Annotated in this window: 43 protein-coding genes (1 of these 43 running past the window's edge); 14 read left to right on the plus strand and 29 right to left on the minus strand. The window is 33.4% G+C overall.

The features are described from left to right. The first annotated feature begins 60 nt into the window (after positions 1-60). Positions 61-2199, plus strand: coding sequence for a histidine kinase (locus Q0912_RS04890; RefSeq protein ID WP_299112641.1), 2139 nt, complete (start codon positions 61-63; stop codon positions 2197-2199). Positions 2200-2468: 269 nt separating this feature from the next. Here Q0912_RS04890 and Q0912_RS04895 read toward each other — a convergent pair whose 3' ends face one another. Further along, positions 2469-3281 carry a hypothetical protein gene (locus Q0912_RS04895; protein ID WP_299112642.1) on the minus strand — a complete coding sequence of 271 codons (813 nt, stop codon included), beginning with the start codon at positions 3279-3281 and terminating at the stop codon, positions 2469-2471. A 620-nt stretch (positions 3282-3901) separates the two neighbouring features. On the opposite strand from Q0912_RS04895, the gene Q0912_RS04900 reads away from it, so the two are divergent. From Q0912_RS04900 to Q0912_RS04915, 4 genes are all read left to right on the plus strand, one after another. Further along, a complete protein-coding gene (locus Q0912_RS04900; RefSeq protein WP_299112643.1) occupies positions 3902-4342 on the plus strand; it encodes a VOC family protein in 441 nt (146 codons plus the stop codon). Between the two features lie 249 nt (positions 4343-4591). After that, positions 4592-7984, plus strand: coding sequence for an amidohydrolase family protein (locus tag Q0912_RS04905; RefSeq protein ID WP_299112644.1), 3393 nt, complete (start codon positions 4592-4594; stop codon positions 7982-7984). 165 nt (positions 7985-8149) lie between these two features. Then, the gene (locus Q0912_RS04910) at positions 8150-10723 is read left to right on the plus strand and encodes a M14 family zinc carboxypeptidase (RefSeq protein WP_299112646.1); all 2574 of its coding nucleotides are present in this window, start codon (positions 8150-8152) and stop codon (positions 10721-10723) included. Positions 10724-10901: 178 nt separating this feature from the next. After that, a complete protein-coding gene (locus tag Q0912_RS04915) occupies positions 10902-18116 on the plus strand; it encodes a choice-of-anchor D domain-containing protein (RefSeq protein WP_299112647.1) in 7215 nt (2404 codons plus the stop codon). 82 nt (positions 18117-18198) lie between these two features. Here the strand turns inward: Q0912_RS04915 and hisS are convergent, their stop codons facing one another. Next, the gene (gene hisS, locus Q0912_RS04920; protein ID WP_299112648.1) at positions 18199-19623 is read right to left on the minus strand and encodes a histidine--tRNA ligase; all 1425 of its coding nucleotides are present in this window, start codon (positions 19621-19623) and stop codon (positions 18199-18201) included. 220 nt (positions 19624-19843) lie between these two features. Between hisS and Q0912_RS04925 the strand changes: the two genes are divergently transcribed. Continuing rightward, positions 19844-21085, plus strand: coding sequence for an ABC transporter permease (locus Q0912_RS04925; protein ID WP_299112649.1), 1242 nt, complete (start codon positions 19844-19846; stop codon positions 21083-21085). A 178-nt stretch (positions 21086-21263) separates the two neighbouring features. Here the strand turns inward: Q0912_RS04925 and Q0912_RS04930 are convergent, their stop codons facing one another. From Q0912_RS04930 to rpsF, 5 genes are all read right to left on the minus strand, one after another. Then, positions 21264-21743, minus strand: a complete 480-nt coding sequence (locus Q0912_RS04930; protein WP_299112650.1) for a DUF6495 family protein — start codon at positions 21741-21743, stop codon at positions 21264-21266. A gap of 37 nt (positions 21744-21780) precedes the next feature. Beyond that, on the minus strand, positions 21781-22650 hold the full coding sequence (locus Q0912_RS04935; RefSeq protein ID WP_299112651.1) for a glycerophosphodiester phosphodiesterase family protein: 870 nt from the start codon (positions 22648-22650) through the stop codon (positions 21781-21783). A gap of 64 nt (positions 22651-22714) precedes the next feature. Continuing rightward, on the minus strand, positions 22715-23164 hold the full coding sequence (gene rplI, locus Q0912_RS04940) for a 50S ribosomal protein L9 (protein ID WP_299112652.1): 450 nt from the start codon (positions 23162-23164) through the stop codon (positions 22715-22717). Positions 23165-23176: 12 nt separating this feature from the next. Then, complete coding sequence (gene rpsR, locus Q0912_RS04945; protein ID WP_299112653.1) at positions 23177-23473, minus strand: 30S ribosomal protein S18; 297 nt, start codon at positions 23471-23473, stop codon at positions 23177-23179. Positions 23474-23476: 3 nt separating this feature from the next. Next, the gene (gene rpsF / locus Q0912_RS04950) at positions 23477-23815 is read right to left on the minus strand and encodes a 30S ribosomal protein S6 (protein WP_299112655.1); all 339 of its coding nucleotides are present in this window, start codon (positions 23813-23815) and stop codon (positions 23477-23479) included. A gap of 202 nt (positions 23816-24017) precedes the next feature. Here rpsF and Q0912_RS04955 point away from each other — a divergent pair, with 202 nt between their 5' ends. Both Q0912_RS04955 and Q0912_RS04960 read left to right on the plus strand, forming a co-directional pair. Then, a complete protein-coding gene (locus tag Q0912_RS04955) occupies positions 24018-24713 on the plus strand; it encodes a LytTR family DNA-binding domain-containing protein (protein WP_076620930.1) in 696 nt (231 codons plus the stop codon). Positions 24714-24846: 133 nt separating this feature from the next. Next, positions 24847-25665, plus strand: coding sequence for a hypothetical protein (locus tag Q0912_RS04960; protein WP_299112656.1), 819 nt, complete (start codon positions 24847-24849; stop codon positions 25663-25665). Positions 25666-25702: 37 nt separating this feature from the next. Here Q0912_RS04960 and priA read toward each other — a convergent pair whose 3' ends face one another. Genes priA through nadC form a run of 4 tightly spaced genes read right to left on the minus strand, consistent with a single transcriptional unit; the run spans position 25703 to position 30374 of the window. Beyond that, positions 25703-28156, minus strand: coding sequence for a primosomal protein N' (gene priA, locus Q0912_RS04965; RefSeq protein ID WP_299113173.1), 2454 nt, complete (start codon positions 28154-28156; stop codon positions 25703-25705). Next, the gene (locus tag Q0912_RS04970) at positions 28156-28578 is read right to left on the minus strand and encodes a DUF2147 domain-containing protein (protein WP_299112657.1); all 423 of its coding nucleotides are present in this window, start codon (positions 28576-28578) and stop codon (positions 28156-28158) included. The genes priA and Q0912_RS04970 overlap by 1 nt, the downstream gene beginning before the upstream one ends. Then, complete coding sequence (locus tag Q0912_RS04975; RefSeq protein WP_299112658.1) at positions 28571-29515, minus strand: YihY/virulence factor BrkB family protein; 945 nt, start codon at positions 29513-29515, stop codon at positions 28571-28573. The genes Q0912_RS04970 and Q0912_RS04975 overlap by 8 nt, the downstream gene beginning before the upstream one ends. A gap of 1 nt (position 29516) precedes the next feature. Beyond that, entirely contained in the window at positions 29517-30374 is an 858-nt protein-coding gene (gene nadC / locus Q0912_RS04980; RefSeq protein ID WP_299112659.1) for a carboxylating nicotinate-nucleotide diphosphorylase, read from the minus strand. Between the two features lie 117 nt (positions 30375-30491). On the opposite strand from nadC, the gene rlmH reads away from it, so the two are divergent. Further along, the gene (gene rlmH / locus Q0912_RS04985; RefSeq protein WP_299112660.1) at positions 30492-30965 is read left to right on the plus strand and encodes a 23S rRNA (pseudouridine(1915)-N(3))-methyltransferase RlmH; all 474 of its coding nucleotides are present in this window, start codon (positions 30492-30494) and stop codon (positions 30963-30965) included. A 49-nt stretch (positions 30966-31014) separates the two neighbouring features. On the opposite strand, the gene Q0912_RS04990 is transcribed toward rlmH, so the two are convergent. Continuing rightward, complete coding sequence (locus tag Q0912_RS04990; protein ID WP_299112661.1) at positions 31015-31314, minus strand: HPF/RaiA family ribosome-associated protein; 300 nt, start codon at positions 31312-31314, stop codon at positions 31015-31017. Between the two features lie 153 nt (positions 31315-31467). Between Q0912_RS04990 and Q0912_RS04995 the strand changes: the two genes are divergently transcribed. Then, positions 31468-31854, plus strand: a complete 387-nt coding sequence (locus tag Q0912_RS04995) for a DUF393 domain-containing protein (protein ID WP_299112662.1) — start codon at positions 31468-31470, stop codon at positions 31852-31854. An 8-nt stretch (positions 31855-31862) separates the two neighbouring features. On the opposite strand, the gene Q0912_RS05000 is transcribed toward Q0912_RS04995, so the two are convergent. After that, positions 31863-33659, minus strand: coding sequence for a glycoside hydrolase family 2 TIM barrel-domain containing protein (locus tag Q0912_RS05000; RefSeq protein WP_299112664.1), 1797 nt, complete (start codon positions 33657-33659; stop codon positions 31863-31865). 79 nt (positions 33660-33738) lie between these two features. Here Q0912_RS05000 and Q0912_RS05005 point away from each other — a divergent pair, with 79 nt between their 5' ends. Then, positions 33739-34314 carry a non-canonical purine NTP diphosphatase gene (locus Q0912_RS05005; protein ID WP_299112666.1) on the plus strand — a complete coding sequence of 192 codons (576 nt, stop codon included), beginning with the start codon at positions 33739-33741 and terminating at the stop codon, positions 34312-34314. Between the two features lie 24 nt (positions 34315-34338). On the opposite strand, the gene guaB is transcribed toward Q0912_RS05005, so the two are convergent. From guaB to Q0912_RS05045, 8 genes are all read right to left on the minus strand, one after another. Further along, complete coding sequence (guaB, locus tag Q0912_RS05010) at positions 34339-35808, minus strand: IMP dehydrogenase (RefSeq protein ID WP_299113175.1); 1470 nt, start codon at positions 35806-35808, stop codon at positions 34339-34341. Between the two features lie 124 nt (positions 35809-35932). Further along, positions 35933-38356, minus strand: coding sequence for a TonB-dependent receptor (locus Q0912_RS05015; RefSeq protein WP_299112668.1), 2424 nt, complete (start codon positions 38354-38356; stop codon positions 35933-35935). Continuing rightward, positions 38337-39701 carry an HTTM domain-containing protein gene (locus Q0912_RS05020; RefSeq protein WP_299112670.1) on the minus strand — a complete coding sequence of 455 codons (1365 nt, stop codon included), beginning with the start codon at positions 39699-39701 and terminating at the stop codon, positions 38337-38339. Before Q0912_RS05020 ends, Q0912_RS05015 begins: the two co-directional genes overlap by 20 nt. Positions 39702-39755: 54 nt before the next feature. Further along, positions 39756-40898 carry an imelysin family protein gene (locus Q0912_RS05025; RefSeq protein ID WP_299112672.1) on the minus strand — a complete coding sequence of 381 codons (1143 nt, stop codon included), beginning with the start codon at positions 40896-40898 and terminating at the stop codon, positions 39756-39758. A gap of 66 nt (positions 40899-40964) precedes the next feature. Then, on the minus strand, positions 40965-42158 hold the full coding sequence (locus tag Q0912_RS05030; protein WP_299112674.1) for a DUF4856 domain-containing protein: 1194 nt from the start codon (positions 42156-42158) through the stop codon (positions 40965-40967). 182 nt (positions 42159-42340) lie between these two features. Next, a complete protein-coding gene (locus tag Q0912_RS05035) occupies positions 42341-43204 on the minus strand; it encodes a hydroxymethylglutaryl-CoA lyase (RefSeq protein WP_299113177.1) in 864 nt (287 codons plus the stop codon). Between the two features lie 28 nt (positions 43205-43232). After that, the gene (locus tag Q0912_RS05040; RefSeq protein WP_299112676.1) at positions 43233-43850 is read right to left on the minus strand and encodes a LysE family translocator; all 618 of its coding nucleotides are present in this window, start codon (positions 43848-43850) and stop codon (positions 43233-43235) included. A 26-nt stretch (positions 43851-43876) separates the two neighbouring features. Further along, the gene (locus Q0912_RS05045; RefSeq protein ID WP_299112678.1) at positions 43877-44911 is read right to left on the minus strand and encodes a quinone-dependent dihydroorotate dehydrogenase; all 1035 of its coding nucleotides are present in this window, start codon (positions 44909-44911) and stop codon (positions 43877-43879) included. Between the two features lie 128 nt (positions 44912-45039). On the opposite strand from Q0912_RS05045, the gene Q0912_RS05050 reads away from it, so the two are divergent. After that, entirely contained in the window at positions 45040-45870 is an 831-nt protein-coding gene (locus Q0912_RS05050; RefSeq protein WP_299112680.1) for a universal stress protein, read from the plus strand. Between the two features lie 52 nt (positions 45871-45922). Here the strand turns inward: Q0912_RS05050 and Q0912_RS05055 are convergent, their stop codons facing one another. The 4 genes from Q0912_RS05055 to Q0912_RS05070 are packed head-to-tail and all read right to left on the minus strand — an operon-like array spanning position 45923 to position 53160. After that, the gene (locus tag Q0912_RS05055) at positions 45923-46585 is read right to left on the minus strand and encodes an ion channel (RefSeq protein WP_299112682.1); all 663 of its coding nucleotides are present in this window, start codon (positions 46583-46585) and stop codon (positions 45923-45925) included. A gap of 6 nt (positions 46586-46591) precedes the next feature. Continuing rightward, positions 46592-49705, minus strand: coding sequence for an efflux RND transporter permease subunit (locus tag Q0912_RS05060; protein ID WP_299112684.1), 3114 nt, complete (start codon positions 49703-49705; stop codon positions 46592-46594). 6 nt (positions 49706-49711) lie between these two features. After that, a complete protein-coding gene (locus tag Q0912_RS05065) occupies positions 49712-50800 on the minus strand; it encodes an efflux RND transporter periplasmic adaptor subunit (protein WP_299112686.1) in 1089 nt (362 codons plus the stop codon). A 20-nt stretch (positions 50801-50820) separates the two neighbouring features. After that, positions 50821-53160 (minus strand): TolC family protein, encoded by a 2340-nt coding sequence (locus Q0912_RS05070; protein WP_299112688.1) that lies wholly within the window; start codon positions 53158-53160, stop codon positions 50821-50823. A gap of 135 nt (positions 53161-53295) precedes the next feature. Between Q0912_RS05070 and pepT the strand changes: the two genes are divergently transcribed. Both pepT and Q0912_RS05080 read left to right on the plus strand, forming a co-directional pair. Continuing rightward, complete coding sequence (gene pepT, locus Q0912_RS05075; protein WP_299112690.1) at positions 53296-54522, plus strand: peptidase T; 1227 nt, start codon at positions 53296-53298, stop codon at positions 54520-54522. Between the two features lie 123 nt (positions 54523-54645). Then, the gene (locus Q0912_RS05080) at positions 54646-55245 is read left to right on the plus strand and encodes a DUF1801 domain-containing protein (protein WP_299112691.1); all 600 of its coding nucleotides are present in this window, start codon (positions 54646-54648) and stop codon (positions 55243-55245) included. Positions 55246-55295: 50 nt separating this feature from the next. Here the strand turns inward: Q0912_RS05080 and yajC are convergent, their stop codons facing one another. The 4 genes from yajC to Q0912_RS05100 form a co-directional block, all read right to left on the minus strand. Continuing rightward, entirely contained in the window at positions 55296-55586 is a 291-nt protein-coding gene (gene yajC, locus Q0912_RS05085; RefSeq protein WP_299112693.1) for a preprotein translocase subunit YajC, read from the minus strand. 10 nt (positions 55587-55596) lie between these two features. Next, positions 55597-56145: a DUF1573 domain-containing protein gene (locus tag Q0912_RS05090; RefSeq protein ID WP_299112694.1), complete on the minus strand. Its 549-nt coding sequence runs from the start codon at positions 56143-56145 to the stop codon at positions 55597-55599. A 173-nt stretch (positions 56146-56318) separates the two neighbouring features. Next, positions 56319-57263 carry a transcription antitermination factor NusB gene (gene nusB, locus Q0912_RS05095; protein WP_299112696.1) on the minus strand — a complete coding sequence of 315 codons (945 nt, stop codon included), beginning with the start codon at positions 57261-57263 and terminating at the stop codon, positions 56319-56321. Between the two features lie 92 nt (positions 57264-57355). Further along, positions 57356-57671, minus strand: the final stretch of a protein-coding gene (locus tag Q0912_RS05100) for a Glu/Leu/Phe/Val dehydrogenase (protein WP_299112697.1). 788 nt of this gene lie beyond the right edge of the window; only the last 316 of its 1104 coding nucleotides appear in the window; its start codon lies off the right edge, out of view; it ends in the stop codon at positions 57356-57358.

Here is a 57671-nt window from a genome sequence, read left to right on the forward strand (position 1 = left end):
TAAGATTATAAATTTACTTCTATAATCTCGCTCAAATAACAACTATATCAAGTTCACTTTTTGCTGACGTTATACAATAATATCATAACAATAAGTAGTGATGGCATAAACATTTACAATTACAAGAATAATAACTTTAAAACTTACTTTCAAAAAAATGACAATACAAGCACGAGGGATTTCTTTAAGGATAGTAAGGGTGATTTATATGTATTTACCTACTCAGGCTTTTTTAAAAAAAATGCTGATGAGAATAATTTTAAACCCTTTATATTTTCTTCATTAAATGATAAAAGACAACCTAAAGATTTTTTATATGGCTATTACCCCATAAATGATACATTAGCTTTAGGTTATGGCTTTGCTAAAAAATTGTTTACCATCAATTTTAAGTCAAAAACCTTTGAACCTATTTCATATCCCGAAACACTTAATTGGAGACCATATACAGAGCATTCTGATATAGAATCTATAGACCAAGACAGATATTACCTCGCCGGAACTAATGGACTATTTGAATATAATATTAAAACCAACACTTTTATTGATAGAAACCAGCTCTCAGAAACTGTTAATTTGAAAAACCACAAAATAAATGATGTATATTTTAATAAAAACGAAAATACTCTCTGGTTAGGTACGCAGTCTTTAGGCTTATTTTTTAAAAATCTGAATACAGGTGAAGTCTGTAATTTTGCAGAAGACAATGCTAATTTCCCTATTTGCAGTAATAATGTTATATATATAATGCAAGACAAAAATGATATGGTTTGGGTAGGAACGGCAAAAGGGTTGCAAAAAATTAACCCTATTACTTTAGCTAGTGAAAACATGTCTAAAAATAAGGGGTTTAAAAACCAACATATCGTAGGCATACTTGAGGATGAGTACAACAACAACCTGTGGCTTAGTACTTATAATGGACTGATATGTTATAATACCGTTACAGAAGAAGTTTCTGATTTTTTTGAGTCTGACGGTATATCTAATAATGAATTTAATGCTAAGTCTTTTTACAAGGCTAATGACACCACATTCTATTTTGGCGGTATCAGTGGTGTTACAATGTTTAACCCTAATCAATTATTAATCAGTAACAATAAGCCTAAAATTAGCTTAACCAAAGTATCGCGATTTGATAAAGAGCATAATAAGAAAAAGGCATTTATTTATGGTTTGAGCGACTTGTCACAGTTCAGATTACCATACAATCAAAACTATATCACATTATTTTTTGCAATTAATGATGTCCCGAATCTTGAAAAATGTACTTACGAGTATAAAATAGAAGAAATAAAAAATGAGTGGATTAGTATTGGTAATTTTAATCAAATTCAGTTACAAGGCCTTAGGGCTGATGATTATAATATATCCGTTAGAGGTTATAACAGTAAAGGAAAACTAACCAATACTTTAACATACAAAGTAAAGGTAGATGAGGTGTTTTATAAGACCAATTGGTTTATTATACTGGTTATTGCATTGCTAATTTCTTTAAGCTTACTTTGGGCTTATTTCCTTAGAAAACGAATAATAGCAAACTACGAAACTCAAAATAAACTTAAACAATTAGAAGCACGTTCGCTTAGAGCATTAATGAATCCACACTTTATTTTTAATGCTTTAAATGGTATACAGAGCATAATGATAACAAAAGGAGAAAAAGCGGTTAACAAATATATCAGTACATTTTCTAAACTGATGCGTTTTACGTTAGACACCAATGACTTTGAATATGTGCACCTCGAAAAAGAGATCACCTATTTAAATACATATTTAGAGATAGAAAAATATCGCCTTAACGATAATCTCAACTATGAAATAATTACAGAAGGTTATCTGGATATTAAACACATAAAAATCCCCAATATGATACTGCAACCTATAGTTGAAAACGCTATAGTCCATGGTCTAACACCAAAGAAAACTAATAGAACTATTACTATTAAGTTTAAAAAATTATCTGAGGATTTTATTATTGAAGTTGAAGATAATGGTGTAGGCAGAAAAGCAGCTGAAGAAAACAAATCTAAAATAAAGAACCAATATCAATCTTGGTCTTCTAGCATAACTAAAGATAGAATAGCGATTTCTAATAAAGTGAATACCTATAAAATCTCTATGGATATAGATGATTTATATCATGAGAATCAACCTAGCGGTACAAAAGTAGTTTTACGATTTCAAAATTTACTGTAAGCAATACCATAACCTCTATAGATTAGGCTTTAAAAAATCACCACTTAAAAAACAATATCCAAAAAAAACATTGCCTCTACCTCTACCCAAGATAATAATAAGGCAATGTTTTAAAAAAGTAAAGAATGAATCTTTACATCAACTAAATCAAAGTTATCATAGATAAGGGTTAATAAAAAACGTTAATGAATACTCGGGATAAAACGTACATAAACGTACTTATTTACGTAATAAATGCTCATTTAATCCTTTCTTGGTCAATTTAATGTTCAGTTTAATGATGTAGTAGGTGTCTTAAAAAGTATGGTATAATGAACAAGGGTGTAAAATTCTAACAACTTAAAATACAACGCTTGCGTATAGGCTTTTTGATTTTTTTGAGGCATCTTTATATAGGATATATTAAGATCATTAATTGATCTTGCAATTTTAACCGAACTATCTATTAAGGCTTTAGATTCTATGGTTTGCTTTTTTATAAGACCATTATCTATAGCCTTTCTGTAAGCATTAAATAGACTATTGGTACCGAGTTTAGTTAATACCTCACGTTTTATTTTAAAAATAGTTCTAGCACTTATATTTAGTGTTTGTATAATAGACACTTCGTTAAATCCACTATACTTTAAAACCAAATACTTTTTTTCCATATCAGTTAAAGTTCTTATGGTATTATGCTTATCTCGTTTATTATTGGCAATTTTTCTGCACGTTTTGTAAAATTCCATAAGGGTATTTTGCAAATTATCAATCGTACAATCATTGGTGCTGAAATTTGAAATCTTAACTAAATTACTGACACAAAGCTGTGCCTGGAGTTGAACAAATTCTGGCACATAATCTAAAGGATCTAAAATATCCAGACTTTGTGCTGTTTGCATAATATTTAACCAGTTAGTGGTTTTAAATTTTTCCTTAACACCAAATTTAGCAATACTAAGTGCTTCATTAGATAAGCTTAAAAATGCAGCTATGGCATTATCATTATAATTATGGGCAAAAAGTCTTAGGTAAAAAAGTTCGCGACTGTTTAGGGCTATGGCATTAACCTCATAATTGAGGACTTCTCTGTAAGTTTTCATAATTGCAGTAAATTATTGTGGTTTCACATTACAAAGATGTATGGTCTTCATCTAATACTAAGATGTAATGTAAAATTTGGTAAGAAATTTGTAAAAAACGGGATGTTAAGCACTTACAGACCATTAATCTTTATAAATCATACGGTTATGTAAACATTTATACCATTCATGTCGCTATATGATACGATTGCTCATTCACTTTTTAGAAATAGGTTATTGTTTTAGACATTTGATTAGTCCTACCCTTTAGAACCTTATTTAAAATTATTGAAAAAGAAAACATTATAATTAAAATGTCCATCATCTATTACTTTAACAAAAAGATGATTACAAAACAAAGACGTTCTTTTATGTTTATAAATTTTACTTTACAATTTTCTGATATAAACGGTAGGCCTTTAAAGTACAAAGAAGTGTATGTTATTAATTATTCCAATATACTTAGTACAACCAAAATGCGTTTTACTGATGAAAAAGGTAGCGTTACTTTTTGTTTTTTTTTCATGCTTAAAAAGCATAAAGATAAAAACGTATTATGGGTATCATAAACTTCCTTTACAGAAAGTGAGCAACAATGACAAGCTTGCATTTACTATACCACAATACTATTTTGCTTAGTTATGAAATCAATTGCTCCTTTTTTGATGATAGATAAAAAATGTGAAACTGCCTTTAGTTTTTATAAGGAGCTCTTTAATGGATCTATAGTTAAGTTAGATAACATCGAAGATGATATTCTTGGGTTAAATAAAGAAAATTTAAAAGGCAAATTAGCCCATATCTGGTTGCAAATTGATGATACTATACATATAAGAGGTTGTAATCGTTCGGTATTCTTTAATCAACATCAAATCCATTTACCGTTTAGTGTATTTATTATCGATTCCGATTCTAAAGAAGAATTAATAGAATTACATAACCGGCTCTCATATAAAGGTAGGTCGATCTTAAGTATTAGACCAACCAATATATATGGTCTTCTTTGTATGGTAATAGACCAATTTGGAGTCTATTGGATAATTACATATAACGCAGATCTTTCAAATGCTGAAAACACATAAACTATCTACTCATTTTTCAATAATTATTATATGCTAGACCTACAATTGTTTTAAACTTTTACATAGTTTTAGTAATAAAAAACAAGGTCATGAAAAATTCACAGGTTTTTAAAATACAAATACCAAATTAAGAATAGCTGTTTACTAATATTCATTAATAAAAACCCATTAGGCTTTGTAATGAAATTAACATTTGGCTAGCATTAATTTACTTATTTTTAAGGACTTGAAAATTTTAATCAACCAAAAATGAAAACACACATCAGCATTTACACTACCCTTTTTTTAATTTTTACTATAAACTTATCAATTGCTCAAGACTCTGAAAAAATTATTGATTCTACAAAAAAAGCAACCAAAGAGTTACCATTAGAACCTACCAGAAACATACAATTTACAACTAAAAAAGGCACATGGATGTCTGTCGATGTGAGCCCCGATGGTAAAACCATTATATTCGATATGATGGGAGATTTATATACTATTCCTATCTCAGGTGGAAATGCAACACGTCTTACTGAAGGTATGCCTTACGATGTGCATCCACGTTACAGTCCTGATGGTAAAAGTATTTTGTTTATTTCAGATAAAAGTGGCTCTGATAACCTCTGGACTATGGATTTAGTAACTAAGGAACAAAAACAACTTACTAAAGATAAAGACAAATACCATGTGTCTGCAGACTGGAGTCCTGATGGCGATTATATTGTAGGCACACGTGGCAGAAGAAATATTAAACCATTTATTGTTCATAAAGATGGAGGTTCGGGGTCTAATTTGTTATCAAAACAAAAAGCCAGTAAGTATATAGATCCTGCATTTAGTGCAGATGGCAGATATATTTACTTCTCGGCACGACGTGGTGCATGGAACTATAATGCTCAATTACCACAATATCAGATTATGAGTTTTGACCGTGAAGATGCAGATACAGAATTAGTGACCTCACGCTATGGTTCTGCGTTTACTCCTACTTTATCGGATGATGGTAACTGGATGGTATACGGAAGTCGTTTTGAAGAGCATACTGGTTTGGTTCTACGAAACTTAAAAACTGGAGAAGAGCGCTGGTTGGCTTACCCTGTACAACGTGATGATCAAGAATCTATTGCGCCACTAGGTGTTTTGCCCGCTATGGCTTTTACACCAGATAGTAAAAATTTAATTGCGTCTTATGGCGGTAAACTATATAGCATAAGTATTTCAGATAGCAAAGCGAACGAGATTCCATTCTCTGTAGATGTAGACTTAGATTTAGGTCCTATGGTATCCTTTAAATATCCAATAGATGATACTCCTGAAGCTTTAGTTACTCAGATTAGAGATGCCAAACCATCACCTGACGGCAAACAAATAGCCTTTACAGCCTTAAACAGACTTTACGTTATGAGCTTACCAGAAGGTACACCAAAACGTTTAACCAAGCATAATTTCACAGAGGCTATGCCAGATTGGTCGCCTGATGGTAAACAAATTGTGTTCACTACATGGAAGCCTGATGGTGGGCATTTATTTAAAGTAAATGCTTCGGGCAAAGGCAATCCTATACAACTAACAAAGGAACGTGGCATATACACTAACCCTGCCTGGTCTTATAATAGTAATCGTATTGCGTTTACTAAGGGTGCTGCACAAACTTATGATGATGCTATAGATCCATTTAATGGTCGTGTATATAAAGAATTGGCATGGATTTCCAGCTATGGTGGGGATATAACCATCATTGATAAAACAAAAGGAAGAACGACTCCTCATTTTACCAAGATAAATGATAGAATATATCTTAATCATGGTAGAAAAGGTTTAATATCCTTACGCTGGGATGGTAGTGATGAAAAGGAACATTTAACACTCATAGGAATAAAAACCTATGGCTCTTCTGATATCTTCGGAAAAGATCACGAAACAGCAATGCCAACACACGAAGAAGGTTGGCGCGAAAACAACAAAGGTTCCCGACCAAGTGAGATCAGAATATCTCCTGATGGTACACATGCCTTAGCTAAGATTAATAATGATTTATACTCAGTAATTATTCCTAAGATAGGTACAACTCCATCCATAAATTTGGCTAAACCAGAAAAAGCTGCATTCCCGGCACACAAACTTACTATCATAGGAGGTGAATTTCCTGCTTGGTCACATGATAGTAAAAAAGTACACTGGTCACTTGGAGCCAGTTATTTTGCATACGATCTAACTAAAGGAAAAGCTTTTAAGGATAGTTTAGCATTAGCAAAAAAGAAGGAAAAAGAACTTAAAGATTCTGAAAAGGAAACAGACTCAATAAAACCTAAAGACAAAAAAGATAAGAAGAAAGACAAACCTCAATTTAAGGCAGATGAATACAAAGTAAAAGTAAAATACCAACGTGCTATTCCTAAAGGTATAACCTTGCTCAAAGGTGGTAGAATTATTACTATGAACGGTAAACAAGTTATAGAAAATGGGGATATTCTTATAGAGAACAATCGTATTAAAAATATTGGGCCTTCAGGAAGTTTTACTGTCCCAAATAATGCTAAGATAATTGATATCAAAGGAAAAACCGTAACACCTGGTTTTGTTGATACGCATGCACATATGTGGCCAAATTGGGGAATTCATAAAAATCAGGTTTGGATTTATTCTGCAAATCTTGCTTATGGTGTTACTACCACTAGAGATCCACAGACAGCGACTACAGATGTATTAACTTATGCCGATATGGTAGATGCTGGTATGATTCATGGTCCAAGAATTTACAGCACAGGTCCTGGTGTAGGTTTCTGGGCATACAATATCCAGAGTTTAGATCATGCTAAAGACATTTTAAAACAATATAGCGAGTACTATAACACAAAGAGCATAAAGAGTTATATTGTTGGAAATCGTCAACAACGCCAATGGCTAATAATGGCTGCTAAAGAATTAAAACTAATGCCTACAACCGAAGGTGGTCTAGATTTTAAACAAAATATGGTAAATATGATTGATGGGAATCCTGGGCATGAACATTCTTTTCCTATTTACCCACTTTATGACGATGTTATAAAAGTTGCTGCGGAATCGCAAATGGCCATTACGCCAACTTTATTAGTAAGCTATGGAGGACCATGGGCTGAAAATTATTTCTATTCAAGAGAAAATCCATACGATGATAAAAAGATGCAATATTTCACACCATATAGAGAATTAGCTCAAAAGTCCAGAAGACGACCAGGGTGGTTTAGAGATGATGAACATGTCTTTAAAAAACATGCTGAGTTTATGAAAGATCTTATTGAAGCCGATGGCATTGGTGGCATAGGTAGTCATGGTCAACTACAAGGTTTAGGCTTTCATTGGGAGCTTTGGGCTGTAGCTAGTGGTGGTATGAGCAATTATGATGCTTTACGCTTAGCAACTATAAAAGGTTGCGAAGCTCTTGGATTAGATAATGATTTGGGAACATTGGAAGTTGGTAAAATTGCAGATCTGTTAATTATGAATGCAAACCCTTTAGATAACCTTAGAAACACAAATACCTTAACATATGTTGTCAAAAATGGCATTATCTATGATGCCAATACTTTAGATGAAGTTGCTCCAACAGAAAAAAAAGCAGATACATTTCATTGGCAAACAAAAAGGCCTAATGGTCTGCCAGGTGTAAAAAATTAAAACTAGCTGAAATCCAATTGATTATGCTATGACCTAAATAAAAATCAACGACATGTAAGTTTACAAAAAAATGCATTTCATCGGTTTTTTATGCGTTTTAAAGATGTTTTTTTGAATTAATTTATATCTTAGCCGCATAATAAATTTCATTAAACCCCAAATCTGATGAAAAAAATTACCCTAGCTGTTACTCTAATTTTATTAGGAATAATACATTTAACCGCTCAAAACCCAGATAAAGAAAGAGCTAAAAACTACTTATCAATTAAAGGAGAATTAACGTTCACGTTTCAGGTTGAAAACCATGAAGATGTACCTATTTATACTAAAAACCTTTCTCTAATTAATTATAATCCCAATACTAAAACAGTAATTGCCTGGGCAAATGAAGCTCAATTTAGATACTTTGAAGCTTTAAATATTCCTTTTCAGGTTCCTGAAAATGAAAACGAAGTTAAAGAAGCTACAATATATGATGTAAGACCCTTAGCTAATAGAAATGCACAGTCCACACTATCATTTCCTGTAAGTTCATATCCAACTTATACTGAGTACGCCCAACAAATGCAAGATTTTGAAGACGATTATCCTGCTTTAGTAGAGACGTTTAGTATAGGAGCAACAGGTCAAGGAGATAAAGAATTGTTATTTGTAAAAATATCTGATAATGTTTCAACTGACGAGCAAGAACCTAAACTTATGTTTACCTCATCTATGCATGGTGATGAAATTGCTGGCTATCCTATGATGTTAAGCCTAATTAATTATATACTTACAGTATATAGTGATACAGGTCATGCTGACCATGCCAGAGTTAAAAATTTAGTTGAGAATACTGAACTATGGATTAATCCCAGTGCTAATCCTGATGGTACATACCACAATAGTCCTGATAATACTTCTGTAGCAAATGCCAGAAGAGGTAATGCAAACAATATAGACCTAAATAGAAACTATCCAGACAATAAACAGGGTGCACACACTGATGGTAACGCCTACCAAACAGAAACATTACACTTTATGCAACTTGCCGAGGATAATCATTTTGTGATTTCTGCAAACTTTCATGGCGGTACAGAACTTGTAAATTACCCTTTTGATAATGCATATGTAAGCGAGTATACACATCCTGATGGAGATTGGTTTGAAAACATATCCGTAGAATATGCAACACATTGTCAAACTGATGCAAACTCTGGTAATACTGCAACTCCTTCCTACACAAATAAATCATCCTATATGACCGACGATGACGATAGCGATGTTTATCCTAGCCAAGGGGTTACCCATGGAGCCGAATGGTATCGTGTATTTGGTGGTCGTCAAGATTATATGAACTTTTATCACCAATGTAGAGAAGTAACTATAGAACTTTCTGATGTAAAAATATTGCCTGAAAGTTCACTAGTTGATTATTGGTACTATAATAGAGATGCCTTATTAGATTATTTAACTCAAGGTACTTATGGATTTAGAGGTGTAGTTAAAGATAGTAATTACGGAACGCCTATTGAAGCTACAGTAACTATCGTTGGACATGATGCCTATGGGTCAAATACTATAAGTGATGCACCTCACGGTGATTTTTACAGACCTATTAATGCTGGCACATATGATATTATGTTTGAAGCACCATGTTACCAACCTGTCACTATATATAACCAAACTATAGCTAACTATGAGAAAAAAGTTTTAGCAGATATATTAATGACTCTATTAACACCTGCAATTCCTGGAAGCTTAAGTGTTACAGATATAGTATCATCATCAGTTACATTGAATTGGATTACAACATCTGGATCTTCTTTTGACCTAAGATACAGAGAAGTTGGTAGTGGTACATGGATTGAAATATTAGATATAGATACAGACTCATATAGTTTAACAGGATTAACGCCTAACACATCTTATGAATATGAAGTACGCTCAAATTGCGGAACAAATTCTTCTGAATATTCTACACTAGATAATTTTACTACTGGAGATGTATCTTATTGTAATGCAGAAGGCAACAGTATTGCTGATGAATATATTGGAGAAGTAAATTTAAATGGTACAGCCAATAATTCTGAAAGCTCTACTCTATCCGGATATTCAAATTACAAAGGCATGTCCATATTTAGTCCAATTGAAATAGGAAGTACTGGCAATAGCATTTCAGTTAAGAAGCATTGGGATGGTACACAATACAGAGAAGCAGTATCAGTTTGGATTGATTATAATCAAGATGGCATATTTTCAAGTAGTGAAAAAGTACTTGAAGAAGGAGCTTCTGTTAACCCACAAACAGTCTCTAGCTTGTTCACAGTGCCATCTTCAGCAAAAACCGGAGATACTGTAATGCGAGTTCTCATGAAATATTATAATGCCTCAAATCAAGGTACTATACAAGATGATCCGTGTGAGACATTTGATTACGGTGAAGTTGAAGATTATACTATTAATTTCTTCGAAAATACATTAAGTATTTCAGATCAAAATATGGATCTCATTAGCGTTTACCCTAACCCTTTTAAAAATACTATTGATGTTAAGTTGCCTTCAAATATGTTAGGGAATACAATAGTATTTAATATTTATGATGTCTTAGGACGATCAATCAATACCAATAAATTAGAGTTAAATAATCAAACCGTAAGATTATTTACTCAAAATGATCTTAAAAGTGGATCATATATATTGAAGATATATGACGTAACAACAAATAGTACAGTTGTAAAACAACTTATCAAACAATAATCTTTGCCAAAAACCAGTATAAAAGCTCTATTTTTCATTAAATAGAGCTTTTCTTATTTAACTGTTTTTCAATAAGTTAAAAACACAGCTATGTATTTCAACGATTATTTTTGCATTTAATAGAATCATACCCTATGTTTGACACATAATTTTAGTCCCAAACTAAACTTAACCGCTTATGAAAACTTTTACCTTAACTATAAAAGGTTATGCTTGCTTTGCATTAATCTTTATGTTATCTACATCTTTATTTGCACAAGATTTTAATGTGCAACATATTCAAGATGATATTGCAAGGACCGGAGGTAGTACTAGTATTACACCTGTATCATCAACCAATAGTGCTTTTGCATTAGCTAACAACAACAGAAAAATGACTGCTGGATCCAGCGGCTCGACGGGTTCCTTTAATATCCGAGACTTATCTGGTGCCAGAGTATTAACAGGTACTGGAACCTTGAGTTATTACAGAGAAGGAAACTCCAGTACATCAAATATGAGGTTTAATAGTTCTATTTGGGAGTATATTGGCCCTCCAGGTGGTGCTAATGAAATGATCGTTAGGGGAAGATATGCCTTAAGTCTAAACGGAGGAACAAATAGTATTACACAAGCCTTATCAGGTATTACTAATGCAAATGATTGTATACCATTTATAACTGGTGTAATTTCTAATAAAAATTCAGCAGGTGCAGACTCAGGTACTGCCATTGCATATTTAGAGGATGCGAGTACGTTACGAGTAGAAAAAGGTACTAATGCCAATAATGTAACTGTATATGTTACCGTTGTAGAGTTTACTGGTAGTAATTGGACCGTATTACATGGTGATTCTGGTGATACGTCTGGTGATACAGGTAGTGTGACTTTAAGAAATAATTCTGATGGAACTGGTACAGCAACCAATGTAAGCGCTTGGAGTGAGGCTATAATATTCAGTCATCACAGAGGTGATAATACCAATGATGGCACCAATGAAGGAATTGAAGATCATTGGCCTTTGATGGATCCTGGTTCAAATAACCAAACTGTGGATTGGACATTTCAAAGTGGTCACGCGTCTACAGGAACCAATAGACAATTTGTTCACGTTCTGTCTCATTCAGATTTAAATGTTACAAGATTTCAAAATACTTCAAGTTCGCAAGATGAAACAACAATAAATATAAGTTCTGCTGGCTTATCAAATACAAGTGAGGCTTTAATTATTGGATCATCAATTAGTACAGGTGGAGGTACAGCGTATGGTAGAGGTTGGAGAAATTATTACTTTAACTCTGCTACCCAAGCTGCACATTGGGCACATAGAAGTGGAAATACAATGGAGCATGAAATCCAGATTGTGGACTTATCTGCTTTAATTACACCTACAGGACCAGAGATTAATGTACAAGGTAATACAACGACTATTGTAGATGGAGATACAACACCAAATGTAAGTGATGATACGGATTTTGGAACAGTAATAACAGCTGCAGGAACCCAAGCCCATACTTTTACAATTCAAAATATTGGTGCTTCAACCTTAAGCTTAACTGGAAGCTCACCATATATAAGTATTTCTGGTACTAATGCTGCAGATTTTAGTGTTACTGCTATTCCTAGCTCATCTATTTCGGCATCTGGATCCACAACTTTTGAGATTACATTCGACCCAAGTGCGGATGGATTAAGAACAGCTACTCTAACTGTAAACAATGATGATAGTGATGAAAATCCTTATAACTTTAACATTCAAGGTACAGGGTACACACCTGTACCAGAGATTAATGTAAGAGGAAACGGCAATACAATTACTGATGGTGACACGACTCCTACTGCGACTGATGATACGGATTTTGGAACGGTAGTCACAGCAGCAGGAACTCAGGTTAATACATTTACTATTGAAAATACTGGTGACGCCTCTTTATCATTAACTGGAAGTTCACCATATGTTAGTGTATCTGGGACTAATGCGGCTGACTTTAATGTTACTGCTATCCCAAGTCCTTCAATTGCGTCTTCTGGTTCTACAACTTTTGAGATTACATTCGACCCAAGTGGGGATGGTTTAAGGACTGCCACACTAACTATAGCTAATGATGATAGCGACGAAAACCCTTACAACTTTAACATTCAAGGTACAGGGTACACTCCCGCCCCAGAAATTAATCTTCAAGGTAATGGTAATACAATTACTGACGGTGACACAACACCTTCAGCAACAGATGATACAGATTTTGGCAGTGTAGATACTATTAGCTCTGTTGCTAATATCTTTACTATTCAAAATACTGGTGATGCATCTTTATCATTAACAAGTAGCTCACCATATGTTACTATATCTGGTACTAATGCAGCTGACTTTAGTGTTACTGCTATTCCGAGTTCTTCAATTGCAGCTTCGGGATCCACAACTTTTGAAATCACTTTTGCACCTAGTGCAGCTGGTTTAAGAACAGCAACACTATCTATTGCTAATAACGATAGTAACGAGAACCCTTATAATTTTGATATCCAAGGAACTGGTACTACACCTACTTATTGCAGCTCTTCAGGTGATACATCTTATGAAACAGGTGTTACTAATGTAACTTTTGAATCTATTAATAATTCTGATGGTCCTTTAAAGGATGTTGGTTATGAAGACTTTACTTCTACGCATATAGCAAGCGTAACTCAAGGTAGTACAGAAAATTTAAGTGTGAGTGTTAATACTGATGGAAATTACACTATACATGCTTATGTCTGGATAGACTGGAATCAAGACTATGACTTTGATGATGCCGGCGAAGCGTATGATTTAGGAACTGCTGTAAACGTTAGTAGTGGTACAACTACATTATCCCCATTAACTATTAATATTCCTGCTGGTGCAACTCTTGGTACCACAAGGATGAGAGTATCTGCAAAATATAACGCTGACCCTACAAATTGTGAGGCAACTTTTGATGGTGAAGTAGAAGATTACGGAGTAACTGTTATTGCTTCATCACCATTTCAAGAAATTGACATAACTGGTAATGGTGCTTCTATAGTAGACGGAGATACTACACCAACCATAGTAGATGATACCGATTTTGGTTCTACTGATGTAGGTGTGCCAGTGGCTAATACATTCACAATACGAAACTTGGGTGGTACAAACAACTTAATCCTTACGGGAAGTTCACCATATGTTAGTGTTTCTGGTGCTCATGCAGCAGATTTTACTGTAACAACAATACCTACAACACCAATAACAGCAGGATCTAGTACAACGTTTCAAATAACATTTAATCCCTCTGCTGGTGGTATTAGAAATGCAACCTTAACCATCTTAAATAACGATGCCGATGAAGGTACATATAATTTTGACATTCAAGGAAATGGAATCGCTCCATTAACCGAAGGACCTGGTGGAATTATAGCAGATTTAGCACTATGGCTAAAAGGGACGGACGGCTTAACCTATACTGATGGGCAACCCGTTAGTATATGGAGAGATCAAGGTCGTGGCTCAGATGCTACAGTTCCCGCTGCTGGGCTAGAACCTACCTACCGTGACAATGTTGCCTATAATGTGAATTTTAACCCTGTAATAGATTTTGATAACGATTACGATACAGCATCAGAAGATTACACTTATTCAGACACCAACAGAACAACATTAGTGGGTACATCCGGGTTTTACACGCAAGATATATTTGTGGTTTCAATACCAGACGTTACTGCAAATTCTGCGTTGGCAAGTATGGATGTATTTTGTGGGGATAGAGATGCTCTTACAGATGAACGTGATGGAAGTGGTATCGGTTATGGAGGATACTCAGTAAGATTCGCTGATGAAGTAATATCTTATGCGGTTGGTACAACACCTTCTTCAAGCTCTACACCAGTTGCAGATAGAGGTTATGGTATTGCACATACAAGTACAACAGACTCCTATGACAATGTTGGTATCATAAATTCTAAAAACAATGCGACTTCAGCTACAGCAAATATTTTATTATATAATGCCAATGATATAGGAAATACCGAAGTTGGTGTACCTCAATTTTCTAATGTTAGTGATTCAAGATATTTCATTGGACGTAGTGAAGCTTTTAAAGGTAGCTATGAAGGACGAGTATGTGAAATTATAACTTATACAGCCAAAAAAGATGATGCTAACTTAACCCAAGAACGTAACAGAATAATGTCTTATTTAGCAGTTAAGTATGGAATTACGCTTGGTGTTAATGGAACGTCACAAGATTATGTAGATAGTGATGGTACTGTAATATGGGATCAATCTGTAAATTCGGGTTACAATTATGATATAGCTGGTATTGGCCGTGATGATGATTCTGACCTAGATCAAAAACAATCTAGGAGTGTCAATAATGCTAGTGATGTTGACGGAAGAACCCAAGGTATAGTTACTATGGGATTAGCAGACATCTACGATACTAATAATATCAACAAATCAACAAATCCAACTACATTTAATGATAAGGAATTCTTAATGTGGGGAAATAATGGTATTGATCTTAACTCTGCCGCAACTACGGTATCTGTCAATATGAGTGCCGGAATTTCTCCTGCTTTAACTACCAATGTAACTTTCACAGCTATGCAACGTATCTGGAAAGTTGTAGAGAATGGCGGAGATATCCCAGAAGTAAAGGTAAGAATACCACAAGCAGCAGTAAGAAATATTTCACCTCCAGGAAGCTATTTAATGTTTATTTCTGATACTGGAATTTTTGATCCAACCGCAGATTATAGAGTAATGACTTCTGATGGTTCTGGTAATTTAGAAACTGAATACGATTTTGATGGTACTAAGTATATAACTTTTGGTTATGCACCACAAGTTATAGTAGAACGTTCGGTATACTTTGATGGATCTGTTGACTATGTTGACATGGAAGATGCTTTAGACTTAAACCCTTCAGGATTTACAATGTCTGCTTGGATAAAACGTGATGCCGCTGATAGTGGAAATAAATCTATTATATCTAAAAGAAATACATCATTTACAAGTGGTTATGATCTAAGAATTAGAAATGATGATAGAATTCAGGTATTATGGCAAAATGGTAGCTTACAAAGTCTGGTAGGTACGACATCAATTCCTGATGATGAGTGGCATCATGTCGCAGTAATATATGACGGTACTGATGCATCTATCTACATCGATGGTGTTCTTGATAGAACTCAAGCAAAAACAGCACCGGTAACAACTGATAATTCTTTCTTAATAGCAGCTGCTGGTAAAGGTACCATAACACAACACTATAGAGGAAATATTGATGAAGTACGTGTCTGGGACACGGCGCTAACAGAAGATCAATTACGCTTTGTAATGAATCAAGAAATTGAAGGTAATTCTGGTCAGACCATGGGTAAAGTATTACCAACTTCAATTACAAAAAATGATATTGATGCAGTTCCGTGGAATCAGTTAGCTGGATATTATCCAATGTCTGTTTACACGTATACTAATACTGATGATGCCTCAGGAAATGGTAATCAAGGAGCTTTAAGAAATCTTGATACTGTTGATAGACAAACAGCACCATTACCATATGAGTCAACAGCAGATGGTGATTGGGATACTAGCGGAACCTGGGAAAACGGAAGCGTACAATATATCCCAGGATCAACATCTATAGTAGATTCATCGGTCACCGTAGATTGGAATATCGTAAGAACATCACATAATGTATCTATGGATAACTCCTCTTTACCATCAGGTAAAAATGATAAACGCGATGTACTAGCATTGTACGTAGATGCCAATGAATTAACCTTAACTGGTGATAATATTAGTGAAACCGGCAACGGATTATCTGTTTCGCACTACTTGAGTTTAACTGGTAAAATTGACTTAGAAGGTGAATCGCAGCTGGTTCAAACTGAGGATAGTGATTTAGACATTATTGGTAGCGGAGAATTAGAAAAAGACCAACAAGGTACAGCAGATACATTTACTTATAACTATTGGTCATCGCCAGTCGGTGCAACTGATATTGCAAAAAATGATCATCGTTATACAGTACAAGATGTTATGCTAGATGGTACTAACCCTATTAATTTTTCAAGCTCAGGGTTAAATGGTGCAGCTACCAACCCAATAAGAATAGCCGATTACTGGATTTGGAAATTCGCCAACCTAACAAGTGATGATTATTCGGCATGGCAACATGTAAGACGCACTGGAGACATTGATGCTGGTGAAGGTTTTACTATGAAAGGCCCAGGAACAGGGTCCATATTAACCGATCAAAACTATGTGTTCTTAGGAAAACCTAATAACGGAGATATCACCTTAACTATTAACGCAGGTAACGACTATTTAGTTGGTAACCCTTATGCTTCAGCCATCGATGCTGATGAGTTTATCGCAGATAACACAGCTACTTCGGGTACCCTTTATTTCTGGGAACATTGGGGCGGAGGCTCACATATATTACGCGAATACGAAGGTGGATATGCATTATATAACCTATCAGGTGGTGTACCAGCACCAGCACCAGATCCAGATGTGGCTCAGGTTGGCGTAGGTACAAAAACACCAGGGCAATATATTCCGGTAAGTCAAGGTTTCTTTGTATCTGGAGTAAGTGCAGGTACTATAAATTTTGAAAATGATCAGCGTGCTTTCCAGATAGAAGGTAGTTCTAACTCTGTATTTTTAAGAAATAATACTGCCGCAAGAACTGAGGTCGATCCTAATAATGCTGAGGATATAGATGATAGAATGAAGTTTAGAATTGGTTATAATTCTGGCAATGAATTGCAATTACATAGACAACTTCTATTAACTATAGATGATAATACAACAATGGATTACGACTGGGCATTTGATGCCTTATTATACGATGACCAGACGGACGATATGTTCTGGATGATCAATGACAATAAGTATATTATACAAGGTAGTAATGAAGTTGAAATGGCTACGGTATATCCTTTAGGTATAAAAACGAATATCGATGGTCTCAACAGTATAGCTATAGATGCTTTAGAAAATGTACCTGATAGTATTAATATATATGCACACGATATTGAGTTAGGTATCTATCACGATCTAAGAGTAAGTGATTACGAATTCTTCTTAAATGCAGGTGAGTACTTAAACCGTTTTGAAATTACGTTTGCTACCGAAGCGCAATTACTTGGCGTGGATGACGAAGTCAACGAAAATTTAGATGTATTATACTCTAATGACAAAGAAAAAATTGTATTAATAAACCCTAACCTTGTGGATGTAAAATCGATTGAACTATTTAATATGCTAGGTCAATCTGTACATACCATCGAAAATATTTCAGAGAGCGGTTACTCTGAATATGAAGTTAAGAATTTAAGTACTGGAACTTATATTATTAAGTTATATACTGCAAGCGGTTCAGTATCGACTAAGAAAGTTTTAGTAAAGTAATTTTGCCCCAAATCTTAAATCTTAACCTACAAAAAAGCCCTGAGTTATTCAGGGCTTTTTATTTATAACAATATTGATTATTCTATAGTAATGCTTGTAGCAAATCCTGTAGCTTGAGCTTTTCTTGTGTTCCTGTTTCCATAGTCTTTAAAGTAAACATTTTAGACTCTAGCTCTTCTTTACCCACTAAAACCACATAAGGAATATTACGACGGTTGGCATAGGTCATTTGCTTTTTCATTTTAGCAGCATCAGGATATAGCTCAGCTTTAATACCTTTCTGTCTTAACTGCGTAACAGCTTCTAAGCAGGCGAGTGCTTCTTTCTCACCAAAGTTGATAAATAACACTTTGGTAGCATCAGTTATGGTATTAGGGAATAAGCCTAGCTCTTCTAATACTAAGTAAATACGATCTAAGCCAAAGCTTATCCCTACTCCACTGGTATCTGGTTTTCCGAAAATACTCGTTAGATCATCATAACGACCTCCACCACCAATAGAGCCCATTTTTACACCTTCTGGTGCTGAAACTTCAAAAATCGCACCTGTATAGTAGTTAAGACCTCTCGCTAGTGTCACATCTAACTGCAATGTGGCCGTTTTTAATTTTAAGTTTGAAATGGCTGTATTTATAAATTCGAGCTCTTTAATCCCTTCTAGGCCAATTTCTGAAACACTTAAAATAGATTTTAGACTCTTTACCTGATTACCAAAATCCCCTTTTAATGAAAATAAAGGCTGAAGTTTAGATATACCTTCTTCAGAAATACCCTTACTGCGCATTTCTTCTTTTACCTTCTCCTCTCCTATCTTATCGAGCTTATCTAAAGCTACCGTAAAATCAATTAACTTATCCTGGGCGCCAATAACTTCTGCAATACCAGATAGTATTTTACGGTTATTAATTTTTATGGTAACACCATCTAACTTTAAAGCGTTAAACACAGCGTCATACAATTGCACAAACTCTACTTCCTGAAACAACGACTTTGAGCCAACCACATCTGCATCGCATTGGTAAAACTCTCTAAAGCGACCTTTTTGTGGGCGATCTGCACGCCAAACAGGTTGTATTTGGTAGCGTTTAAACGGAAATACAATATCATTTTGGTGTTGTACCACGTAACGTGCAAAAGGTACTGTAAGGTCGTAGCGAAGGGCTTTGCCAGATATTCCATCAGTAAACTTATTAAGTTCTATCTTTTCAGAAATGCTTAATTCATCTAAAGATTTAAGCATAAGAGTATTTAGAGATTCGGGTAATTCTATTGTATTCTTTTCAAAAAGGAAATTACCAGAATTCAAAATCTTAAAAATCAAACGATCTCCTTCATCTCCATATTTACCCATTAAGGTTTCCGAGTTTTCAAAGCTTGGAGTTTCTATAGGCTGAAATCCGTATAGCTGAAATTGTTCCTTAGTCGTTTCTATGATATAGGAGCGCTTTGCAACCGCTTCTGCATTAAAATCTCTGGTGCCTTTTGGTATACTTGGTTTTTGTGCCATATTCATCTCCCGCAAAAGCGGGAGTCTCTTTAAATGAAACTCTACGTGTTTTAAAAATCACTTTGACTGTAACATGTGTGACACTTGGTGAGATTTAAAACTAATCACAAAAATATTATAAATTTTAGAGGCATAGCCAAGTAATTTCAAATTTATAGTAACTTTATAGAGCTTAAAGCGTCTTATACTTTTAAACAGCCCAATTAACTATAAAAAATCTATGTTTTCACTGACCAGAGAGAATATTAAAATTGCTTTTGGCTCTATTAAAAGTCAATTACTCCGTACAATTTTAACTGTTTTAATCATTGCTATTGGTATTATGGCATTGGTTGGTATTTTAAGTTGTGTTTCGGCTTTACAGAACAGCATTTCTGGTAGTTTCTCGTCTATGGGTGCCAATACCTTTAACTTTCAGCGTTATGAGTTCTCTAACCAGCGTCAAAGTAGTAGAGAGCGTCAAAAGATAAATCCGGTTATTAATTACAGAAACGTAAAGGATTTTGAAGATAATTACGATTATCCTTTTACCAAGGTTGCTGTATCGTTTACAGGTACCAGAGCCGCCGAAGTTAAATATGACAATAAAAAAACTGATCCAGAGGTGCAGATCATTGGATCTAACGAGTATTTTATTGAAAATTCTGGACTCGAAATCGATAATGGTCGTTCGCTAAATGTATTTGATGTTGAAAACAGTAATGCCGTTTGTGTCATTGGTAGCGATTTGCAAAAAGCCTTATTCCCAGATGTAAACCCCATAGATAAAACCATCAGTATCAGAGGTTCTAAATTTAAGGTTGTTGGTGTATTAAAGGAAAAGGGCTCTACGTTTGGAAATAATCAGGATCTAAGGGTAATTATGCCCATACAAAAAGCACGTTCTATTTTTACCAATCCAAATATAAATTATACCCTTAGTGTCAAGGTAGATAAAAACGATATGCTTGAAAATGCTCAAGAAGAAGCCATTTTAACTTTTAGAAATATTAGAGGTCTTAACCCAATTGAAGATAATGATTTTGGTATTGAACGTAGTGATGATTTAATAAACCGCGTTGCAGAAAACACAAGTACACTTTACATTGCTGCCTGGATCATTAGTATAATTACCATATTTGGTTCTACTATTGCTTTGATGAACATTATGCTGGTTTCTGTAAGTGAACGTACACGAGAAATTGGTGTACGCAAAGCTTTAGGCGCTAAACGTAGAACTATAGCTTTTCAGTTTTTTATGGAAACGATTATTATTGGCCAACTTGGAGGAATTCTTGGCATTTTGTTAGGCATCGCCATTGGATGGAGCGTTTCTAAAGGCTTTGAACTTGACTTCTCAACTCCATGGGTAGCCATGATCTGGGCAACAAGCATAGCATTTATTGTGGCTGTAATATCTGGCTTGTATCCTGCAACAAAAGCGGCACGCTTAGATCCTATTGAATCCTTGAGATATGAGTAATTGTGATTAAAGTTCTAAATAAAATAAATATTTTTTTCAGAAATTTATTACTTGATGATGTAGATAAAGCTATTCATAAACCATTACCTCATCATAGGAAATTTGCATCCGTAAAAAGGCAAAAAGACCACATAAAAAAAAAGAGACTAAAAGAACGAAAAGAGCAAAGTAGATGCTTTTAATCTTTCTGCCCTATCAACTTCTCAAAATACTGAAACAATTCACCCTTTGTAATATTAGCACCCTGTTGAATCAGTTTAAAAATATCCAAATACTTATCATCAGAATATTCTTTTTTTGCATTAAAAAACTCTATATCATCAGAAAGTAGATTATCTCTTAACCATTGAAACCCTTCTTTTGTAGTTAGATCTACTTTATCTTCTTTAAGCTTTAAAGCAATAAGATGCATATCATTAGCTTTGCATTTAAAAAGATGTATTTGGTTTGGTGAAATATGCTCCAAATATTCAACCTTATCTAAAACACCATACCATACCAAATCACTAAACACATCGAGTTCTTGCTCGGCTGCTTCGGGTTTGTTTGTTTTAATATCCTCCCATTCGTCAGCGGTTATGGATTTTGTTGCCAAAAAATTAATGAATTCTTGATGTAATTCTTCAAATTGTTCTTTTGTTAATCTTGTATATTTCATCTTCTTGTCATTCTAAACTTGTTTCAGAATCTTAAATTTAATTAATTGCTTTATAGGCTTTAAAAGGTCTATCCGTTGCAATGATATCTACCCCCTTATTCTTCCATTGCTCATAAAGCCCATCACCCCTAGCCTCAGCTTGCCTGTCTAAGTTGCCTAGAGTTCCTAAAATACACACAATATTTTCTTTGTGAAGTCTTTTATATAGAGACTTATTAGACAATCTTGTACCAGTAAAAGCCAGCATATTTTCAACAGGTATATTAGTTTCTAGAAGCCTATCAAATTCTTTGTGATTTCTTGCCGAAACTGATAATAGTAGTTCTGGTGCTAAATTATATGCCGATTGTGCTTGTACTATGTCGTATGTTATAATGATACAGACATGCTCAGCTTTAGCATCTTTTATAGCATTTATAACATCTTCTTGTTTTACACTACGCTTAATATCTACAGTTAAAATGACATTATTGATTTTGCACCACTCTAAAACTTTAGAAAATAATGGGATTTTAAATTTAGTTACTGTTCCGAAATCATCAACCAAATTATACTTTTTTAGCTGATTATAAGTCATATACTTAACAGAGCCACTCCCGTTTGTTGTTCTATCTATAGAATTATCGTGCATCAAGATAAGTTTACCATCTTTAGTTTGCGCAATATCAACTTCGTAGATTGCAGAAATACTATCATTTACATACTGTAAAGTTTCAAGACAGTTTTCAGGATAGTTTTTTAAACCTTTTCCACCTCTATGCACACTAATATTTGGATAATCCACTTTTGTGGCTTTAAAAACTTCAATGAGTTTTGATGTTTTTACAGCCGATGTTGTCTTTTCGACATTAGAATCTTTACAACTAAAGAGACAAATAGCTACAAATAATAGTATAAATCGTTTCATAAAGTATGAAAATGAAAAAACCGTTTAGAGAACTAAACGGCTTTTAATTATTTAACGAGTGTGTTTATTTTTCTGCAACAACCTCAAACGGTAAGTCTACAGAAACTTCTCTGTGTAATCTGATAACAGCATTATATTTACCTAAACGCTTAACGTTACCACCTATTACATTGATGTATTTTTTATCAACTTCGTGACCTTCTTTATTTAAAGCATCTGCTAAATCTATATTATTTACAGATCCAAAAAGTTTATCACCAGCACCTACTTTAGAAGTAATTTTAACTTCAAGTTCAGCTAAAGCATCAGCAGTTTTTTGTGCAGCTTCTATAATTGATTTTTCTTTGTATGCTCTTTGCTTTAAAGTCTCTGCCAATACTTTTTTAGCAGAAGCAGTAGCCATTACAGCATGACCTTGAGGAATTAAAAAATTTCTACCATAACCGTTCTTTACTGTTACAATATCGTCTTTAAATCCTAAATTTTCAACGTCTTGTTTTAATATAAGTTCCATTGTTATGATATTTTATTTTAATAAATCTGCAACGTATGGCATTAAAGCTAAATGTCTAGCTCTCTTTACAGCCACAGATACTTTTCTTTGATATTTTAAAGACGTTCCTGTTAAACGTCTTGGCAATAATTTACCTTGCTCGTTTACAAAGCTCAATAAGAAATCTGGGTCTTTATAATCCACATACTTAATACCAGACTTTTTAAAACGGCAGTACTTCTTAGTTTTAGAAGTCTCTATATTTAAAGGCGTAAGATATCTGATCTCACCATCCTTTTTTCCTTTTGCTTGTTGTTCTATTGATGACATAAATTACGCTTTTTGTTTGTTTCTATCTCTTCTCTTATCAGCCCAAGCCGCAGCGTGCTTGTCTAATTTTACAGTTAAGTAACGCATAAAACGCTCATCACGTCTAAACTCTACTTCTAAATCTTCAATTGCTTCTCCAGCAACAGTGTAATCAAATAAGTGATAAAAACCACTCTTTTTGTTTTGGATTGGATATGCTAATTTTTTTAAGCCCCAATCTTCTTTGGCGGTCATCTTTGCTCCTTTAGAAACGAGGAAATCCTCATATTTCTTTACTGTCTCCTTTATCTGATCTTCAGATAAAACGGGATTTAAGATGAAAACAGTTTCGTAACGATTCATAAAAATTAAATTTGTTTATTGTTAAAACGGCTGCAAAAATACGCATTAATTCTAATTCTGGCAACGTTTTTACCAGTAAAATTACGAACCGTTTTATGACTAAATAATTATGTTAAATTTTACACTTTGTCGGTAAAATTTGTTTTTTAACCGAATTTATCGTACTATTGTCGATATCTTAACCTAATAAAATATTAATGTTATGACTTTAAACTGTGTAGTTGTTGATGATTCTGCGATTCAGCGTCTTTCTATAGTAAAGTTAATCGAGAATCATTCTTCGCTTAACCTTATTGCAGAGTACAGCAGTGCGTTAGAAACAAAAAACGGTCTTAATACACACAAAGTAGATCTTATCTTCTTAGATATAGAGATGCCTGTATTAAACGGTTTTGAGCTATTAGATGTACTCAACAACAAACCCCAAATTATTTTTGTTACAGGTAAAACCGAATATGCTTTTAAAGCATTTAATTACGATGCTACCGACTATCTTCAAAAACCAATCACAAAAGAACGTTTTAATACTGCCGTAGAAAAAGCTATTGAGCAGCACAAATTAAAATTAGACTTTAACGAAACTGATGGTGAACACATCTTTGTAAAGAGTAACCTTAAAAAACGTAAAGTTTATATTAAGGATATTAAATGGATTGAAGCTTTAGGCGATTATGTAAAAGTCGTAACAGAAGAAAACAGCCTGGTAGTATTATCTACCATGAAAGCTTTTGAAAAAGAATTACCTGAAGGAAAATTTTTAAGAATTCATAAATCTTATATTGTGAATTTAGATAAAATTGACCGTTTTAATAGTAAAAATGTTGAAGTTGGTGCTTATGAGATTCCATTGAGTCGAAATAAAAAGACCCAGCTTGTAGATGCTTTGAATAATATGTAAAAATATTACTTTATCATTTAAAGCATTACATTATAATCTATAAAAATCCCAGCAGAAATGTTGGGGTTTTTTATTACTCATTTAAAATTTTAGTTCTAAACAAACGTTGGTATTAATACTAAGAACCCATATTTTGAATAGAACCATAACCATCTTCTTATTATCATCTTATTTTTTTATTTGCTGCAATAAAAAAGATATCGAGACAGAAAAAAGCGAATTTAAACTTCCTGTTGTAGTAAACAGTGAATTATTTGAACGCGACTCCATTAGAAAATACGAGCATGAAGTGAATTACTTAACTTCAGTATACCCAACCTTTATAGGCAAATTTAAATTTAATGACAGCATAGATATAAATCCGAAAAAGAAAGACACTTCACTTTACAATATCAATGTAAAAAAGTCTGAGGATTTAAAAAAAATAAACCAAAGTGGTCTTGAACTTATTACTGATTACGAAACGACCGTATTTTTTAATTGGTTTGGCTATGAAAGTATTGCATACTTTAACTATTACCCTGTTTATTTGGTAAATTCAACTGCCACAAATAAAATCTTATTCGGAAAAGACTCTCACGTATTTGGAATACAAGAAGCTCAAGACATAGACAACTACAACTCTTGGAAACCAATCGAAGCCAAAGCTTGGGATTTTTGTGGAAATGGACATTGGCATTTAATTATAAGACCAAACGAATTTGGTTTAGTTCTAATGCCAAAATACAAAGGAGATTACAAAACTAAATTAAGAACACGAATTAAAAATGGTGACAATATCATTGTAAGCAATAGTTATTATGGTGTAATTAACAAATCTCAATTCAAAATAAAAGACAGCTCGTATGTGCAAAGAAGGTTGAACGATTCCAATGGACTAGATGCTTTTTCGCTTTTTTATGGAGCAGTACCCTATAAAGAAGATTGGGCTGTATTAAGTGCAGGAAATTAAGTATCCTTTACGTCTTTTTTTGGATTGAAAATTTTCACTAGTAGTTATCTACATTCAGTATCACCCTTACAGATCTAAAATCTTTAACTGCGTTAAAACTACTATCAATCTTTTTTATTGCCTCCTTTGTTTTTGCTAAAGATTGCTTCTGAGGAATCTTAACCAAAATATTTTTGTTGTATAAATTACGTATTCGGGAAATAGGTGGAAACTCTGGACCAAGCACATTAGCCTTAAATACATGTCTTAATGACTTTGCATACCAATCTGCAGCAAGATTCACTCGATTATAATCTTTGTGTTTGAAGGTGATTTTAATTAATCTGTAAATCGGTGGATACTTATAATTGTAGCGATCATTCATTTGCTCAGCATACATATCCTTATACGAATTAGTAGAAACTTGCTGTAAAATATTATGATGTGGATTATAGGTTTGAATCAGCACCTTGCCTCTTATATCTGTACGCCCAGCCCTACCTGAGACTTGAGCCATTAATTGGTAACTACGCTCATGGGCTCTAAAATCAGGGAAGTTCAATAAGTTATCAGCATTCATAATCCCAACCAGTTTTACGTGTCTAAAATCCAATCCTTTGGTAAGCATTTGTGTTCCTACCAAAATATCAATATCACGCTGTTCAAAACTATTAATGATCTTTTCGAAACCATATTTGCCTCGTGTGGTATCTAAATCCATACGCGCAACTTTTTTTTCGGGAAATAAGACTTTAACTTCTTCTTCTATCTGTTCGGTTCCAAAACCTTTGGTATCTAAAGTTGCATTACCACAAGCTTGACAGCTTTTTAACATCGCTGAATTATAGCCACAATAATGGCAACGTAGTTGATCTCTGTATTGATGATAGGTTAAACTTACATCACAATTAGGGCATTGTGGCGAATTACCACATGTAATACACTCTACAATAGGAGAAAACCCTCTTCTATTTTGAAATAATATAATTTGAAAATCTTGCTCCAAAGTTTCAGTCATTTCTTCAATTAATCGGTCTGAGAAATGGCCTTTCATACGTTTACGTTTGTACTTATCAGTAAGATCTACCAATTCAATATCTGGCATCAATACATTATTATAACGTGTGTTTAATTCTATTAAACTATACTTGCCCTGACTCGCATTAAAATAACTCTCTAGACTTGGTGTCGCAGAACCTAATAATGCCTTAGCCTGATGCATATTCGCTAATACTATAGCTGCATCTCTGGCATGATATCTAGGTGCTGGGTCGAATTGCTTATACGATTGCTCATGCTCTTCATCTACAATGATTAAGCCTAAACTATGGAATGGTAATAGTAATGACGAACGTGCTCCAATAACCACTTGAGTTTTTTCAGAATTGTTGAGCATATTGTTCCATACTTCTACCCTTTCATTACCAGAATATCTACTGTGAAAAACAGCTACCTTATCACCAAAATAATCCTGTAGGCGTTGAACAAGTTGTGTTGTAAGTGCAATTTCCGGTAATAAATACAAAACTTGCTTCCCTAACTCCAGTTGTTTTTGAATTAACTGTACATAGATCTCTGTCTTACCAGATGAAGTAACTCCATGCAATAAGGCTACGGATTTGGTTTTAAATTCAGCTTCAATAGCATGAAACGCCAAAGATTGTGCTTCATTTAATATTTTAGAATCTGCTTCCCCATCACCTACAAATTGGATACGATCCGTTTGGATATGGTATTCTTCTAAAATCCCTTTATCTATAAGTACTTTTACGATGGAAGAAGATGCTCCACTTCGTTTTACTAACTCCGATACTTTTATGGGCTTATTTTCTGAAGCTTCAAGCGTAAATAAGGTTAAAATAACTTCGCGTTGCTTAGGTGCTCTATTTAGAATCTCTAAAAGCTCTTGTAATTTTTCTTCGGATTTGTGATGGTCATGAAGTTTTACATAGCGTACCAGCCTTAGTTGGTATTTCTCGTAAAGCTCTTCTTGAAGGTGCAATACACCCTTTTCAACCAAACCATTAATAACAGGCAGCACATGCTTTTTATCTAAAATAGAAACCACATCTTGAATCTTTAACGATGTCTGATATTGCAAGGCTTCACAAATTAAAAATTCATCATCTTTTAGTTCTGAATCTTTAATATCAATTTTTTCATTCTTAGAGATAATGGTTTCACTTTCTAAAATAAAGGCATTAGGCATTGCTGCGCGCATAACTTCACCTAAGCTACACATATAATAATTAGCAATCCATTCCCAATGTTTTAATTGGATTTCAGTAACTACGGGTTTTTCATCTAAAATTTGATGAATAGTCTTTGCCTCGTAGGATGTTGGTGGATTATTGTGAATCTTATACGCTAAAGCCGTATATATTTTACTTTTACCAAAAGGTACAGCTATTCGCATTCCTGTTTTAAGGAATTGCGCTTCAGCTTTAGTAATATGATACGTAAATGCTTTTTGAAGCGGAATGGGTAATATGACATCTAGAAAGTAAGTCACTATTCTATACGCTTCCAATACTGGGTTTTGTAGAAGAAAGCTACATAACCTCTAACCTGAAGTTTGCCTTTATCGTCTTCTAACTTCAATCTGCATTTATAGGTTTTTCCATTTTCTGGATTAAGAATGGTACCTCCTTCATAAACATCATCCCCTTTTTCTAATCCTTCAATAATGACCATGTTTAAAATAGATTGATCTTTTTTAGAACCTTCACAATTAGAACACTTTGGGTTTTCTTCAGATGGATTGAGCAATTCAATAATTTTCCCATAAATCTTTCCATCACTCTCATAAATCTCTACTATAGACTTTTCTTTACCTGTTTCGTCATCTATAGTTTTCCATTTACCCAAAACACTTTGCGCAGAAATAAGATTACATCCTATTAAAAAAAGTATACCAATTAAAAGTCTATTCATTGTTATTGATTTTTCGTAATCGTCTTAGAGAGGCATTTAACTCATAACCCAATAATAAAATATTCGAATTCAACCACAGATATAGAAGCAATATTAAAAGTGCTCCTATAGAACCATATAACTTATTATACTGAGAAAAATTATCTATGTAGATACCAAATAAATATGAAGTGAGTATAATAAGTAAGGTGGTTAAAAGCGCACCTATTGAAAAGAACCGTGTATGACGTCCTTCTTTTGTACCAAAATAATATAAGGTAGCGGTTGCTAAATAAACCATAACAACAAAGAACATGTACTTGGCAAATATTAACCAACCCACACCAGAATCAACAACCTCTTCTCCAGTAAAAACCTCATAGATCGGCGCAATGATATAAATCTGAAAATATCCAAAAAATGCCACGGTAAGTAATACTAAAAAAGCTAAAATCAAGGCTACACCAAGCGCATACATATACTGCTGGAATACATTGCGTGTTAACTGCTCATGATAAGAATTTTCAAAACCAGAAAACACTGCATTGACACCATTAGCCATCAATAACATAGATAGTAGAAATACCGATGAAACTAAGCCTGCTCCTGCTCCACCACTAATGTTTTCAAAAATATTTGAGAAAAAGAAATCTGAGGTTTGGGGAGGTAAAAATGAATTTAAAAAATCTAAAAATTCAGCCTGAAAATCAGCAATCGGTATATAGGGTATTATGATAATTACAAATAATAAAAATGGAAATATCGCTGTAAAAAAACTAAACGCAATAGCACTTGCTCTTGTGGTTAAAGCACCTTTTACAATACCCATAATATAAAGCTCCAACAAATCGTAAATAGACAAACCTTCAAACCCTGGCAATCTAATCTGCTTAAAAAAGCGAACGACTAAATTAAGTATCGGAATTTTATCTAGTTTATCTTCAATATGTTTAGTCATGCTACAAAGCCTTAAGGCTCAAATCCATATTATAAACCGAATGTGTTAATGCACCTGATGAGATATAATCTACTCCACATTCTGCATAATGTCTCACCGTTTTTTCATTAATACCACCAGAGGACTCCGTTAGGCACTGATTACCAATCAGTTTAACTGCTTTTCTGGTATCTTCATAATTAAAGTTGTCTATAAGAATACGATACACACCTCCGCAGTCTAGTATTTCTTTAATTTCTTCAAGATTACGTGCTTCAACAATAACCTTTAAATCTCGATTGTTATCTTTTAAATATTGTTTTGTTAAATTGATAGCTTTTGCAACTCCACCTGCAAAGTCAATATGATTGTCCTTTAGCATTATCATATCATAAAGTGCAAATCTGTGGTTTTCACCACCACCAATCTTAACAGCCCATTTTTCTATGGCTCTAATTCCGGGAGTAGTTTTACGCGTATCTAAAATTTTGGTTCCTGTGCCTTCTAATAAATCAACAAACTTTTTAGTCTTAGTAGCAATAGCACTCATACGTTGCATGGCGTTTAAAACCAAACGCTCTGCCTTTAAAATAGATTGCGAAGCTCCTTCTACATAAAAAGCTATATCTCCATACTTTACTTCGCTACCATCCTTGATTAAGGTTTCAACTTTCATGTCTTTATCTACATAAGCAAATACTTGCTTTGCAAACTCAATGCCAGCAATAACACCTTCATCTTTTACTAAAAGTTTAGCTTTTCCCATAGCAGAAGCTGGTATACATGCCAATGAGCTATGATCGCCATCACCAACATCTTCTCTTATGGCATTAATAATAATACCTTCTATTTCTTTGTCGAATTGTGCTTTTGAAATCATGTAACTCTTATTTAGTGTAAAAATAGGAAATTGATTAACGATATACGATTTTTAGATTTATGAATTCTGACTTAAAAAAATCAAAAAAATGGTAATTTGTAAATCGTAAATTTGAATATGCAAATAAAACTCATCTCCATAGGCAAAACCGACAACGCTAATCTTCAAACTTTAATTGAAGACTATACTAAACGTTTAAGCCATTATATTCGGTTTAATTTTGAAATTATACCAGATATAAAAAACGTTAAGCATCTCTCAGAAGCACAACAAAAGGATAAAGAAGGTGATCTTATTCTATCAAAAATACAAAAATCTGATGTGGTTATTCTTTTAGATGAAAATGGTAAACAAATAAATTCTATTGCTTTTTCTGGTTATTTACAAAAACGCATGAATTCTGGTATTAAAACTTTAATATTTGTTATTGGTGGACCCTATGGATTTTCGGAAACTGTTTATAAAAGAGCAAATGGAAAGTTGGGCTTGTCTCAAATGACGTTTTCGCATCAAATGGTACGTTTATTTTTTATAGAGCAATTATATAGAGGGTTTACTATTTTGAAAAACGAGCCTTATCATCACAGATAAAACAGCAAACCCTCCTATATAATAAACGTCAAAAACGTTTTATAAATAATTAGTGTGTTTTGAATACTTCTTTTCTCTTTTTTAATTGGCGTGTTAAATCATTTATAGTTTCATTGACTGCCATTTCGTATGAAGGTTCATTAGATGTAGCAAAAATTCGTGGTCCAGGCAAGCTTAATTCTATATTACATATCTTACCCGCATCATAATTTTTATCATCGTGCTTAATATAGACTTGAGCTGAAATTAAAAACTCAAACTTATCAGCTAATTTTTCTAATTTATCTCTTGTGAATTCTGATAATGTTTCACTTACATCTGTGTTTACATATTGAAAATTTACCGTCATAATCTTACTTGTTTTAATTAATAATTCCTTTATCTAAGATACAGCTTTTAGAGCTATGTGCTACTGATAATTATCATAAATTATCTATAAAGTAAAATAGTTTTGAAAGTTTAAAACGTTAGTTACGTCTATTGATTTATAAATAAGCGTATTATGGAAAATTACCTAAAAAAAGATATCATAATTTTTGACGGAGAATGCAACCTATGTAATGGTGTTGTGGGATGGTTATTAAAATTTGCTCCAGAGGATTTATTTCAATTTGTAGCCTTTCAATCACAATATGGGCAAAATTTATTGATAAAATATGGTTTTCCAACAGATCAACTCGATACGGTTATATTAATTGACGAAAATGGTGTAAAAACTCATTCTGATGGGTTCTTAAAAATTGTATCAAAAATACCTAAATGGCAACGTGTTGCTGCCTTATTAGCATTTGTCCCAAGAATGTTTAGAGATTTTATATATAAAACGGCATCGAAAAATCGTGTAAAATGGTTTGGACAATCTAAAAGTTGCACCATTGATTTTAGATAAATTATAATTTACTCAAAAACCACATCGTCTATATAAATTTTATAAGGAAACCCATTTCCATTAGAGAATAATACCAAGCCTGAACGAATACAACTTAAATCTAATTTTTTAGTTTTTATCGTATATTTTTTCCATTGGTTTGTCAGCTTTATCTCGATAGATTTCTTAGCAGTATCAGGAAATGGTTTATCCGCATCGATCAATCCAAATCCAATGGTGGCATAGACATCATCAAAACTAGCTTTTGCCCAGAAACTAAATGTTTTAGCACCACTAATATTATAGCCACCAAGAATGTCTCCCCAATCATTTGCAGGATCAACAAAAGCAAGTCCATACCAATCACCTACAGCATTATAACTAATTTTAATAGATGTTTTCCCGGTATGTGCTTCATCTTTAGAATTTAAATCAACATCCATGGCTTTATAGTTACCCATATATCCAGATGGGAGATAAGGTAATTCTTCACCGTTATTATAAATATAAAAAGGTAAGCTCACTTTAGGTACTTTAAATTTTATTGCCTTTGCTTTTTCGTCAATAACTTGTATTGCGTTAGAAGCCATACCTAGGTTATTAGAACTATCCTTAACATTTACATACACCTTTATCGCTCCATGTTCTTCTGGCAATTGAATTTCAAATCCTTCGCTGAGATTCCCTCTGTGGTTAATTGCATTGATCTGATTTCTACGTTTTCTACTACCTGTGCGTTGATTGTAAGAAAAGTTGACTTCCAGACTTTCGTTTTCGGCATCAGACACTTTTAAATTTACAGGTATCCATGTACCACTTTTGTAAGTTTTTTCAGGTAATTCAAAAAATTCGATTTTAGGAACATAATTATTAGGTAGATTACCTGTATAAGCTTCTCTAATAGCCCAATATTGTGGTCTATAACTATTATTAAAATGTGTTAAGAGCCATGCGCTGGCAAAATCATTACCACTACCGTAATGAAATACATATACACCCAAACATTTTTCTTTATTAGCAATCCAATTCTTATACCCATTAGCAATGGCATCATACTTATCAGTATCTGTAGGTTCTACCTTAACTCCGTATTTCTCATTTTTAATATCCCATTCTCCCGTAACGCCAAACTCTGTAACAATATAAGGCTTGTCAATATTTCTTTTATCTAATTCTTCTTGAAGAAAGTTAGCTCCAATACCATAACTGTTTAATCCATAAATATCTATTGAAGGGACATATTTTTCCCACCAATCCAAACCAAATGTCCAAGCTTCAACTGAGGTAATTGGATGATTAGAATCTAAGGTCTTTATTTGACTACACACCCGTTCTAAAAACTTTGAGTAAGCCATTTTTTCTTCATCTGTAGCCATGTTTAGGTATACTTCGTTAGCGACTCCCCAAGTTAAAACTGCTGGATGGCTCTTGTAAGTCTCAACCACTTCAATAGATGTTCTATACATTACTTCCATGCCCTCAGTATCTGTAAGGTAATCGAAATGGTCATCATCTTCCATTCCAGGTCGACCATGTCGCATCCATATACCAACCATCACCTTAATATCATGCTTTTGTGCGGCATCAAGTAGCGCTTTCGTATTTTTACCTGTAGCCCAAGTCCTAACTGTATTAACGCCTAAAAACTTTAAATCTTTGAAATAATTATCGTAATTATTTACATCTTTGTCGTAACCAAAAGTAGCCCCTTTAATATTAAATGGCTGACCATCAACTTTTAGAATCCAATGTTCATTTATTTTTTCTACAGTAGTCTGTGCATTAATCCAGGTGGTGAAAAATAAAACAAGAATAAGGGTTCGCATAACAAAGAATTTAATAAATCAAAGTTAAGGCTTTATATACAAAAGAGAGATCACTATTTTAGACATAAATACTTATTATATGCAACTCGTTTTTGCCACCAATAACCAGAATAAACTCAAAGAAGTACAAGCATTAATCCCAGAATATATTAAATTATTGAGTCTGGCAGATATTTTGTGCATTGAAGATATCCCAGAAACACAATCAACTATTGAAGGTAACGCCATACAAAAAGCTGAGTATATCAAAATCAATTTTGGTTATAACTGTTTTGCAGACGATACAGGTTTAGAGGTAGATATCTTAAATGGTGATCCGGGTGTGTTTTCTGCACGTTATGCAGGACCTCAACGTAATTCTGAGGACAATATAAATAAGTTACTAGCAGAATTAGAAGGTAAAGATTCTCGTAATGCTCAATTTAAAACTGTTATAGCGCTACATCTTAATGGCAAACTAGAAACGTTTACTGGTATCTGTAAAGGTGAAATTACTAACGAGAAATATGGAGACAAAGGATTTGGTTATGATCCTATCTTTAAACCAAAAGGCTATAATAAAACGTTTGCTGAAATGGATTTAGAACTAAAAAACAAAATTGGTCATCGTGGAAAAGCAGTGGCACTGCTGATCACTTTTCTAAACAATTTATAAGATTCCTTTCTTCAAAGAAATGGGTTACCTAGAATAATTAGGTGCTTCTTTAGTAATCGTAACATCATGTGGATGGCTCTCATGTATACCACTTGCTGTAATCTTAACAAATCGACCAGTTTCTTTTAAGGTTGTAATGTCTTTTGCACCACAATATCCCATACCTGCTCTGAGACCGCCTACAAATTGGTGAATACTTTCAAACAATTCTCCTTTATAAGGTACACGACCTACAATACCTTCTGGCACCAATTTTTTAATATCATCCTCTACATCCTGAAAATAACGGTCTTTACTCCCTTGTTTCATAGCTTCAACAGAACCCATGCCTCTATAAGATTTAAACTTTCTACCTTCGTAAATTATCGTTTCCCCTGGGCTTTCTTTAGTTCCCGCTAAAAGTGAACCTAACATTACGGTATCTGCGCCAGCAGCAATAGCTTTTGGAATATCTCCCGTATAGCGAATACCACCATCTGCAATAACTGGTACTCCAGAACCTTTAATCGCAGCAGCTACTTCTAATACTGCCGAAAATTGAGGAAAACCTACCCCAGCAACAACTCGTGTTGTGCAGATAGATCCAGGTCCAATACCTACTTTTACAGCATCTGCACCTGCTTCAACCAAATACTTGGCTGCTTCTCCAGTAGCAATATTGCCAACAATGACTTCTAATTTTGGAAATTGTTGTTTTATAGATTTTAATATCGTAACCACACCTACTGTATGACCATGAGCAGTATCTATAACTACTGCATCGACCCCAGCTTTTACTAAAGCCTCAGCTCTATCCACAGCATCACCAGTTACTCCAATAGCGGCAGCTACTCTTAATCGTCCATAAGTATCCTTATTAGCATTTGGTTTTAATGTCACTTTAGTTATATCTCTAAAAGTAATTAGACCTGCAAGCTTATCTCCTTCGACTATTAATAGTTTTTCAATCTTATTGGCCTGTAAAATATCCTCTGCATCTTTAAGAGAGGTCCCAACTGGAGCTGTAACAAGATTTTTACCAGTCATAACTTCAACGATTGGTCTATCTTTTTGGTGTTCAAAACGCAAATCGCGATTGGTAACTATTCCTTTGAGCACTCCGTTATCATCAACAATAGGAATTCCGCCAATACTGTGCTCTCGCATTGCATTTTTAGCATCAGCTACAACTGCATCCATTGATAGTGTTACAGGGTCTATAATCATACCACTTTCTGCACGCTTTACACGTCTTACTTTCTGTGCCTGATCTTCAATCGTCATATTTTTGTGCAGCACTCCAATACCTCCTTCTTGTGCCATAGCAATGGCCATTTTACTTTCTGTAACGGTATCCATTGCAGCTGAAACTACAGGAATATTAATAGTAATATTTCTAGTAAATTTTGTTTTGATATTAACTTCGCGCGGAAGTACTTCTGAAAATGCTGGAACTAGTAGGACGTCATCGTAGGTAAGACCTTCACCTAGGATTTTGTTTTCGTGTGCTGTCATGATGCAATTAAAATATAATTGCATGCAAATTTACACATTTTATTTCACTTAAACTCCTCGAACACTATTTAAGTGTAAATTCATTAAAACCACAATATTGAATGACAAAAATGCCCTTTGGTTATTAAAATGTTACCTCTAATGTTGTAAACCAGTTACGAGGTGCTGAAGGAATAATGCCTGGTCCTGGATAACCTGTTGCCCTTCTGGTAAAATAGGCATTATCCAATACATTATTAACACCAGTTTCGAGTTTGAACATTTTGTAAGTATAAGATAATGATAAGTCTAAAATATCATATTCTGGTATTTCGCCTATAACACCGCTTAAATTAGAATCAACAGCATTAGTAGCATCAGTAAATTGTTGACCTAAATACGTATACTGAATATTAGCCATTAGGTTTTTATAACCAAATCGCAGTCCTGTTTTTAAGTTTACATCTGGCACAAATTCAACATCATTACCTTGAATTCCTGATTGGTTAGAATTGGTATATTCTGACTGAATAAAAGACGTATTGATAAAGTAATTAAGACTAAAATCTGAGTTCATCTTAAACAGCTTCTTTAAATTAAAATCAAATAAGGATTCTACACCATACATTACTGCATCCCCTACATTTCCTCTTTCACTAACAACTCTTCCATCATCTAATCCTTTTTGAACAAACCCAATTCTTTCATTATAGAACAACGCAAAAGCACCCACATCATAAGATACCAAACGCTTGTAGTTACCTCTTAATCCTAAATCTATAGTAAACCCATCTTCATCTGTGATATTTGGATTTATTGCAAATGCAGGATTTATAATATTTATATCAGAAAATGTTACAGAACGATAATTTTGTGAAATATTTCCATAAGCTTCAAGATTTGAGTTTGGCTTGTAACTTACTCCTAGCCCAAGCAATAGAAAATTACGTTCAAAATCACGATTGTCCTCAATAGTTTCTTGAAAAATAACATTACCTGCTGCATCTGTATTAATGCGTTGATAAAAGCCTTCACTCTCTGTCTTAATATATTCAAATCTAAAACCAGGTGTCACTGAAAACTTATCGTTTAAATAAAAAATGTTTTCACCAAATACAGCAACATTTAGGTTAGGGAAATTAAAATCGGACTGGTCTGAGTAAGTAGGAAATCGATCTGTCTGCAAATTAAAATTTGGCCCAACACCAGCAGAACCTGGACCTTGTTGCTGATCATTATCTGCTTTATAAAATTTTGAACCAATTAAGAACGTTACATCTTTATCAAAGATTTTATACTTGCTTAAAAGTCGGGCTTCGAAACCAAAATTATTAAAATCACCTGTGATTAAGTCGCGCTCAATTTCTGGATCTGGTTGATCCACACGATTACTTCTGTATCCTAGCGCGTTTCTAGTTGCATTTAAACCAAAAAAGTTAAATGTAAAGTTTGTTTTTTCTGAAAACTGATGTGCTAACTTAAAGTTGTACAACAACCAATCAATTTCAAACCAATTACGCGCTCTGTTGCTTTGATAAGGATCGTCATTAAACATATCATCAGTTAATCCACCTGCCTGTTGCGCTAAATAATTAAGGTAGGTTAGCTCACCACTTAAAGAAGTCTTATCACTAAACTGATAACCAATGTGTGCATAAATATTCTTAGATTCAAACTCTGAATTTGGTCTAAAACCATCGCCTTTCTTATAATTAAAAAACGTGTAGTAACTCCACTTGTCTTTTGTTCCACTTATACTTGTAAAGTTGGTATATAAGTCAAAACTCCCTAAGGTGTTTCTTGTAATAAGTTCAAATGGTTTATTAGGGTTAGGCTCTTTCATTACAAAATTGATGAGACCACCAAATTGCGTTCCATATTGTAAGGATGCCGCTCCTCTTACCACTTGTATTTCCTTTAAACCTTCTGCTGCTGGTGAGTAATAGCTTTCTGGATAGCCCAAAACATCAGCACTAATATCATAACCATTTTGCCTTGTGTTGAAATTAGCTGTACGGTTTGGATCTAAACCACGTCCACCAATATTTAATTGTAAGCCTGCATCGTCATTTTGGTAAATATTAAGTCCTGCTACCTGGCTGTATATTTGCCTTGCGTTATTGGTAGCTAAGTTTGCCATAGATTGCTCAACCAAAACCACTTCGGTTTTTTTACCTGCATAGATGGCAGTTTCTTCAACATCTTTAAGTCGGCTTAATTCAAAAACTCTGGTTTTTCTGGCAGTAATTTCTACAGCAGTTAATTCTTCACCTAGGGGTTCTAAAATCTGATTTACAACTATATCACTATCAACAGTAATTTGTATTTCTTTAATTTGAAAATCATAAGAAAAGAACACCAAAGTTAATGTTGATTTGTCAATCGAAAATTCATAATAGCCTTCAACATTTGTAGTGGCTAATTGACCTGAAGCTTTATCATAAACCTCAACGTTGTTTAGAGGTTGACCAAATGTATTAGTGATTGTACCCGACACCTTTTGTTGTGCATTTACTAATATACCAATGGCTACAAATATGAATAACAGACTATAATCCTTTAATCTCATCTTTAAATGGTAAAATCCAATCTTTGGGTTTTAATGATTCATTTTGTTTTAATAAATCGACTTTGGGGTCGATGTAACGTTGACTTCGTCTTCCGTTTAGAGCAACATAACTATCCACGTAGATTTCTATATTTTCGTGGCCTTGAGACTCAAAATGCCTTCCTAAGAAATGTGCATACTCCAATATAAAATCGGGTTGTGTACTCATTTCCTTTTCTTGAAAAGGTGTTAAAAAATCTGAGTTATTTACCAAAAATGATGCTTTTGTTTCTGAATTCACTACTTTAAATTCGGTATAACCCGTTTTTTCAATCAGCATAACACGCCACGAAAAACGATAGCCTTCTTCTGTCCAAAACAACTCCCCAGGATATAATAGATAACGAAACGGCAAAAGTAATTGAACACTAAAAAATATAGCCAATAAAGGAACAACTAAATTTTGTTTTCTGGATTGATAAATTTGAGCACTAAGCTTTTCTCTAGTAGCGTTGAACCTTTTAAGCAACCTTCTTAATACATTAAGAATACGCTCATGAATATGCGCATCGAAAAATATCAAAGCAGATACAATCATGATATACGGAAACATCCCTATTGGAAACAATACTCTTGTGAATACATGAAAGAAAATGACCAAAGCAAAAGCAAACCAACGTGTTTTTCGATACAATAACAAAAAAGGAATGCACAAATCATAAAACATCCCAGACCAACTCATTGCAACATGAAACCAATGCTGCTGCATTAAAGTTTCTCCTATTAGAGGCAAATCGTATTTGGATGGTAGCCATATTTTTAATGGCATAGCTCTAAACAACCAATCAGAATTTATTTTTGCTAAACCTGCATAGACATAGACGGTTCCTAATAATAATTTCACACTATCAATAGTCCATTTAGGAATCTCCTTATATTGTTTTTTACTGATGAAATTATCAACAGAATAATATGCATTTGCAGGTAAAAAGCACATTAAAAAACTTAAAAGACTTATAAAATAGTAGTGATTGAGGTATGTAGTTTTATCTAATAGTTCAATATACGTAAAGCTAAGAAAAAACGTAATTATAGCAATACGATACTTAAATCCCAAAGCCACAAAAAGTGCTGCTAAACCACAAATGAAGAAAATAAGATAGGTGAAATTTCCTACTGGTTTTATCCATTCTAATCCATAGTAACTAAAATGGAATTTAGGGTTTAGATATAATTTTTCAATCCATCCATACGACCAAAACCTAATAATACTTAGTAACATCATTACACCAAAACCAATTCTAAACACAGCTAAGGGTGCTGCTGAAGTTTTAGTACTTAAATATGTGCTTAGTGTACCTGGCATAAATAAAAAAAGGATTCTCAATTAAGAGAACCCTTAGTATCATATTATAATGGGTTAATCCCCATCGTTATCCTGAAAATCAATTTGAACATCAAAAATTGATGCCATATCTACTTTTAGTAATACAACTGCAGCTTGCAAGGCATCATAAGCTTGTGTCATTTGCGTATTATCATCTATGACTTGCTGGCTAAAACTATTATTTAGTGATTGTATTTGCTGTCGCGCTACTTGAAACTGTGCATTAATATCATTTTTTAGTTGGGAACTATCCAAATAATCTAAATAAGATGCTAAGCTCTCTACAGATGTAGATGAATTATCAAATGATTGTCCATTAAAAAACTTCTGTACGGCATCTAAACCTAGCAATGCTAATTCTTTAGATACATCATTTTTATAGTAAGCTTCAACTTTATCCGGAAATGTTTGTCCTGCTGAAAAATTACCTGCTGGTGTACCAATCTTATTTGCTCTTAAAGCTCTTTCGTAATAGTTTATATAATCATTTACAATTTTACTGAAAGCACCTGTTGCACTAGATGATGTATTGGCTACAAATTCATCTCTAAATGTGTCTTGCCAATTATTAAGAATAACAGTAGATCTATTATTAATCTGTGATTGCACATTAGTCAAATAATCTACATAACCTTCAAAATTTACATTGGTCGTAAATTTATCTAAAGGTGTGGTATCTGAATCTGCTATACCATGAATTAAAAAGTCTAATGCAGGAAAACCTTGAGCCGCAAAATAAGCATCAGCATTTAAGTCATAATCTGTTCCAGATGCTGCACTTTCTATCAAAGATGTTGATACCGGATAGACATTAAAATATACTCTAAAACCATTTAGATTGCCTGTAAATGTTTCGGCAATTCCTATATTATATATGGCTACATATTGCCACGATCTGTATGCTTCTAACCAAGCTCCACTTAACAAATCCAAATTACTTTGGTTTATATCATTAATAAAATTAGCTCTGGCCACATCTAAATCAGATACTTTGGATTGAAAATCTGACAATGCTGGTACAATAATATTATCCGCATAATTGCTCAATAGTGCAGTTCTGTCAAAATTATCTGTATTACCACCATTACTATCATCAGAAGATGAACATGCAACAATAATGCTAACAACACACAAAAGGGAAATAATTTTTTTTATCATAGCAATCACTTTTTTCATTTTTTGGTTTGCAAAAATACTAAATAAGCAAATGCAACATAGCAATGTTGCATTTGTTTTTGCTGATTAGTTACTTGGTGCAGCTTGAGCAACTGTAAAGTTAAAACGTGCGGCAATCTCATCAGACATGGTATCTAAAGTGGTCGATGTAATATCCCAAAAACCATTACCCTCCAATAATTCTGCTATATAAGCATCTATTTCTGTTTTAGTAAAATATGGTTCATCAGTTCCTGGTTGTCTTGTAAATTGTAGGCTATATATAAATCCAAACCCTTCAGACAGATCATGGAATGCAGAAGCATTATCAGTACCTAATGTTAACTTACCAGCCTGTAGATAATAAACAGATCTAATACCAATAATTTCAGATATTTTTTCTCTAATGATAGCTGCTTGTTGGTCTCTTACTGTATAATTTTTTGCTACAATAGCTGCTCTACCTAACTTAAAGGCATCGTAAATAGCATCAGCAATGCCTGCAAAATCTTCATCGTTTTCTACTCTTGATAAATATTTATTTAAAAAGCTATCCTGGTTAAGCATTGGTGCCAAAGCATCATCTGTACCATATAAATAACCAAAGGCTTCGTCCCACTTATGCTCCATAGTGGTATAATTTTTTCCTTCGGCTAAAATTTCAGCATCATTATCTGCTCTATTAGTACCCGCATCTAACACCGATGTACTTAAATAATTATTAAGTATTTGATCGACCATTAAAGCGCCAATTAAGCCTTTATTAATAGCCTGATTGTACTCCAAACCTTTAGAATTGATGTAGCGATAGGTACCGCCATTCTCTTGTAGTCGTCCAGCATTACCCGCTGTTGCCGTTGTTTCCCAGCTAGGAAAAACTTCAGTTACCTGATTGGCTATCCAACTATCAAAATCTGCTTTTATTGCATTAGCGACAGTAGTATTAGCAGAAAAATAATCGCTAGAAGCCGCGGTTTTACTTCTTATATTTTTAGTCGATTCGTTTAAGACTGTAGTTGAAAAATAATTTCCAGTGTTGGTAAACATTCCATCTAATTCGGCTTCAGTTTTAGAGTTATCTTTTATAGCCGTTACAAACTCTTCGCCCATATCAATACGTGTGGTTTGTCCATTATAATCTACTGTTGTAATTCCATTTCTTTGAAACTGAAATGTAGCTGGTGCTTGTACTTGATTACCATCAGAACCATTATCATCATCGCTAGAACATGATGTAAATAAAGCTCCCAATACTAGAAAACTTAGTGCAATTCTATTCATTTTTGATTGTTTTATTATTCTTATTAAGACTTGTTATAAATAACTTATGCAAAAATAATACTACAAAGGAATTACACAAATTTTATTTAGATTAATTTTAAATAAATTTAAAAGTAATTGATTATCAATAAATTACAAGTTTTTCAAAATATAAAAAGTTAAATAGGAATGAAATATTGCTTCTAATGGTATTTAGTAAAGACTTTAGTAGCCTCATTATAAGCACTTTCAAAGCTCATAGCATTTAAGTCGTGGGCTTTTTTTTGTGTAAAGTACGACAACATCTTTTCAGTTGGCATATTACCAGTTAACTCGTCTTTGGCCATAGGACAGCCACCAAACCCTTGTATAGCACCATCAAAACGTCTGCAACCTGCTTTATAGGCTGCGTCGATTTTTTCAAACCATGTTGTTGGTGTGGTATGTAAATGTGCTCCAAACTCTATATCTGGATATTTTGGTATGAGATTAGAAAAGAGATATTCTATATTTTCTGGATTAGAGCTTCCAATCGTATCACTCAAAGATAAAATCTTTACACCCATTTTAGCCAAACGCTCTGTCCACTCTCCTACAATATCTACATTCCAGGGATCACCATATGGATTTCCGAAGCCCATAGATATATACACTACGACTTCTTTATTGGCTTTATTAGCTATATTAAGAATCTCAGAGAGGGTTACAACAGATTGTGAAATGGTTTTGTGAGTATTACGCATTTGAAAGTTTTCTGATATCGAAAACGGAAAACCTAAATAGTCTATTTCTTTATGTAGAGATGCATCATTAGCTCCTCGTACATTAGCTATAATTGCTAATAGTTTGCTTTTGGTTTTACTCAAATCTAATTGTGCTAAAACCGCTGCTGTATCCACCATTTGTGGTATTGCTTTAGGTGATACAAAGCTTCCAAAGTCTATCGTATCAAAGCCAACCCTAAGTAAAGATTGAATATACTGTACCTTTTTTTCGGTGGGAATAAATGCCTTGATACCTTGCATGGCATCTCGTGGACATTCGATAAGTTTTACAGCTCTATTCATTGGCATAAATATACATCATTTTAAAACTTTATAATAAGATGAAAATAGCAATACCAACGAACACCACAACCTGTAACCATTTTAAAACGACACCAGAATTCTTATGATTTAGAGTATAGGTTTTTATCTGACCAGCTAATAGCGCTATAGCAGAAAAAATAACGAAAGACACCAACATAAACACAGCTCCTAAAATGTAAAATTGTGTCACTGTACTCATTGTTTGACTGAACAAGAATCCAGGGAAAAATGCTAGAAAAAAGATGGTCACTTTGGGGTTTAATACATTCATAAAAAAACCTTGAACAAAGAGCCCTTTTAAGCTTTTTTTTGGTGTGGTTTCAGCATCTAAATTCAGTTGAGCATCGGATTTATAAACCTTGTATGCCAAGTATAAAAGGTATAATGCACCTAATATCTTAATCCCAAAAAAAATATTCTCATTGGCCTTTATTATAGCAGAAACACCAAAAGCTAATAATGTTGTATGCACTATGCAACCTGTTATTAAACCACATACTGTAGCTAACCCGTAAGATTTCCCATTGGTAATGCTTTGTACTAAAACATAAATATTATCTGGTCCAGGGGAAATAGCCAAAGCAGATGTTGCTAATGCAAATGATATGAGGATTTCAGTATTCAAACAAAAATAGATTGAGAAAAAACAAATTAAATTTTGTCTAATAGAGCTTTATTGATAGACCTAATCAATTTTGGTCCTTCATAAATAAAACCTGTATATATCTGTACTAAATCTGCACCAGCATCAAGTTTTTCAAGAGCGTCTTCAGCGGAATGTATACCTCCTACTCCAATTATTGGAAACATTTTATTACTTCTATCCGACAAGTACTTTATAACGCGTGTTGATTTTGCTTTTATTGGTTGGCCACTCAAACCTCCATTCCCAATTTCTTTAAGTCGCTTATCAGAAGTTTTTAAACCTTGTCTATCAGTAGATGTATTACTTGCTATAACGCCATCTAAATTGGTTTCTTTCACTAAATCAACGATTTCATCGAGCTGTCCGTCATTAAGATCTGGTGCAATTTTTAATAGAATGGGTTTTTGTATAGTAAAAGTCTTATTCGCATTTTGTACAGCATTAATAAGCTCTAATAAATAATCTTTATCATTCAGTTTTGCATGGCTGCCTACGTTTGGGCAGCTTACATTCAATACAAAATAGTCTACATAAGGATGTAGAGCGTTAAAGCATTCTAAATAATCTCTGGTATAGTCTTCTGGTTTTGTTTGGGTATTCTTACCTATATTTCCACCAATAATTAATTGCCCTTTGTTTTTCTTTAGTTGAGCAATTGCGGCATCAATACCTTGGTTATTAAAGCCCATTCTATTAATAATACCTTGGTCTTCTTTAAGCCTAAACAAACGTTGTTTTGGGTTACCAGCCTGAGCTTTTGGTGTCACTGTGCCTATCTCAATAAAACCGAATCCAAAATTTGCCAATTCATTGTACAATACAGCATTTTTATCGAAACCAGCAGCCAGACCAACAGGGTTTTTAAATTTTAACCCGAATAATTCGCGTTCTAAAGACGTATCCTCCACTAAATACAGTGTTCTAAATAGTCCTTTAATACCTGGAATTTTAGAAAGATTGCGTATCAAAGAAAACGTAAAATAATGTATTTTTTCCGGATCGAAACAAAATAAAATGGGTCGGATAAGTGCTTTATACATGGATGCTGTTTTGCTTTGCAAAAATACTAATTATTACAATACTAATTTTTGAGATGTAAACTATCAAAAGTCATACTTTTTAAAAAAACATTTACCTAACTTTAGACTATTAATCAAATCTAAAACTCATGAAAAAAATAATCATTCCCGTCGATTTTTCTAAATATTCAGAATATGCTTTAGAAACTGGAGCAGCATTAGCAAAAAAATATAATGCAGAACTTATTGTAATGCATATGTTAGAACTTTCTGAATCTATATTTTCTGCCACTAGTTCAGAGAGAAACGAAGAAACTGTTTTTATGCTTATGGTTGCCAATAAGGAATTTGAAACTTTTTTAGACAAAGATTATTTAGAAGGTATTACCGTAACACCTTTGATAAAAAACCATAAGGTTTTAAAAGAGGTTTCGGAAGTAGCTTCTCATGAGAAAGCAGATTTAATTGTTATGGGTTCTCGTGGGCATAGTGAGCATGATGGTGTGTTTACAGGATCTAACACTGAAAAAGTAGTTCGTTATAGTGACACTCCTGTTTTAGTGGTAAAATCTAAACCTGAATCCATTCACTTTAAACATATTACTCTTGCTACTGATTTTGAAGAGCGTAGTATTTCAGCTGTTAAAATGGCATTAGAATTATTAAACGAATTAGCAGAAAAAGTGACTTTACTACATATTAATCTTCCTAATTTAAGCTTTTTAAGTACAGATGAAATTAACGAAAAAGTCTCTGATTTCTTAAAGCTCTCAAACCTCAATAAAGATGAGTTACATATAGATTTTACTTCAGACCACAATGTAGAATATGGTATTATGAATTATGCACGTAGAGAAAGTGCTGATGGCATGGCAATTATTACACATGGTAGAACTGGGTTAAATCATTTCTTTAGTGGAAGTATCTCTGAAGATTTAGTCAATCATTCAAAACTACCAGTTGTAACTTTTAGATTATAGTTTACTATTTATATAAAAATTAATAAGCCTTGGTTAGCACACAATCAAGGCTTTATTTTTTGACGCTTTGACTAATATACTTACCCACCACAATTGCTGTTAAAATAACCAAGTAGAATTGGCCTAATAAGCCAATAAAAACCGAAGCCTTTTGTGCTATAGACGACACAGGCAAAATGTCACCGTAACCAATAGTCATTAAGGTAATGTAACTATAATACATTAGAGTTTCGGTTATATTACCATCTTCATAAATCAATCCAGAAAATGAATTGGGATAAATAATTTCAATAGTTAAGCACATAAAAAACGATAGAAGCCCTAGTGAAATATAACCGCTTATTAAACCCAATATTACATTTTTACCAATGACTTTAGCCTTCCAAACCTGTTTAATAAGTTCTAGTGTTACTAAAGCATAGAAGATAAAATAAGACGCTAATTTTATATAATTGAAGCTGTCATTGATTTCAGAATTTAATAAGTTAGCAATCAACCCGGTAATAAATAAGCTTATAAAGATTAATAGGAAAAAAGATGAATTTCGGTTTTTACAAACCAGTAATACACCAGATGCTATATTAAATAATAAGAATACTGGCATTATCCAATCTTCGAATATTGCAACAGGTATAAATAACGAGCCAAATAAAATAAATAGCTGAGTAAATAAAAAGAGTTCAAAGCGATATGCATATAACTTATCAACCATCATAGAATTTTAGTCTTCTAAAATTGAATCATCAAACTTATAATCTTTATAGTTGACTTTGAACAAAATACTATAGAACGACGGAATAAATAATAGGGTAATGACTGTACCAAACAACAATCCAATCATAATACTTACTGCCATACCTTCCCACATTTCACCTCCACTTAAATATAGAGGAATTAAACCTAGTACCGTAGTAAAAGTAGCTAAAAGTATAGGTCTAAAACGCTGTAAACAAGCAACTATAATAGCATCTTCAATTGGTCTTTTAAGTTCATTTTCCTCAATTTGAATTCTATCTATCAAAACAATAGCATTATTGATAACAATACCTGCTAAAGAAATTACTCCTAAAAACGGCATAAAGCCAAAGGGCTCTTGAAAAATGAGCAAACCTATAACCACGCCGATTATTCCTAATGGTATAGTTGAGGCTACCATCACAGTTTTTCTAACAGAATTAAATTGAATAATGAGCAATAGAATTATAATGAAACCAGATAAAGGTAAATAGTTTATCACCGCTCCCATATTCTCTGCTGTATTTTCTGCATCTCCTCCAAACTTAAAGCTATAACCATCTGGCCAACTTTGCGAAACTTCTTCCATGTAAGGTGTCATTACCTTCATAATGGCAGAAGCATTCCCTGTGGCATTCAATTCTGAACTTACATTTATAGTTCTATCGATATCCAACCTTTTTATCTTTGCATATTGCCATTGTGGTTCAATGCTTGCAACTTGTAGTAAGGGTACACTTTTACCAGAGTTTTGGGCATAAATATTTAAGGTCTCAATAGACGCTAAAGTTTGCTGTTGACTTTCGTTACTTCTCATAAGAATAGGAATAGACTTATCATCTTCACGATATTCACCTGTTTGAAAACCATCTAACACCGTTTGTAGCGAAGTCGCCACATCAGAACTTGTAACACCAGCCATTTGTGCTTTATTCTGATCTATATTAACCACAAATTTTTTGGTTTTCGGCCCCCAATCATCCTTAATGTTTTTGGTTCCAGAAACAGTTTTCAATTTTTGCTTAGTTTGTTCTGAGAGCTCCGCTAAAATATCTGGATTTTCACCAGAAATCTTTATCTCTATAGGTACACCTCCGCCACCTGAGCCTAGCAACCCAACCTTAATATCAGCATTAGGAAAATTATTGAAACAGTATTCATCTAATTTCTCAACCATTTCATTATTATAAATAAAATCGGAAGTGTTAACCAATATATGAGCATAACTAGCATCGGGTTCATCAGTGGTATAACCTAAATCATAAGAAGAAGGCCCTTCTCCTACATAAGCCGACCAATCTGTTATACCATTTGATCTATTTTCATTAACCAACAATTCTTGAACGATATAGTTTTCAATACCATGAATAACCTCTTTTGTAGCTTCAATACGTGTGCCCTGAGGTAGATTAACATCTATAGTTATCATATTACGGTCACTATCCGGAAAGAAAACAAAAGGTATCTTACCAAATCCCAATAAGGATAAAAAGAATGCTCCAATAATTCCGAAAAGTACAAGTCTTTTATATGAAAGGGCAACTAAAATTAGATTTTTATAATACAGTTTAAGCTTGTCAATAGTCTTATCAATTATAGATGCTTTCTTTTCGGACTTTGGAGTGACTTTCAAAAACATAAAACAGAGCAACGTAATTACTGTCAATGCAATAATCCAAGACGATAATAATGCTAAAGAAATGACAACAAAAATTGGACCTACGATGTCACCCATAGTAGACTCAGCCATATAAAATGCTAAGAAAGCTGCCGAGGTGGTTAAAGTAGATATTAATAATGGAGTAAATAATTCCCCACAGGCATCAATAGCCGCTTTCTTTGCAGCAATACCCTTTTCCATTTTAACCATTATGGTTTCAGCAACAACAATGGCATTATCAACCATCATACCTAAGGCCATAATTAATGCAGCAAGAGTAACTTGATTTAATCCCATATCAATGGTACCCATAAGCATTAAGGTCATTATAGTTACCATAGGAATTAAGCTTGCTATAATACTACCCGTTCGTAGTCCTAAGAATACCAGCATAACTATTAACACAATAGTAATAGACTGAATTAAGTTGACGATAAAATCACTAATTTTATTATCAATATATACATCTAAAGACGATAATCGCTTAAGTTCTAAACCAACAGGCAATATTTTTTTCCATTTATTTACAACAGTATTAATATCTGCACCTAGCTGAATGACATTTGCCCCTTCTTTAAGACTCACATGCATAGAAATAGCTTCTCTTCCATTAACAGTTACCAATTGGCTTGGTGGATCTATATAATCTTGCCTTACTGTGGTTATATCCCCTAAATAAACCAATTGTGTACCATCCCCAACAGGAATTAAGGTTTGTTTTATATCATCAATTGAATTAAAATTTCCTGAGGGTTCTAAAATAATGCGCTCATTTCCTAAATTGATCTGACCTCCCGAACTTAAAATATTTGTTGAGCCAATAATACCTTGTAATTTTGAAGCAGATAAACCATACTCTTTTAATCGTGAATTGTCAAATTCTATAAAGACGCGCTCATCTTGAACTCCACCAACTTCAACCTTAGCAGCGAGGTCTAGTTTAATAAGATCATCCTTAATATCATCTATATAATCTTTGGCTTCTGCATAAGAAAAACCATCAATCACTAAACCTACAGCAATACCAAAGACTTCACCAATACCATCATCATTTAAATTTGGTTGAACACCAGAAGGTAAACCTTGTATTTGAGATAATTTTCTTCTTAAGCGATCCCAGACCGATTGCAAATCCTCAGGTTTTACCTGATCTTTCAATTCTACCGAAACCACTGATAAACCAGATCGTGAAGTACTGGTTACTTTCTTTAACTCTGGTAATTCTTGTACTACTTTTTCAACTTTATCTGTTACTAATTGTTCAACACGTTCTGGGCTCGAACCTGGGAAAGAAGAAACCACAGTAGCTACTCGTACTGTATAAGGAGGCATACTATCTCTTGATAAGGATTGGTAATAAACCATACCCATTATCATTATGGTGGTAAGGACCGTAAATGTAATTCGGTTTCTGTTGATGGAAAATGCAGTTAAGTTCATCTAAGTTTAGTTTAATTTTACTTCTTGTCCATCTAATAAAGTCTGTAAGCCTGCAGTAGCAATTTTTTGACCTGCATTAAGACCTGATTTAACTTCAAAACCATTAGAAGTTAAGTTTCCAATAATTACAAGTTGTTTCTTCACTATAGCTTTATCTTTATCACCTTCTACCAAGAAAACAAATCTACCATTAGCGTCCTCGCCTACAGCACTAGCAGGTATTACAATCATTTTTTCAGATAAATCTTTATCTACAAATTCAAATAATACATTGGCAGCCATACCGCTTTTAATACGTTCATCAGAATCAGTGACCATTACCGTGATTGGATATGTAGACGTATTAGAATCTAGTGCTGGTGCAACTTCTGTAATCACAGCATTAAAAGTCTCGCCTTCAATTGCTGTAAAAGACACATTAACTTTCATACCTTTTTGTACCGCATTTATTACAGATTCTGGTAAACCCAAACTAATTTCAATAGCAGTACCAGCATTTAAAACACCAACAATCTGTCCAGGAGACACATTCTCATCAACTTCGGCTGAAACCGAAGCTATAACACCATCTTCAGATGCATATAAATATCCAAATCGTATTTGATCTTGCTGTATTGCTACACTTCGCTTTGCAGATTCAAAACTTGCTACGGCTGTTCTATAAGAATTCTTAGCAGCTTCATAGTCACTAAGCGATGCACTTCCTTTCTCGTACAAAGTTCGCACACGGTTTAAAGACAGCTTTGTTGTATTCATTTGAGATTCTGAGCTGTTTTTAGATTCAATAGACGACTCATAATTTAACCGAGCCGCAACATTATCTAAAGTCCCAAGCAATTGACCTTTCTTAACCTTCTGCCCTAATTTCATATCTAATTTAGTAACAATACCACTGCTCCTAAAACTGAGGTTTACAATTTTCTCAGTTTTAGCTGTGCCGCTAAACTGTCTGGTCTTTTCACCTCCTAAATAGGTGACTTCACTATACTTTACAGGTCTTAAAACGACTTCTTCTTTGACCTCTTTTTCACCACAGCCAAACATTAATAGTAGTAAGACTAGGCTGTTGATTTTAAAGATTTGATTAGATAGCATTATTATTGATGTATTAAGTGTTAGTTATTGTTTTGAGTAAATTCTAAAAAGCGTTGAATAAATGCTGCACGTTCACTTTCATCTTGTAACAGAAAGAACAATCCTAGAGAGCGTTCGAGCTGCATAGCGCTTAATAAATAGTTATAGGTTGCATTTGCTCTAGCTAATTGTGCCTGGAGGTAATTATTTTGAGCGTCTAATAATTGAACAATATTAACAGCCCCATTAGCATAGGAGGTTTGGGTTAAATCTAAGGCCTCTTTAGCAGTTTCTTCAAACACTTCAGATAATTGAATATTTGATATTTGATTAATCAATTCTAAAACAGAATCATTAATGTTCTTTTCAATATTTAAGATGATGCTATTTTTTGAAATCTCTAATTGTTCTTTCTGTACTGATGCGATTTGTTGATTTAGATTTTGTTTATTTTGGTTAAATATTGGAACAGAAACATTTAGTCCAAAAGTATAATAGCCTTCTGGAATTGCAGGAAAACCCATTGGAAAATCTGATCCAGCACCAGATCTTGAAAATTCATAATTATACTGACCTTGTATGGCTACAGTTGGTAAAAAACGACCAATTCCAAATAACCGCTCGCTACGCTCAGTTGCTTCAATATTATAATTTAGTGCTTTTAGCTCAGGAGCATTACTAATGGCTTCTTGTATTAAGAATTTCACAAAAGGAATTCTTAATGTAGGGTCATCTAAAAACTGCCCTAACTGTTCGTAATTATAATTACTAAATATACCTTTTTGTAATTCGGCTTCCTCAACATCTATTTTTTGGTCAATAGGATTATTTAGTAATTGATTTAAAGTATAATAGCCTTGCTCTAATTGATTAATCGCCTCAACCATTTGTTGGGTATTCTGAGCCAATTCTGATTTAAAACGTAAAACATCAGATTTACCAGCTTGACCTGCGTCATAGTTTTCCGTTGCAATTTTTAAATTATATCTCGTCAACTCTAAATTTTTACTTTGAATAGATAGGTTGGCTTTTAGAATTAATGCCGTAAAATACGATGTTGCCACATTAAAAACTGTATTTAACGCTTCACTATTATAGTTTTCTTTTTGTGCTTCTCGTAATGATTTCTGAATACTGATATTTGCATTTGCAGATTCAGAGAATACGGTTTGCTGTAACATTACATTTCCAGAAGTTGACAATTCTGGGTTCTGACCATTACTAACCTCAGCTAATTCTGGGTCAACATAAGAGCCCGTAGCTGCTGCAGTAACATTTGGCAGGTAATCACTATTTGCTAATTGCACATCTTTTTCTGCTAATGTAATATCGCGCTGTAAGACTTGTAAATCTAAATTCTCAGTAATAGCCTCTTGCATAACACTAACCAAAGTGTATTTTTTATCAGCTACAGTTTCATTAGGATTACCTATAAAAGTAGTTGTAGCTATTAAGCTGTACTTTAGCGGTAATCCTATTTTTTCAGCAGTATTAAAATTAACTGTCAAGTTACTCCTTGTTTCTAGTTTTGTACTTACTCCTGAGAATTCATTATTTAGCACAACTGATTCTACTGTTAATGCTATTCTTCTAAAAAACTGATCTAATTCAGATTGGTCATGGTTACTTGCCAAAATACCATTGGTCACATCTTTAACCGGATTTGCCGTAAAAGACGGTAATTTTTTATCAATTAAAACTTGAGCTAAGTTTTGCATCTGCTTATCTGTAAGATAAAATCCACCTGCTAAGTATAATGCATCAATATTGTCTAAATTAGACGTAATATCACTTAAATTTTCAAAGGGAATAAGTTTAAAATCGACATCTAAATCCTGACTAATCTTATTAAAAGTATCTTCAATAGGCAGGTTCTCCATAAATGGTTTTTCGATAGCTACACCAATAGTATTTGGTTTTGCCAATTCCTTTAGTAACTCTAGATCTTCTGTATAAGACTGTGATGTGGTAATAGACATAAAGTTTTTTAACTCAGGAACAATGCTATTTCCATTTACCAATTCTTCACTCAAAGCACCAAAAACAATAGTTGGTTTTGGGTAATCATCCATTTTTGTGATAACTGAATTGTTAACAATTCCAAAAGCAATGATAATATCAATTTCATTAGTCAATAAGCGATTATAGTTATCGCTTGCTACTTTTAAATCAAAATCATTAACTAATCTGTTATTATCAGAAAACTCTAGTACAGCATCCTCACCAACAACAGCAGAAATTTCATTAGAAAGTGCTGACAAAAGTCCTTCTATTTCAGGAGAGGTTTTATCTAAAAGATAGCCAATTTTATAAGTTTTTGATTGACTAAAAGAACAGAAAAAGAAACATAAAGTCAGTATAAAACTGAAATAATAGCGCATTGGTTAGTTTATTTGGTTGATAGCATTTCAATAAAAGTAAAACTTATTTCTTTAGGAACCAATAATTTAAAAAGTAATTGAATTCTGTTTAATGTTTAAGGCCAATAGTTGTTATTTTTGGTAAAAACTTTAAACATGCAACACATTATAAATCGTTTTTTAAGCTATGTAACTATAGATACCGAATCAGATCCAAGCTCTAATACAACACCAAGTACAGCTAAACAATGGGATTTAGCGAATAAATTAGTTGAAGAACTTAAGGCCATTGGCATGAGTGATGTGACTATAGATGATAACGCATACATTATGGCTACCTTACCTAGTAATGTCGAACATGATGTGCCTACTATAGGTTTTATATCGCATTTTGATACCTCACCAGATTTTACAGGAGCAAATGTAAAACCCCAAATTATTGAGAATTACGATGGAAAAGACATTGTTCTAAATAGCACAGAAAATATTGTGCTCTCTCCTGATTATTTTGAAGATTTATTACTTTATAAAGGTCAGACTTTAATTACCACAGATGGTACAACGCTTTTAGGAGCCGATGATAAAGCAGGTATTACTGAGATTGTCACAGCTATGGAGTATCTGATTCAGCATCCAGAAATTAAACATGGTACTATAAAAGTAGGTTTTACACCAGATGAAGAAATCGGTAGAGGAGCACATAATTTTAATGTTGAAAAATTTGGCGCCGATTGGGCCTATACGATGGATGGGAGCCAAGTTGGTGAGTTAGAATACGAAAACTTTAATGCTGCAGGAGCAAAAATAAAAGTAAAAGGAAAAATTGTGCATCCTGGTTATGCTAAGGGGAAAATGATAAACTCAATGTACTATGCTTCTGAGTTTATAAATGCTTTACCAAGATTAGAAACACCAGAGCATACTGAAGGTTATGAAGGCTTTTTTCACTTGCACAGTATTGAAGGCAAGGTTGAAGAAACCACATTACAATATATTATAAGAGACCACGATAAAGATAAATTTGAAGCGCGCAAAGCTTTAATGCAGAAAATTGTTTTAGATCTTAATACCAAGTTTGAAACAGAAGTTTTTGAAATTGAGATAAAAGATCAATATTATAATATGAAAGAAAAGGTTGAACCAGTAATACATATTGTAGATATCGCTGAAGAAGCCATGAAATCACTGGGTATCAAACCACTAATAAAGCCTATTCGGGGTGGTACAGATGGTTCTCAATTGTCTTATATGGGTTTACCGTGTCCAAACATTTTTGCAGGTGGACACAACTTCCATGGACGTTATGAGTATGTCCCTGTAGAAAGTATGCAAAAAGCTGTAGAAGTAATTTGTAAAATTGCTGAGCTTACCGCTAAAGGATAAATAAGAAACTACCTGTTATACCTACTCTGAAGTTTTTAAAAAATGTACTTTAACTAAAAAGCTGCTTTTTATATACACACTTTTTAATTAAGTTTATATTTTCTGACATTAACAAAATTTAATATGAAAAAAGTCTATTCTGTAGAAGAATATATAGAAGTAAATCAACATTATGCAGATGAACTTTCCACACTGCGCAATCTTATTAATTCAACAGAGTTAGAAGAAACTGTAAAGTGGAGTGCTCCAGTTTATACTTTAAAAGGTAAAAATGTGGTTGGCCTTGGAGCTTTTAAAAATCATTTCGGAATTTGGTTTTTTAATGGTGTATTTTTAAAAGACGAGCATGATTTACTAATTAACGCTCAGGAAAATAAGACAAAAGCTTTAAGACAAATGCGTTTTAAAACCAAAGCTGATATTAATGAAACTGCTGTTTTAGCTTATGTAAAAGAAGCAATAGAAAACCAACGTTTAGGACGTGAGATTAAACCCGAGCGTAAAACTAAAGCTGTCATTATTCCAAAAGAATTAGAAGCTGTTTTAAAAACAAACTCAAAACTTAACAATAGTTTTAAGTTGCTCACTCCTGGTAAGCAGCGCGAGTATTGTGAATATATTAAAGAAGCAAAAAGAGAAGCAACAAAGCAAAAGCGCTTAGAGAAGATTACACCAATGATTATTAATGGCGTTGGGCTTAATGATAAATATAAAAACTGTTAAATAAAAAAGCCGCTCATTAAATGAGCGGCTTTTATTTTTTTATCATCAGCTTATTTTGTTTTCGCTGGTGCATTTAATTTTTTACTCATTTCCATTGATATTGCAGAACGGTCAAACTTAATTTTCCCTGCTAAAGTTTCAATAACACAACTATTATCTTTATTATTTAACTCTACAACTTTACCATGCATACCGCTTTTGGTTAATACACGATCACCACGTTTTAACTCGCTGGCAAATTTCTTTTCTTGCTTAGCACGTTTCATCTGTGGTGCAATCATAAAGAAATACATCACAGCAAAAATGGCTATGAATGGTAAAAAAGATCCTAATCCTTCCATTAACTAAATATTAATTGTGGTTATGACCTTCGTGACCTGGCTGAGTAGATGTCTTAGCTTTTTGAGTCGTAGATAAAGGATTAGCTGTTGGTTTAGCTGGCTTTTTTGGTGCATTTGGATCTGCTTCTATCATAGCAGAAATTTTCACCACCTGAGTCCCTTTTTCAGTATTTGTAGTCATAGTTAGTGACTTAGAAACCTTACCATTACCTTTACCATTAAACTTTACAGTAAATTGACCCGTTTCACCTGGCGCTACTTCTTTAGTATAGTTAGATGGTACGGTACAACCACATGTGCTTTTAATGTTACTTACTACTAACATTGAATTACCTGTATTAGTATATTTAAAAACGGTTTCTACAGGAGTACCATTCATTATGGTTCCAAAATCATGTACTTCTTTGTCTAATTTAAGTACTGGAAAATCACCAGCATTAGCATCACGTTCTGCTGCTACGGCTACATTTTCAGATTTAACTTTGCTTGCTGCATCATCTTTACAAGATGTAAAAGCTATCATACATAAAGCACTGAGTCCTAAGATTACTTTTTTCATTACTATATTTTTTAGTTAATATATTGTATTTTCTTTCAGCTGGCAAAGGTAATAATTATTTCTACCAATTAAAATTTTTAGGCTGCCCTTAACATGTTTTGAAAGAAAAATCCTGTCAATTTAAGAATTACGATTTTTAATATTTATAACTGTCACCTAACATCATATCCCAACTACATCAACCCTCTTCCCGTTTTTTTGTGTATGTTTTTAGACTGGTACTCCTTAACTATTTTGTCTAAAATACCGTTGATAAATAAGCTACTTTTTGGCGTAGAATATTCCTTGGCTATTTCTAGGTATTCATTAATAGTTACCTTATGTGGTATGGATGGAAATTTTTGAAATTCGCATAATGCCATTTTTAATAATACACCATCTATACTAGCCAAGCGCTCTGCATCCCAGTTGGTTGCCTTAATCGCAATTTCTTCTGAAAATTTAGAGTTATTTAAAATCGTCTTTTTTAACAAATCTTTTGCAAACTCCTTATCATCTTCATCCTTGTACAAATCTGGTAATAACACCGTTTCTGGCGAAGTTAATTTAAGTTTTCTGATGACTTTTAAAAGTACCGTATTTACTACAGGAAGGTCATCAATCCATGTTAATTTTTTATCTTCAAAATAATCGTAGAGTTTATCGTTTGGTGCAATTAACTCAGAATAAATATCAATAATAAACTGTTTGTCCTTTTTAAAAGCAGTTTCAGGGTCATTAATGTAATGATTATACACCTTACTCTTAATAATAGATTTAAATAGAATATCAACATATTCAAAATCTAAATCCCAAAAATTCAGCTTTCGTTTTTTTACAAGTTCTTGCAGCATTTTATTTTCGCTAACGATATGCAACAACTGATTGTCTTGTAACCTTGTATTAGGATTTTTATCGGTATCAGAGCCTAAAAGTTTATTTTGTAATTTCTCGTTATGGCTTTTACTCTTTTTATGTAGCTCTGTAAGTAAGGCTAAAATAGAAAGGTATAAATCATACATGCTATCTAAACTGTGCAACAAAAATGTTTGGTCTTTAGCAAGATCATCACTTTCTGTGCCTTTAAAAGCATACAAGGATTGCATTACTTTTATTCTGATGTGTCTTCGGTTTAGCATATGAAAAAGAACTACGTTATCTAAGTTATTAAAAAAGGTGAACCTACCACGATTCACCTTGCAAAAATAGTATTATTTAATTCTGAAAAAAATTATTTAGAATTTTCTCTTTTTCGCGTTTCAATACGCTTTCTGGCAATATTTAATGCTGCTGTATGTGTTGTAATATCGTTAGCCTTAGCATTATCTAAAATTTCGAGAGTAGTATTAAATATATTTTCTGTTTTACGCATTATTTCTTGTCTATCATAATCTTCTAATTCTGCATAAACATTAATAATACCACCTGCATTAATTAAAAAATCAGGAGCATATACTATACCACGATCTTGCAAAATTTTACCATGTCTGTTTTCCTCTGCCAATTGATTATTCGCTGCACCAGCTACAATTTTTGCCTTTAGTTTA

The sequence above is a fragment of the uncultured Winogradskyella sp. genome (genome assembly GCF_947498345.1).
Taxonomy (GTDB): domain Bacteria; phylum Bacteroidota; class Bacteroidia; order Flavobacteriales; family Flavobacteriaceae; genus Winogradskyella.

What these genes read in the sequence shown, in the direction of transcription:
- rpsR (WP_299112653.1), bottom strand. Translation starts at nt 23,473, where the DNA reads ATGTCATCAATAGAACAACAAGCAAAAGGAAAAAAGGATGGTGAGATC.
- nadC (WP_299112659.1), bottom strand. Translation starts at nt 30,374, where the DNA reads ATGATTTCAAAAGCACAATTCGACAAAGAAATAGAAGGTATTATTATT.
- Q0912_RS05070 (WP_299112688.1), bottom strand. Translation starts at nt 53,160, where the DNA reads ATGCGCTATTATTTCAGTTTTATACTGACTTTATGTTTCTTTTTCTGT.
- yajC (WP_299112693.1), bottom strand. Translation starts at nt 55,586, where the DNA reads ATGGAAGGATTAGGATCTTTTTTACCATTCATAGCCATTTTTGCTGTG.
- Q0912_RS05015 (WP_299112668.1), bottom strand. Translation starts at nt 38,356, where the DNA reads ATGAGATTAAAGGATTATAGTCTGTTATTCATATTTGTAGCCATTGGT.
- Q0912_RS05050 (WP_299112680.1), top strand. Translation starts at nt 45,040, where the DNA reads ATGAAAAAAATAATCATTCCCGTCGATTTTTCTAAATATTCAGAATAT.
- Q0912_RS05005 (WP_299112666.1), top strand. Translation starts at nt 33,739, where the DNA reads ATGCAACTCGTTTTTGCCACCAATAACCAGAATAAACTCAAAGAAGTA.
- Q0912_RS04930 (WP_299112650.1), bottom strand. Translation starts at nt 21,743, where the DNA reads ATGAAATATACAAGATTAACAAAAGAACAATTTGAAGAATTACATCAA.
- Q0912_RS04905 (WP_299112644.1), top strand. Translation starts at nt 4,592, where the DNA reads ATGAAAACACACATCAGCATTTACACTACCCTTTTTTTAATTTTTACT.
- Q0912_RS05020 (WP_299112670.1), bottom strand. Translation starts at nt 39,701, where the DNA reads ATGCCAGGTACACTAAGCACATATTTAAGTACTAAAACTTCAGCAGCA.
- nusB (WP_299112696.1), bottom strand. Translation starts at nt 57,263, where the DNA reads ATGCTAAACCGAAGACACATCAGAATAAAAGTAATGCAATCCTTGTAT.
- Q0912_RS04975 (WP_299112658.1), bottom strand. Translation starts at nt 29,515, where the DNA reads ATGACTAAACATATTGAAGATAAACTAGATAAAATTCCGATACTTAAT.
- hisS (WP_299112648.1), bottom strand. Translation starts at nt 19,623, where the DNA reads ATGGCACAAAAACCAAGTATACCAAAAGGCACCAGAGATTTTAATGCA.
- Q0912_RS05065 (WP_299112686.1), bottom strand. Translation starts at nt 50,800, where the DNA reads ATGCTATCTAATCAAATCTTTAAAATCAACAGCCTAGTCTTACTACTA.
- Q0912_RS05045 (WP_299112678.1), bottom strand. Translation starts at nt 44,911, where the DNA reads ATGTATAAAGCACTTATCCGACCCATTTTATTTTGTTTCGATCCGGAA.
- Q0912_RS04915 (WP_299112647.1), top strand. Translation starts at nt 10,902, where the DNA reads ATGAAAACTTTTACCTTAACTATAAAAGGTTATGCTTGCTTTGCATTA.
- Q0912_RS04910 (WP_299112646.1), top strand. Translation starts at nt 8,150, where the DNA reads ATGAAAAAAATTACCCTAGCTGTTACTCTAATTTTATTAGGAATAATA.
- rplI (WP_299112652.1), bottom strand. Translation starts at nt 23,164, where the DNA reads ATGGAACTTATATTAAAACAAGACGTTGAAAATTTAGGATTTAAAGAC.
- Q0912_RS05090 (WP_299112694.1), bottom strand. Translation starts at nt 56,145, where the DNA reads ATGAAAAAAGTAATCTTAGGACTCAGTGCTTTATGTATGATAGCTTTT.
- Q0912_RS04935 (WP_299112651.1), bottom strand. Translation starts at nt 22,650, where the DNA reads ATGAAACGATTTATACTATTATTTGTAGCTATTTGTCTCTTTAGTTGT.
- Q0912_RS05035 (WP_299113177.1), bottom strand. Translation starts at nt 43,204, where the DNA reads ATGAATAGAGCTGTAAAACTTATCGAATGTCCACGAGATGCCATGCAA.
- Q0912_RS05055 (WP_299112682.1), bottom strand. Translation starts at nt 46,585, where the DNA reads ATGATGGTTGATAAGTTATATGCATATCGCTTTGAACTCTTTTTATTT.
- Q0912_RS04900 (WP_299112643.1), top strand. Translation starts at nt 3,902, where the DNA reads ATGAAATCAATTGCTCCTTTTTTGATGATAGATAAAAAATGTGAAACT.
- Q0912_RS05000 (WP_299112664.1), bottom strand. Translation starts at nt 33,659, where the DNA reads ATGCGAACCCTTATTCTTGTTTTATTTTTCACCACCTGGATTAATGCA.
- guaB (WP_299113175.1), bottom strand. Translation starts at nt 35,808, where the DNA reads ATGACAGCACACGAAAACAAAATCCTAGGTGAAGGTCTTACCTACGAT.
- Q0912_RS04970 (WP_299112657.1), bottom strand. Translation starts at nt 28,578, where the DNA reads ATGAATAGACTTTTAATTGGTATACTTTTTTTAATAGGATGTAATCTT.
- Q0912_RS05080 (WP_299112691.1), top strand. Translation starts at nt 54,646, where the DNA reads ATGAAAAAAGTCTATTCTGTAGAAGAATATATAGAAGTAAATCAACAT.
- pepT (WP_299112690.1), top strand. Translation starts at nt 53,296, where the DNA reads ATGCAACACATTATAAATCGTTTTTTAAGCTATGTAACTATAGATACC.
- rpsF (WP_299112655.1), bottom strand. Translation starts at nt 23,815, where the DNA reads ATGAATCGTTACGAAACTGTTTTCATCTTAAATCCCGTTTTATCTGAA.
- Q0912_RS04925 (WP_299112649.1), top strand. Translation starts at nt 19,844, where the DNA reads ATGTTTTCACTGACCAGAGAGAATATTAAAATTGCTTTTGGCTCTATT.
- Q0912_RS04955 (WP_076620930.1), top strand. Translation starts at nt 24,018, where the DNA reads ATGACTTTAAACTGTGTAGTTGTTGATGATTCTGCGATTCAGCGTCTT.
- Q0912_RS05030 (WP_299112674.1), bottom strand. Translation starts at nt 42,158, where the DNA reads ATGAATAGAATTGCACTAAGTTTTCTAGTATTGGGAGCTTTATTTACA.
- Q0912_RS05025 (WP_299112672.1), bottom strand. Translation starts at nt 40,898, where the DNA reads ATGAAAAAAGTGATTGCTATGATAAAAAAAATTATTTCCCTTTTGTGT.
- rlmH (WP_299112660.1), top strand. Translation starts at nt 30,492, where the DNA reads ATGCAAATAAAACTCATCTCCATAGGCAAAACCGACAACGCTAATCTT.
- Q0912_RS04990 (WP_299112661.1), bottom strand. Translation starts at nt 31,314, where the DNA reads ATGACGGTAAATTTTCAATATGTAAACACAGATGTAAGTGAAACATTA.
- Q0912_RS05060 (WP_299112684.1), bottom strand. Translation starts at nt 49,705, where the DNA reads ATGAACTTAACTGCATTTTCCATCAACAGAAACCGAATTACATTTACG.
- Q0912_RS04995 (WP_299112662.1), top strand. Translation starts at nt 31,468, where the DNA reads ATGGAAAATTACCTAAAAAAAGATATCATAATTTTTGACGGAGAATGC.
- Q0912_RS04895 (WP_299112642.1), bottom strand. Translation starts at nt 3,281, where the DNA reads ATGAAAACTTACAGAGAAGTCCTCAATTATGAGGTTAATGCCATAGCC.